This is a genomic window from Levyella massiliensis, from assembly GCF_000308275.2.
Taxonomy (GTDB): Bacteria; Bacillota; Clostridia; order Tissierellales; family Peptoniphilaceae; genus Murdochiella; species Murdochiella massiliensis_A.
Genome location: NZ_HG529490.1, coordinates 568,381 through 626,051, shown reverse-complemented (window position 1 = coordinate 626,051; position 57,671 = coordinate 568,381). Strand labels below are relative to the sequence as shown.

Here is a 57,671-nt window from a genome sequence, read left to right as displayed (position 1 = left end):
GAATAATTTCGATAACAGAATTGCTGAGAAAAGAGCCGGCCGTAGGGTCGGCTCTTTTTGTGTAAAATTTAAAACCGGTGTTTGTAGGCAGTCGTTTTCATGATAAAGCTCGAAATAACCCGTTAATTTTCAGTAAATCCTGAAAAAATAGAAGAACAAATAGAGATCGCAAGAGAAAATTGAGCCCCAGAAGGCGGATAGAATGATAAAATAAGAGAAAGGATAACGTTTTGCAAATCCTCAACCTATTTCGGCCGACAAAGGAGGTAGCAAGAATGAGAAATCAAAGCGGCATGGTCTGCATGCTATTGGCCGGCGGACAGGGCTCCAGACTGAAAGCGTTGACCCGGAACACGGCAAAACCGGCAGTACCCTTCGGCGGTAAATATCGTATTATCGACTTTGCACTGAGTAACGCAACGAATTCGGACATTCACGATATCGGCATTCTGACGCAATATAAGCCATTTCGCTTGAATGAGCACATCGGTATCGGTGCGGCTTGGGACTATGACAGAACCTACGGTGGTTTACGTCTTTTATCTCCGTTTTATTCGGAGGAAGGGGGCCGGTGGTACGACGGTACAGCCAATGCCATCTATGAAAACATGACCTATTTGGACAATTTAAACCCCAAATACGTATTGATTTTGTCCGGGGATCATATTTACAAAATGAATTACAACGAATTGCTGGATGTGCATATTCGTAAGGGCGCCGAGGCGACGATTGCCGTCATGGAAGTGCCTTGGGACGAAGCGCCACGCTTCGGGATCATGAATACCGATGAAGAGGATCGCATTATTGAATTCGAAGAGAAGCCGGCGAAACCAAAGAGCAATCTGGCATCCATGGGCATTTACATCTTTAATTGGCCCACATTGCGCAAAGCGTTGATCGAGGACTACAAGGATAAAAATTCCACGTATGATTTCGGCCATGACATTATTCCGAAGATGCTTAAAGCGCAAATGCCCCTTTATGTGTATCGCTTTAAAGGATACTGGAAGGATGTTGGCACCATTAAAAGCTATTGGGAAGCCAATTTGGACATGATTGACCCGAACAATGGCCTGAACATTTACGAGAAAAACTGGCGCATTTATACGTCGGCGAAGAATTTACCCCCGCACTTTATCGCACAGGAAGCCGAGGTTTCTAATTCCCTTGTAAACGAAGCTTGCCGCGTCTATGGCAAAGTACAACATTGCGTGCTCTTTACCAACGTCACAGTGGAAGAGGGCGCGGAAGTACGTGACAGCGTCATTCTGTCGGGCAGCGTGATTCAAAAGGGCGCAAAGGTCGTCCACGCCGTTGTAGGGGAAAATGAAGTGATCCGAGCAGGGCAGGAGATCGGAGAAGACACTTCCGGCGCTGTCTATCTGGTTGCGGACGGAAACGTGACGGAGGAGTAGCATGAAAGATTGTATCGGTATTATTAATTCTAATTACGGTGGGTACAGTGACAATCGTGATTTTGGTGCTCTGTCCGAAAGCCGTCCCGATTACATGATTCCTTTTGGTGGACGGTATCGTATTATCGACTTTGCACTGTCGGCACTCTCTAATTATAGCATGTCGCGCGTCATGCTCTTTGGCGGCAACAATATCCGCTCCACATTGGATCATGTGGGCGATGGAAAGAATTGGGAAATGAATCGCCGCAATAACGGCTTGTTCATCAACCCGCCGAGTAAAACGTGGGAACATCATCCCTCAGTGATTCAGACCTATTATGATGCAATTCCCTTTTTTGAGGAATCGAATGGGGCCAATGTGCATATCATGAACCCCATGATGATCACAAAAGCGGATTTGGAGGAAGCCTATCAGCGTTTTTTGGAACAGGATGACGATGTTATGCTGTTCTATAAAAATATGGAGGATCACGAAGGTCTCTATACGAATATGAAAAAGCTGATTCTTGATGAGAATCATGAATTCATCAACATGGGCATCAACCTTGGTACCAATGCGGCTTTTCCGCTCTACTTGGAGCGCCTGTTTATCAAACGATCCGTATTTGTGGATCTGGTGAAGCGTTCTTTGGAACGCGGCTCGGCCACGACGCTCATTGAAGCCATCAATAATGAAAAGAATCGTCTGAATATCGGCGTATATGAGGTCACAGCCCCGGTGTTGGTAATTCATGATATCTATTCCTATTTCCAGGCGAATATGTCGTTGTTGGACCAGAATTTGTATCAGGAAATCTTCTACCGTGACAATATGATTTACACGAAATCAAAGGATGAGCCGTCTACGCTGTATTCGGATACGGCCCATGTCCACAATAGCTTGGTTGCTAATGGCTGCATGGTCGAAGGGCAGGTCGAAAATTCCATTCTTTTCCGTGGCGTACATGTGAAGAAAGGCGCAATCGTTCGAAACAGCATCTTAAATGAGAATACGACCGTGGGCGCCGATGCCGTGGTGGTTAACACTATTACGGATAAACAGGCTGTCATTGAAACGGGTGTTACCCTTGCCGGTGCGTATGCACACCCCTTCGTAGTGGGCAAGAAAGAAGTGATTTCGAGGTAATTATGAAAATTTTGTATGTGGCGGCGGAAGCAGCACCGTTTATTAAGACCGGCGGTTTGGCCGATGTGGCAGCTTCCTTGCCGAAAGCATTAAATCAGTTGGGATGCGACTGCCGCGTGGTGCTTCCACTCTACGCACAAATTGAAGACGTGTATCGAAAAAAGATGCGCCGTGTGGCAGAGTATGCCGTGAGCGTCGGCTGGAAGAATGAGTACTGCGGCGTATATGAACTGTCGTATAATGGCGCAACGTACTATTTTTTAGATAATGAATATTACTTCAAACGACCGGAAATTTACGGCCAGTACGATGACGGGGAACGCTTTATTTTCTTTTCAAAAGCGGCGGTGCGCTTGCCGCGTGTTTTGGATTGGAAGGTCGACGTGATTCATGCGAACGACTGGCATGCAGGCCTGGCACCCGTATATCTCAATGACTTTCGCCGTGGTGATGCCTTTTATCGCGAAATGCGTTCACTCTATACGATTCACAATCTGAAGTATCAAGGACAATTTTCGCCGGAGCTCTTTTTCTGGACGAATTTGGATCCTGCCTACTATTCGGACTACGATATGAAGTTTTATGAATCGATCAACTTTATGAAAGCCGCCATCGTTCATGCGACAAAAGTGAACACGGTTTCGGAAACCTATGCGGAAGAAATTCATTATCCATTTTTTGCAGAAGGCCTGCAGAATGTCATTAATGCCTATTCCTGGAAGATATCCGGCATTTTAAACGGTATCGATCAAGAGGTTTGGAATCCGGCCACGGATACTATGATTGCATCGCGTTATGATATTGCTTCTTTGGAGAAGCGTAAGAAAAACAAACGCGCCTTGCAGAAAAAAACAGGTCTTCCGGAAAAGGACGTACCGCTGATCGGCACGGTAAGCCGTTTGAACGCCATGAAGGGGTTAGATCTGGTTCGTTATATTCTCGAGGAGTTTTTGCAGGAAGACGTCCAACTCGTGGTCGTAGGTACAGGCGATGACACATATGAAGAAATGTTTCGCTATTTCGCGAAGCGATATCCGAAAAAGCTGGCAGCACGCATGCACTTTTCAACGCGAGAGAGCCATGAAGTTTATGCGGGTGCGGATATGTTCTTAATGCCCTCCATGATCGAACCATGCGGTCTATCCCAGATGATTGCGATGCGTTACGGTTGTGTACCGATTGTACGGGAAGCCGGCGGACTGCGCGATTCTGTAGAGCCCTATAATCAATACGAGAAGAGTGGCGACGGTTTCAGCTTTTCCAATGTAAATGCACACGATTTGCTCTTTACGATGCAGCGTGCGTTGCGCGTTTATCGTGATGCCCCGGAAGATTTTAGCATGTTGCAGAAAAACGGCATGGCCAAGGATCTCAGTTGGGATGCATCAAGCCGTAAGTATCTGAAACTGTATGAATCGCTAAATCCCTTTGGACAATGAATGGACCGTCTATGACGATTGTTGACAACACAACCCTTTTGGAAGAGACGAAAAATGAAAAGGCATGGATTCCTACGATAACGGCGCGAACGGCACATTTCGGTGCGCATTATTCTCATGAAGAGACATCCTTTCGTGTCTGGGCGCCGACGCAGCCTTCGGTTACCCTGCGCCTCTATACTTCCGACGATGGCGAAGCGGTGGCCAATATCCCAATGGAGAATGTGGACGGCGTCTATACGGCAATCGTCCCGGGAGATTGGAAGGGCGCTTTTTATACGTTCGAGGTACAGGGGAAGGAAGTGGTCGATCCCTATTCTGTTTCTTGCTCCATCAATGGCCGACGTAGTGCCATTGTGGACTTATCCGAGACGGATCCGCCGGGCTTTCGGGATACTTCGTATGTCAAAATTTCTCCGGCCGATGCGATCATTTGTGAAATGCACGTGGGCGATTACAGCTTCAGTACCACCAGCGGGGCGCGGTATCGCGGCAAATATCTCGGGGTAACTGAAAATAGCTCGTATCATGCGATTGAGACGGGCATTGGTCATCTGAAAGCGCTGGGCGTTACACATGTACACCTGATGCCGATCTTTAAAAACTTCACGGTGGACGAAAGACCGGAACGTGTTGGTGCGGAGGATAACTACAATTGGGGCTATGATCCGCATCTCTTTAACGTGCCGGAAGGCTCTTATGCCACGGATCCCTATGATCCGACAGTGCGCATTCGCGAACTAAAAGCGATGATACAGGCGCTGCACGAAGCGGACATCGGTGTGGTGATGGACGTCGTGTATAACCATACCTATCGTACCGAAGATTCCGAATGGAATCAGCTGGTCCCGGATTATTACTATCGAAAGGTAGACGGTGCGTTTGCAAATGGCTCCGGGGTGGGCAACGAAATTGCTTCGGAACGCATCATGGTGCGCAAGTTTATACTGGAATCACTGTCGTATTGGCAAAAGGAATATAAGATTGATGGTTTTCGTTTTGACCTAATGGCACTTCTGGATCAAACGACCGTGCGCCTGCTCATGGAGAGACTGCGTCGTGAGAATCCCTATGCGCTTATCTACGGGGAACCGTGGTACGGAGCGCCGACACCTTTACCCGAAGAAGAACGCACAACGTGGGGAACGCAAAATAACGCGAATTTTGCGCTCTTTAACGCGCGTTTCCGGGATGCCTTGTGCGGGGATATTAATGGAGCCTCGCGCGGCTTTGTGCAAGGCAATACCGAAGCTAAGCAATGGGCAGAGGTTGGTCTCTTAGGCTCGATACGGTATTCCAAGGCGTATAATGGGGGCGCCAAAGATCCGATTCATTCGCTGAATTACTTCAGTGCGCATGATAATCTGATTTTGGAAGATAAGCTTTCGCTATCACTCGGGAATCGGGAACACAATGAAGCGATGACACGGTTGGCTTTCGGCTTTTTACTTACGGCTGAGGGGATTCCCTTTTTTCATGCCGGCAATGAATTTCGACGCAGTAAAGCCATGTTGGATAATTCCTATCGTGCCCCCTATCTGGTTAATGGCATCGATTGGAGGGAAAAGGCGAAGCATCGGGATCTGTTTCATTATGTACAGGATCTCATTGCGCTGCGTAAAGCCTATCCGGTTTTTCGTCTTCGTTCGAAGGAAGACGTTGCACAGCGCGTGCATATTTTGGGTATTAAACATCCGTCAGTGATAGGCATGGTCTATCAGAGAGGGGATCTTAGCGAAAGAAAGTATCTCGTTACGGTGTATCACAGCGGATGGTGGAATCTGGATGCGGACACGACGGTGCTTTTTGATGCCTTACACGCCGAGCGCTTGTGCGTGCAAAGGGTTTTTGATCGCTTTGGACGGACGCGTTCGAATCGTGTCGAGTTGGATCGCAGAGCAGGCATTCATTTACAATTAGAACCCATTTCCATGCTGGTTTTCGAAGTCGAAGTGCTGTACTGATGGTTTTGGAGAAATACATCGGCGGAATGGGAAAAAGGAGGAGACAGTGGACTATCATAAAATCTATAAGCAATGGCTTTCGGATGAAAAGGTGGACGCTTCGTTAAAGGAAGAGTTACGTGCTATCGCCGGTAAGGAAGAGGAAATCAAGGATCGCTTCTATCAATCCTTGCATTTTGGAACCGCAGGACTGCGCGGCAAATTAGGCGCCGGCACCAATCGCATGAATCGGATTACTGTGGGCAATGCCACGGAAGGCTTTGCGCGTATGATTGAGGAAAAGGGGGAAGAGGCATGCCGGAAGGGCGTTGCCATCGGTTACGATGTGCGTCATATGTCTCTGGAATTTTCTCGTCTGGCGGCAGAAATTTTTGCGGCACATGGGATTAAAGTGTCCATTCATAAGACGATTGTTCCGACCCCAGTATTGTCCTACACCGTTCGTGAGCTGGGCGCATTTGCCGGCGTCATGGTGACGGCCTCGCACAATCCGAGAGAATACAACGGCTATAAGGCATACGGCACTGCCGGTTCACAAATACTGGATGACTGGGCGGAAGCCATTGAGGCTAAGATTCATGAAACCGAAAAGGACGGCGTGGTCAAGCGCATCCCCTTTGAAGAGGGGCTGGAATCCGGCATGATCTCATACATCGATCCTTCCCTGATGGCCGGCTATCTGGAAAAGGTATTGGCGCTTTCCATTCATGACGATATCGACAAGAGTCTTTCCTTTGTGTACACACCGTTAAACGGTTGCGGCAATATTCCCATTCGTACCGTCTTAAAGCGTCGTGGTTTTACGGGCATGGCCCTAGTCGAAGAGGAGCTGGAACCGGATCCGGACTTCAAAACAACCGGTTATCCTAACCCTGAACGCCCGGAATGTTTCCGCTTAGCAGAGAAGAAGGGCAAAGAGGTAAATGCCGAATTTCTGATCGCTTCAGATCCCGATTCTGATCGTTTGGCGTTGGAAGTGCGTCGCAAAGACGGCAGTTACCAGTTTATCAACGGCAATCATTTAGGAGCAATCCTTACACATTATATTGTTTCTGAAATGGCCGCCACAGGCACCCTTCCGAAAGACGGTGCTGTGATTAAATCCATCGTAACCGGCGACATCGCACGCAAAATTACGAAAAAATACGGCTTGGCTTTATATGATGTGCTAACCGGCTTTAAAAATATTGCCGCTCCGGTTAATGACTGGGATACCACGCATGAGCACAGCTTTGTGTTCGGCTATGAAGAGAGCATCGGTTATAATCATGGCCCCTTTGTACGTGACAAGGACGCGGTTTCTTCTGCCATGCTTTTGGTGGAAGCGGCAGCCTTTTATAAACAGTCGCAAGGCAAAAATCTGCTGCAAGTCTTAGACGACATTTATGACGAATACGGTTATTACGGCAATAAATTGATTTCCATTGTCAAAGAGGGAGCCGATGGACAGGCTCTGATCGGCCGCATCATGGATGTCTTCCGTGCCGAAGGCCTCACGGATATCGGCGATCGTAAGGTAGTACGGGTAACGGACTATTTGAAGGATAACACCGGTCTTCCAAAGTCGAATGTTTTGAAATATGAATTGGATGATGAAAGCTGGCTGGCCATTCGTCCATCCGGTACGGAACCGAAGATTAAACTTTATGTCTATTCGGTGGGAGAGAGTCAGACTAAGGCAGATGCTATCTGTGAAGAAATTACAGAGCTGGTTTCCGCACAGATGAATGCGGTGAAGTAAGAAAACGCAAAGTAGTTAAAAAGGCGGCCCGTCGGGTCGCCTTTTTCGGTTATTCGTCGTATGCCATTGGTTAAGGCTTAGCGATTGCGCATTGCTGAACGGATATTTTGTTACACAAAGTTTCTCCACAGATCAACCTTAGTATGATTTTCATACGATTCGTGGGCTATGGTATACTCAAGCTAGGCAGGAGGCAACTATGGACGGTTTTTTTAATGCAATGGAAGCGCTGTTTTTCACGCAACTCTTCGGAAAAGTAACGCTTTATATGATTGTGTCTACCATATTGAAATTTATCTTTGTGTTGATTGTATTGGTATTTATCAGTCGTATTGTGCGCATGATTACGATGGACATTCGTTCCACCATGCGGCAGCGCTCTGTGCGCGCCGCTTCGTTAAAGCTTTTGAGCAATCCGGCTGACTTTGATTTTCCGGTGCGTGAGGAATATTTTCTTTCCGACAATACCTCGATCGGCCGTGCGGACGACAATACGATTGTCATTAAAGATCGGCAGATGAGTAAGCATCAGGCAGTGATTGTCCAAAACGGGGGCCATTTTCTAATTGACGATTTGAAGGCCACGAACCCGACGCAGGTGAATGATGAGGTCGTGACGCAGCCGGTTGAGCTGCATTCCAGGGATATGGTGGCGCTTGGCGGCATCCATTTTGTATTTCTGAACGAGGCGGATCATGAAAATTAATCTTTTTCAACCGTCTGCACCGGATAACCGGCGGGCGAAGATGGCTTTTTCCAATACGAAATGGCTTCTGTTTTTGTTCCAGTTTTTGACCGTATTTTTGGTCTATACGTTTCAGATCAAGAAACTCAGTGAAAGGTCTTTGTTGTTCGGCGCGGGACTTTTGGTCGTTTCTCTGTTATCTTTAACTCTCTTGCGGATTGTTTCGAAGAAAGAAGTGTATCTGCTTCTCATTACCAATATGATTTTCACCATCGGTATTATCATGATTTATCGCTTGGATCCAGGGCGGGGCGAAAGACAGCTGATGATCTATCTGGCTAGCTTGGTAGCCTTTTTCCTCGTGTACTTCATCATGCGTCGCACCTATACGCTTTGGGAAGGGCACTTGCTCTTCTATTACGGGGTGACGCTTGTCTTTTTCTTCATCACATTGGTGTTTGGCCTGACCTTACGTGGGGCGCGCAACTGGATTACGATTGCGAATATCAATGTACAACCCTCAGAATTTGCGAAAATACCTTTTGTGTTGTTTATCGCCTCTTGGTATAAGAATTACGAACACTATGAGAAGACTTTTTTGGGCCGTATCTCTTTAACCGTTATGGTTTATATCCTGTTGGGATTGTTTTTATTGCAAAAGGAACTGGGCACGGCGGCGATCTTTTTTGCAACGCTTTTGACTACGCAGATTGCTTTCGAACGGCATCGCTGGGTGCCGGTGATAAACCTGCTGTTGGCCTGTGTAGGCCTTTTTGTGGCGTATCATTTATTTTCCCATGTGCGTGTGCGTTTTGATATGTGGCTGGATCCGTGGAAGGACTTCAATAATAAAGGCTATCAGATTATTCAGGCTTTATTTGCTATCGCGGAAGGCGGCTTCTTTGGAACGGGCATCGGCCTTGGGCATCCTGACAGCATTCCCTTGGGGCACTCGGATTTTATCTTTGCCTCTGTCGTGGAAGAGATGGGTGCTTTCATGGGGATTTGCGTGATCCTGCTCTTTGTGCTGCTGCTCTATCGTGGTTTTAAGATTGCCATGCAGCAGGAGAGAGATTTTTATGCCGCGGTGGCGGTTGCCGTGAGCGCTATTTTTGCCTCGCAGGCAATTGTCATGTTTGCAGGCGTTCTTAAGGTCATACCCTTAACGGGGATAACCGTGCCGTTTTTAACGTATGGCGGTTCTTCCCTCTTGTCGAGCTTTGTGCTTCTGGCCTTATTACAAACCTGTTCCGAGGATTGGATGCAGGAAGGAGGCAGATATGCAACGAAGTAAACGTCGTTTAGCTATGCTCATCGGTCTTTTTCTGGTGTTTTTCCTGGGACTGGTGTTATATATGGTGTTTTTTCAGCTTTTTAAAGCGCCGGATTTACGCAGTAATCCGCAAAATATGCGTAACTGGGTGGATGAAACGTATTTTGGACGCGGAAGATTTTACGACCGCAACGGTCATGAAATCGTAGGACGCGAAAAAGATGCAAACGGCTATCATCGCTTCTCGCATCATCCCAATATGTATTCGCATGTGATCGGTTATCATTCCAAACAATACGGAAAAACCGGCTTAGAAAAAGCGCTGAACACACAATTACTGAACCTATCCACGGATAATCCGATTGCAGCGCTGCGGGGCAAGGTATTGAATGAAGGCACCGGCAATGATGTAGTTCTCACCATTGATAATGATCTGCAATACGCCGCTTACACCACTTTGGAAGGCCATAAAGGCGCTGCCGTGGCGATGGACCCCCGCACGGGAGAAATTTTAGCGATGGTCTCGTTACCAAGCTTTGATGTAAACACCTTGGATGCGCATTGGAGTCAACTGGTTGAGAATGAGGATCGCGCTCTCTTTCCGCGGGCAACGCTGGGACTTTATACCCCGGGCTCTGTCATGAAACCCATTACGGCGCTGGCGTTGTTGCAGGAAGGCGTGGATCTTGCCTATGACGACCGTGGGGAAACGACGGTGGACGGCAAGAAATATACCAATGCCGGACAAGCCGCCTATGGAAAGATCGGCTTGAAGGAGGCGCTGATGCATTCCTCCAATGTGTATTTCATCGACAAAACAAAGAACATGGATCCGAAAATCTTGCGTGAAGCTGCAGAATCGGTAGGATTCAATGAAGAACTGCCCTTTGTGCTGCCCACATCCCGCTCCACGGCACCCTATACGGAAGGGATGGATGTGAATCTCAAAGTCTCCAACAGCTTTGGTCAAGGCAATCTTTTGGTCTCGCCGTTACAGATGACGGTTGCCTATGCCGCCTTTGCCAATGGCGGAAAGGTACCGGAGGCACATTTAGTGAAGAACTATATTGCGCCCAATGGAGAGAAAATGAAAGAAACAAAACCTGTGGTGCATCGTACCATTAATGCCACCTTCGCACATATACTGCAGGAAGATCTTATTGCGACAGGAAAAGCCATCGGCCTCACCGATCGTTTAGGACAGGCCGCCGGCGGAAAGACGGGTACCGCGCAGACGAGTGGCGGTTCAACCAATGCTTGGACCATCGGTTTTGCTCCGGCGGAGAATCCGCGCGTTTTGGTTTGTGTTGTTGTAGAAGATGACGGACGCTCCGGTCAGGCTGCCGCAATGCCGATTGTTGCAAAAATCTTAGAGCTGGCACTGCAAAAGTAACGTTTATTGTTGCTTAAGCTCTTTTCGTTAAGCGCGTTGCAGGTTTATAATTAGTTACAGCTGTCCACTAAGAAAAATAAGGAGCATGACATGGATCGTAAACGAGTTAATTTATTGATGGTTAATATTTTAGCTCTCGGCGTGGCTTACGTTTGCGCGATGGTGATGCAAAATTCAGAATTTTTTAGCCTAGCGTTTCCGTATATTCTCGTAGTGGACAGCGTTTTTGTCTGCTATAAAAAAAGAGACTATATAACGCTTCTTGTCTATGGGATACTCATGGCGCTTACCTTAAGCAATCAATGGCTCCACTGGAATCCGAATTTTGGAGGACTCTTGCCGGGGGGCGTGGTTGGTATAGGACTTCGAGACCTTTGGCGCTATTGTTGGCCGTTTTCCACGAGTCCAAAAACGACTCCGTTATCCGGCGAACAAACCTCAAAAGAAAAGGCTTTATAGAGCCAAACGAGGCGTAATCAAAATGCGCTTACTGCAAATAGCCAATAGCTAACAGCCAATATTCAAACGTCGGAATTTCAACGCTTCAGTGTATTGAAATTCCGACGTTTTTGCGCTTTGGGTAGCCCCATTTTGATCGTAGTGTTTTATTCGGACACGCAATTAATGTTTTTTCCATGTACGCGGGGAGAAGAGAATCAACACCGGCCAAATTTCCAAGCGTCCGGCTATCATTCCGATGCTGAGCATAATTTTTGTCAACGCATGGTAGCCGTAATAGTTGCCTGTCGGACCTACCAGATAGCCGAGTCCCGGACCGACGTTATTAAACGTGGCCAGTACCGTGGAGATAGCCGTTTCCATGCTGTCCGTCACCGGATCCAAACTGACAATCAAAATCAATCCGAAAGCACAGAGGACATACATGGCTAAGTAACCGTGCAGCTGGCGCAGGAATGAGGCATCCACCGGTTTATGATCAAATTGCAGCGGAACGATGCGGCGCGGATGGCGCGTATGCGCCAGCGTGCGAAAGGCAGATTTAATCGTGATCGCCACGCGGGATACTTTAAAGCCGCCGGCCGTCGACCCGCCGCAACCGCCGATGATCATCGCCAGCAATAATATAAAGCGAGAAAAAAGCGGCCACTGCGCAAAATCAACCGTACAAAATCCCGTTGTCGACATCAAAGATGACAGGGAGAAGAAGGAATGACGGATCGTGGTAGCCATCCCATGCTGGTGTGGTTGACAGAATTGAGAAATCATAAGAGCGGCAAAGAGCGCGACAAAAAAAACTAAGAACCACCGAAACTCCTCATCGTCAAACATTTCCTTAGCGCGACCAATGAGAACGAAATAGTAGAGATTGATGTTCACGGTAAAAACAAGCATACCGATGGCAAGCACCCATTCCAAATAGGCCGAATGGTAGTAGGCAATGGACGTATTCTTGATGCCGAAGCCGCCCGTGCCGGCGGTGCCGAAGGCATGGCAGAGTGCATCAAAGAGCGGCATTCCGCCGATCAGCAGAAAAATCACTAAGATTGCCGTTAAAAAAAGATAGATGCCGTACAGGATGCGCGCCGTATCCGAAAGCTTGGCTACCAGTTTCCCGAAGGAGGGGCCGGGCATTTCAGCCTTGGCAATCTGCACGGAACTGGAGGAAGCATGCGGCGTCAATGCTAAGACGAATACGAGTACACCCATGCCGCCGATCAGATGGGTGAAAGAGCGCCAAAACAGCACCGAATAACTGAGGCTTTCGATGTTGACCGAAACGGAGGCACCCGTTGTCGTAAGACCGGAAGAAATTTCAAAAAAGGCATCTACCAGGCTCGGATACTGGCCTGTCAAATACAAGGGCAATCCGCCAAGTAGCGATAAACTCAGCCACAGCAAGGCGCACATGACCAAGCCCTCACGGGCAAAAAACGTGGTGTCCGCCGGCTCTTTTCGTCCAAAGATAAGAAAGAGCAAAATCGAGATGCCTATGGTGACAAGCCAGGCTTCTATATCATCGATGGGCTCGCGATAGAGTAGAGACACAAAAAGAGGCAGGAGCAGAAGCAAGGCAAAAACGCCATAGACCCGCCCCATGATGTAACGCGTGATGGAATGATTCATTATTCACCTCGTAAAAACCCGTTTAACTCGGTGGCAATGCCGTGATTGGACACAACCAGGACATGATCGCCTGTTTGTATGGTATCCGATCCGGACGGAATAATGATGGTATGGTTGCGCACGATTAATGCAATCAAAACGCCATCACGGAAATTGACATCCGAAAGCGGGATATCGATCGCTTGAAAAGTGGAACGGGCGAAACATTGCATAATCTCTACCGTGCTGTTGCGTACGCGATAGAGTGCTTCAATGCTGGAACTCTGCGAGGCATTGCTAATGGAACGCACATAGCGGATGATGGCCGTGGCTCCCAGGTTAACTGGCGTAATCATGGACTGCACGCCGACGCTGAATGCGATGGGGAGAAGCGCGAAGCGGTTCACCTTTGTAATTGTGCGCGGTACTCCTTCCGAGGCCGCAAACATTGATAAAATAATATTCTCTTCATCGATACCGGTTAAGGCTAAGAGGCAATCGTAGTGATTGATATTTTCCTCCTTCAACAAAGCCTGATCCGTGCCATCGCCGAGAATTACTTCAATATTCGGAAATTCTTCGGCCAGGTCGTTGGCAATGAGCTCGTTGGATTCGATGAGTTTGATATGCTTGCTCGTCTTGCGATGCATATCCAATACATAGCGAGCAATGCGTCCGCCACCGACGATCAGAACTGATTTAATGCGGGAGAGACCGCCTAAATCCGCATAGAGACGACGCAGATCCTTGTGTTCACCCAACACATAGAAGTGTTGGCCTACCTTAAAGGTCGTTTCGCCGCTCGGAATGACGGATCGATCATTTTCTTGGATGATCGCAGTGATGAGTCCCGGATAACGCTTACGGAAGGCAATTAAATTCATGCCTAAGATGGGACTGGTTTCTGTCACTAACAATTCCACCATACTCACCTGTCCGTTGGCAAAAGATTCGACACTGAGCGCCGCCGGGAACTGCAAGGTCCGAAATACTTCTCGCGCGGATTCACGTTCGGGATTTACCATTAGGGAAATGCCCAGACTTTTGGAAGAGAAATCCAAATGCTCCGCATACTCCGGGGTGCGAATGCGCGCTACTGTGTATTTTGCCCCCATGCGATTTGCGATGACACAAGATATAATATTGACCTCATCCTGCTCGGTAACCGCAATAAACATGTCACAGGTATTGACGTTCGCCTGCGTTTGCACCTCATAAAACGAACCATTTCCCAGAACACCGGTAATATCATAGGTTTCTAATAATAATTGCAGTATTTCCGCATTTTTTTCGATCAGTGTAATGTTATGGCCTTCATCGGCAAGACTTCTGCACAATTCCTGCCCCATTTTACCGGCGCCGACAATGACAATGTCCATGGATTCTCCTAACCTTGTGATTTTAATAACTTCGGGCTTTCCCGAACGATATTGCTCCGTGTACTAAAAGGGCGTTCGCCCGACTAAAAAAGTTTATCACGTAGATTTTTCCAATACCAGTTGGAACGGAAGATAATGCGCTGTATTCGCTCCTCCGGCACCGAGAAGGTCAAGCGCTTCACGCCCCTAAATGCATGCTTCACACCGTCACAAATAAGCTTTATGCGTTCGGCATCCCTTCCATCAATGGTTAATACCGTTTTGGATTCGGCTGGCAGCACCAGGGAAGAGGGGAGTGAGTCAAAGGATTTGGAACGGACCGGATGCAAGGCGGTAATCTGATAGCCACGCAGCATTTGATGCAAAATGGAACCGCCGGCAGATAAATTGTACGCCGTCGAGCCGGCCGGTGTAGAGAGCATCAGGCCGTCGCCCGAGGAGTTGATAAAGTCCACCCCGTCTACTCCAACATTCAGATGCAAGATGTGATCGTCGTTGCTTGAAATCAAAAATTCATTCACTGCGAGTAATCGATACGTCCATGCGGTCGTTTCAACGGTACAACAAAGGACATCCTGATGATGAATTTCATAACGATGCAGACGCAACAGTTCCAGATACTCTTCCAAATCCGACAGGGTAATTTCCTGAAAAAAACCGAGATGGCCGGTGTTGATGCCTAAGAAGGGAATGGAAGAAAAATGTGTGGAGTGCACGGCGCGTAAAAAGGAGCCATCGCCGCCTATCACGATGTTATAGCGTGCCTTTTCGTTGTAAAGACGTGAAATCGCAAATCCGTGATCCTCAAAATATGCCTCCACACGGCGATGGGCTTCTCGAGATTCCGGACTGGGTTTTACGAAAAGATTGATGATTTCCATGGGCGATGCCCTCCTTGGCCTACATGGTACCACATTCTGAAGGGCGTGCTAAGAGGACGTTCTCTTGTTCATCGGGAAAAGGTCTGCTATACTATAAATGTCCTTGGATACGCCTGAACATTAAACCTACGCATCTTATAAGGGACGGCGGAGTCCTAAATCGGAAAACAAGCCCCTTTGGAGGGAAGTTGGAAGAAATAGGCAGCTATCCCACCTTCACGAACAGAAGGTATTAAATTAGTAAGGCCCAAGGATGCGAAAATTCCTCCCGCCCCACCGGCGGGAGTTTTCTTGAAAAAAGGTTGGGTATATTAGAAATGTAAGCATTTTCAGGGCACATTTTGTTTGTTATAATTAAAAAGTATGATAAATAAAACGATGTCATCCGATTCGTCGCCGGTCTGTCTTTTGACTGCCCGACGAGAAACAAACCGAAGGGGGAAACTATGGGAATTATTGATTATATCGAAGCAAAAAATCGTGAACGCGTGGCTCGCGCTCGCTTTGAAGATTCGAAGAAGGTTGGATTCGGTCTGTTGTTGGGCGCTGTGATCGGTGCCGGCATCGGCATTCTCACCGCTCCAAAATCCGGTGAAGAAACCCGCAAGGAATTGGCGGACAAGGCTCGTGAAGCCGGAGAAATCGTTCGTGATAAAGCGGATGAATATGTAAACATCGCTCGTGATTTCGGGGAAGACGTCGGGGATAAATTAAGCAGTATTCGTCCGGCTATTGCGGAGAAATTGGATGATCTGGGTGATTCTGCTCATGATATGGGAAAAAAGATCAACCAGGCTGTTGAAGAAGCAGCGGATAAAGCGGATAAAGTAAAAGAAGGCGCAAAGAAAGCAGCCGAGGACGCCGGTAAAGGGGCTAAGAAAGCTGCAGATGAAGTGAAAGAGGGCGCTAAAAAAGCCGGTGAGGAAGTCAAGAATGCGGCAAAAGACGTCAAGGACGATGTGAAAGAAACAGCCAAAAAGGTCGAAAAGTAATCACGAACTCGCAGGAGGTTTCGAATGAACCAGATGACATTTACGATTTCTTTACAGGAAGTGCTGCTGTTCATTTTGATCGTGATGGCCATGGTTGCGGTATTCTTCCTTATTCAGGTGTTGCAGAATCTCAGTAACATTACCAAGCAACTGAATGAGGTGGTCAAGAAAAACAATGAAGAATTGGATGCGACGATAAAGTCGCTGCCGGTATTAACGGAAAAAGCTGATCACACCATTACGAAAGTGAATTCGATTCTGGATGATTCGTCGGATGCTATCGTAGCGTCCATTGAGGGCGCCAAGTCTACGCTGGAAAATGCACAGCGTATGACCAATGACGCGGCGGATACCGTCCAGTATGTGGCCACGACAGCGGTTGATACGGCAGATTTTATTTCGACCAATGTCAACAAAAGCGCTTCTACGATAAACTATGTAAAAGAAGTATTGCGAGTGATAACAGATCTTCTGCATCGCTAGCAGGTTAAAAAAGACGGTCCTTTGGGACCGCCTTTTTTTCTGTGAAAAGGTTAATTTTTCTCATCGTTGTCGAGCGTCAAATAAGAAGAAATTGCATGGGAAAACGGAAGACCTGAACCATTGTCCAATCTTCATAAAAAAATCATACACATGGAATCGTTTTTATGGTATGCTTTTAAAAGTGAACTGGGGCAATGAAATAGAGGTGAATCTATGGCACAACCGACAATCAAGGATGTAGCAAAATTAGCCGGTGTTTCGATTTCCACGGTTTCGCGTGTGATGAATAAATCGAAGCCGGTCAGTCCGGAAGCACAGCGCAAGGTTCTGGACGCCATCAACAAACTTGGGTTCAAGCCAAACGAGCTTGCACGTAGCTTGGTGATGAAAAAATCTAATTCCATCGGCATTCTCGTAAAGGATATCGGAATCCATTACATGGCGGAAATGATCCGCGGTGCCGAAGAAATCGGCCGCATGTATCATTATGATATTTTGTTGAGCAGTACCTATGGCGAACATGAGCTGGAGCAGCGGGCGATCGACTTCTTGTACCGTAAACAGGTAGAGGGCGTCATTATTATTTCCGAGAGCATTGAGCCGGAGACGATCGTTAAGATTAAAGAGTATCACTTACCCTTCGTGCTGCTAGACCGCTTTTATAAGTCGGCCGATTTGCATACCGTAACCATTCGTCATCGGGAAGCCATGAAGGAACTGACGGACTACGTGCTTTCATTGGGCAACCGCTCGGTGCGCTATTTGCGCAGCAGCTTGAGTTATGACTTTTCCAAAGAACGTTCCCTCGGCTATGACGAAGCCATGCGCGCCCACGATCTCACGCCTGTTAAGTGGGAAGCAGATGGCGATGATGCTGAAGCAGGCTATAAAGCGGCAGAAGCCTTTACGAAACATCTTGATAAGGAACCCTTTGATGCGGTGATCTGTGAGAACGATGATCTGGCCGTGGGCGTTATGACTTATTGTTACGATCATGGCATTGTGATACCGAAAGCGTTTCAGGTAGCCGGCTTTGGCGGATCTCCGTACATTCAGATTTTCCGCCCGCGCCTGACGAGCATGGAAGTGCCTTATTACGATATCGGTGCGGTGGTCATGCGTGCATTGACCAAGACGCTGCAAGGAAAAAATACTTTGGATGAAACCTTATATTTACCAACACAAATTCTGGTTGGCGAGTCGACAGAAGAGCGAAAGTAAGGTATAACAGTTAAACGTTAGGAGCCTGAAGGAGGTTTACATGGCAGAGAAAAATGTAACAGTGGTCAACGAAACCGGCTTACATGCACGACCGGCGGCGGCATTGGTTCAATTCGTCAAGAACATCCCGGGGGATGTAGAGTTAGTCAAAAACGGCAAGGTCGCCAATGCAAAAAGTATTTTTAACGTGATGAGCCTTGGTATTTCGAAGGGAATGGAAATCACGGTTCGTGTCAATGGCGAGGATGCAGAAGCCCATGTGGATCGGATCGTTGCGTTCATCTCCAATTTAACGGACTGACCGATAAAGGGAGCGTCCTCGGATGCTCCCTCTTTTTTTATGCATGGTAATAGGCCCTAACCGCTATTTTAATGTGGCAGCGGTGAGGAGAAGCGGAGTCGAATGGCTTTGCAGCAAGGAGGCGTTCCATGGCAAAACGCATGCGGGGAATTATTGCATCCTATGGTCTGACAATGGGCATTGTTAAACGATGGCTGCATGAAGATATTCCGATACGCACCGATTGGCTCAGAGACGAAGAAGTTGCAGGCGAGCTGAAGGCAATCGATGCGGCGTTTTCTCGCTATCGTGAGAAGTTGAGTGCGAAGGAAGTCACGTCTCCTCTGATGCAGTCTCTGCGCGAAGCACACATTGAATTGATTTCGGATCCGTTTCTGATCGATTCGGTTCATAAGCGCATCCAAGAGGAGAAGATGTCGGCCGATCGCGCCTTAGACACCACCATTCGCATTATGGCCGCGCAATTGGAAGCCTTGGAGGATCCCTATTTAAGAGAACGCGGGACGGATTATCGCGATATGGGTCGCAGTCTTCTTTATGAATTGAAAGGACTGCCGGTGCCGCGACTGGATCATCTTTCTTCGCCTTGCATTTTAGTGACGGAAGAGCTGGCTCCCTCCGAAGCCACCGAGCTGGATAAAGCGAATGTACTGGGCTTTACAAGCGATCGGGGCGGTGCGACGTCACACACCTCCATTATTGCGCAAACGCTCGGCATTCCGGCATTGGTGGGCATGAAACGCTTGAGTCGGGAAGTGAACGACGGGGATTTTATTATTCTTGATGCCGAAAATGGAGAACTTATCATTAATCCCGACGTCGACACCATCCAAGAGGCGCGGCAGAAAATGGAAGTCGGACGTGCTGAAACTGTGCGTCTTAGTTTGGAGAAGGCAGAGAAAGCGGTAACGGCGGATGGCCATGTCGTAGACGTCATGGTCAATATCGGCGGCCTTGACGACTTGACAGTGGGCATTTTGGCCGGCGCAGAGGGCGTCGGGCTGTTTCGCACGGAGATGCTCTATATGGAGCTGGACCACTTTCCGACGGAGGACGAACAGCTTGCCGTGTATCGGCAAGCGGCAGAAGCGCTGCAGGGCAACGTACTTACGATTCGCACGCTGGATATCGGTGGTGATAAACGTCTGCCATATTACGCTTTTCCACGAGAGGCAAATCCTTTTTTAGGGTGGAGAGCGTTGCGTTTCTGTTTTGACGAAGAAATCATTTTTCGAACGCAGCTGCGTGCGATTTTGCGTGCGTCCGCTTATGGCAATGTACGCCTCATGTTACCCATGGTTGTCGGATTGGATGAACTGGCACGAGCAAAACGCATGATTGAAGAGGAGAAGGAAAAGCTTGCGGAGCGCGGACGCGCTTTTAATCCGTCAATACCCGTTGGTATCATGCTGGAAACGCCGGCAGCTGTGATGCTGGCGGAGGAACTGGCGCACGCTTGCGATTTCTTCAGCATAGGCACCAATGATCTCACGCAATATATTTTAGCTACGGACCGCGGCAACAATCGCGTGGCGGGATTGCATTCTCCGTATCATCCGGCGGTCATACGCGCCATAAAACAAGGCGTCGATGCCGCGCATCGTGCCGGTATTTCTTGCGGCATGTGCGGCGGTTTTGCCGGTAATCTGCGGGCTTTACCCCTGCTCATCGGGCTCGGCGTAGATGCATTATCCGTACCGGCTTCCGTTATACCGAAGTTGAAAGAAAAGATAAGACACATTACACTGAAAGAAGGTCGCCGTCTGGCAAAACAGGCATTGGGTTTGTCAGCCACCGCGGAAATCATGCAGGCTGTGATATCGCAGGAACAAGATATCCGACAAAAGGGGGAATCGTGAGATCAACATGGCAAAAAATGCTGTCCATTTGTTTTGGATGCTTTATTCTTGCTTTAGCAATGAATTATTTCTTTATTCCGAATCACATCGCTGCCGGCGGTATCAGCGGCCTTGCCATCGTTATTAATTACGTTTTTCCGTTCCTTGGCATCGGTGCGCTGATTTTAGTCGGAAACCTTGTGCTGTTTGCGATGGCGTTTTTATTACTCGGCAAGCAATTCGGCATCATGACCCTTGTGGGGTCCGTTTCTTATTCGGCCTGGGTGATTTTTTTCGAACATTTTGCCCCCATGACCAAGCCTTTAGTGCAGGACCAGCTTCTGGTGATTTTGATTGGTTCATCCATCAGCGGCATCGGACTGAGCTTTGTTTTTACGCAAAATGCATCTACAGGTGGTACCGATATTTTAGGCGCCATTTTGAACAACATTACGCATATCGGTTTGGCAAAAAGTTTGTTTGCCATTGATGCCATTGTCGTGATGCTTGGCGGCGCCTGCATTTCACTGGAAAATGCGCTCTATGCGATTGTTGCCATCTATACGCAGGCCATGGTATTGGAAAATATGATTGCCGGTTTCGGTCGCCGTATCGTGATGAACATTACGACGGAAAAGGTGGATGAGGTCAATGCCTTCATCATTGAAAAAATGCATCGCGGCACGTCGATTTACCCCATGCAGGGCGGTTTTTCCGGGAACCCACACTTGGCGATTGTCGCTGTCGTTCATCATAAAGAGTACATACGCATAAAAGACTATGTAGACGAAGTGGATCCGCGTGCCTTTGTCTTTGTCTATTCTGCGAACGAAGTATTGGGCGAGGGCTTCACGTATGCACCCGGACAACGTGTATCGAATCCGCAACCGTTAAACGAACAAGTCGTCTTTACGCGACCGATGCCCGAGGATACCGACTCGGCAGTAGAGGTATTAAAAAAGAACGATCCAACGATCGAGGAGGGAGTAAGCTATGCAGCTGGGCAAAACGCAGCTTCTGAAGATTAAAGCATTAAAGTCGCCCGGGGCGATATTGCAGGGAGATATTTTGCTCCCGAATCGCTATGTGCCGGAAGGGGCTAAAACGGGAGATGCCCTTGAGGTATTTCTGCTGCGCGATTCGGAGGATCGCTTAGTAGCAACAACGCGAAAGCCGAAGGTGGAGGTTGGTGAATTCGCGTTTCTAACCGTTAAAGATGTGACACGACGCGGTGCGTTCCTGGATTGGGGGCTGGACAAGGATCTGTTTTTACCGTTTCAGGAACAGTTGCACAAGGTAAAGGTCGGGGAAGCCATTCTGATCTTTTGTTATATCGATAAAACCGATCGCATCTGCTCGACAATGCGGGTGAAGAATCATTTTTATATGCCCGAATCGTTCCACGAAAACGACTGGGTGGACGGCCTTGTGTATGCGAATAATCCTGAGATCGGCGCCTTTGTGCTGGTCGAAAAGCGCTACAACGGTTTATTGCCGGCTGAAGAAATGCGTGGCGCATTGATGCCCGGACAAAGGGTACATGTAAGAGTGGAGAGAATTAAGCCGGACGGAAAATTGGACTTGAGTCTGAATTCCCGTGCCTATGAGCAAATGGACGAAGATGCGTTGACGATCTATCAAACCTTAAAAGCCAACCACGGCTTTTTACGGGTGAATGATCACAGTGATCCGGAGCAAATTCGTTTATTATTCGGCATGAGTAAAGCACAATTCAAACGTTGTGTCGGCAGATTGTTGAAGCGGGGTATGATTACGTTTCAGGATGACGGGATTCGGCTTGCTAAATAGTCGTCCTGTCTCGGCTTTGTCGGCAACGCTAGTGATAAAAAGGGGGAAACATGACGGATACCGTATTGGCTCGCGTCGGAGAACGAGAAATCACGCAGAGCGAAGTGGATGCTTTGCGCAAGATGCTCGGGGAACAGTCGGAGCATTTTAAAGGCGAAGAAGGCGATAAGCGCCTCTTGGAAGAGATTATCAATCAGGAATTGATGTATCGCGATGCCTTAGATAAGAACTTGGAAGCAGAAGACGACTTTCAAAAGCAGTGGGAAAAAGAGCAGGCATCACTGAAAAAGCAGGTGCTGCAGCAGTACGCTTTAAGTCATTTGCTCGGTGAAGTCAAGGTTTTGCCGCAGGAAGTGGAGGCCTATTTTTCGGCCAACCAGGAACACTTTACCAAGGAAGAAAAAAAGAATCCCGATCAATTAAAATCACAAATTTACATGCAGTTGATGCTTTTGCGTCAGCAGGCAACTTATGTGAATTATACAAAAGAATTGGAATCCAAGTACCCTGTAGAACGAATTTCGAAGGAGGAGCATCATGAATGAGAAACAGCTGTTTGAGGAAAATCCAATTTTCAATCATTTTTATTGGATGAACCAAATTCCGCGTTGTTCCGGTCAGGAAAAAGCGATCAGCGACGCCCTGGTTGCATGGGGCAAGGAAAAGAATCTGAAGACGGCACAAAACGAAGCAGGTAACGTCCTGATCATTAAACCGGCCAGCCCTGGCTTGGAATCAGCACCGCGTGTGGTGCTCCAAGGGCATATGGATATGGTTTGCGTTAAAGATAAGGGCATTACGCATGATTTCACCTGTGATCCGATTGAGATGGAAGAGAAGGACGGCTGGTTGACCGCGAAAGGCACGACGCTGGGCGCCGATGATGGCATTGGCGTGGCTATGGCGTTGGCTCTCTTGGAAGAGGAGATGGACCTTCCGGAAATTCGTGTGGTTGTCACAACGGACGAGGAAGAAGGTATGCTCGGCGTTATGACGCTGGATCATTCTTGGTTGGATGCTGACATGCTGATCAACATCGATTCGGAGGAGGAAGGCTACGTCACCTGCGGTTGTGCGGGCGGCGCAACAGGTAATTTTACAATTCCCCTAAAACGCGAAAAGGTGGGGAATCAAGCGGGATTGCACCTGACCTTGTCTGGCATGCATGGCGGACACTCCGGACAGAATATTCTGACCGAGCCCAACAATGCCTGCAAGGTGATGTCGCAATTCTTGCATGCATTGGCTCAGGAGAAGAGCTTACGCATCGTTCACTTCCATTCCGGTGAAAAGCACAATGCCATTCCGAATGAAGCGCAGGCTTGGATCAGCTTTGCTGAGGAAGATGCCGAGGCAATACAATCTTCCATCGAAACCATTTGGATGCCGATGCAGGAACGACTGCTTAAGCAGGAACCAGACATTCAGTTGAATTTTGAAGCATGTGCTGTTGATGAGGATCCGCTCACGACGGAATCCACGAACCACCTGCTGAATTTGATGGATATTATGCCGCACGGCGTCTATCGTATGCGCGAGGACGGCAAGAATGTGTTGGCTTCAGATAACCTGGCCATTGTGGATACCAAGGATTCCTATGCGGATGTGATGGTTTCCGTTCGTTCCAGCTCGGAAGTCGTATTGGAAGAATTGCAAGGCAAAATTGATAAGGCCATTGAAACCTTCGGCGGTACCGGTAAATACACAGAACAATATCCTGCTTGGGAATTGGCAGAAAAATCTCCGTTGCGTGATATGTTCCTTAAACTGTACAAAGAAGAAACGGGCAAAGAAGCGGAAGTACTGGACATTCATGCCGGGCTGGAATGTGGCATGTTTGCCGAATACAATCCGCATCTGGACATGATCTCGATCGGTCCGGACATTGAAGGTGCCCATACGGTTAATGAACGCCTGGGCATTAAATCGACCCTGCGCACCTACGATATTCTTAAAAAATTGGTAGCACAAATCGCAACGCTTGCTTGAAACGTGTATAATAAAAACGGTAGAAGCGTTTCCAACACCCAACTTAAGGAGGATCTGCCATGACGGATGAAAAACAAAAGGATATGGAATCGGAAGAATGGGAAGAAGATGCGGAAGAAGAGGATCGCATCGTTTTAACGCTGGATGATGACTCTGAACTGGAATGCACCGTTCTTGATATTTTTCCGTTCCAAGATAAAGAGTACATTGCTCTGTTGCCGGAGGCGGAGGATGAAGAGGACGAAGGCATCCTAGTCTATGAGTATACGGAAAGCGACGACGGTGAATCCATCGAATTGACGCAGATTGAATCCGATGAAGAGTATAATGCGGTTGCGGATGAATTTGATCGCATCCTGTCGGAGAGTATTGATGAGGAAGATTCCTGCGAATGCGGTCACGACCATACGCAGGACGAAGAATGAGAGGGGGATGCCGTGATTCAGTTTGTATTGGGACCGAGTGGTAGCGGAAAAACCACACGCATGATCGAGCAAGCCAATGAGGAATATAAATCGCATAATGGTCATCTTGTTTTTGTGGACAATGACGATTCGCAAATGTTCCAGTTGGATCATGCCGTTCGCCTGATCAATATGAAGCAATATCACATCCACTCTATGGAACGTCTGTACGGACTGTTGGCGGGCATGTTGGCAAGAGACTTTGATATTGAACGCGTCTTTATTGACGGCCTGACGGCAGAAACCTTGCAGGAAGGAAATTTTGAAAAGAATATCAAGGAATTGCTGGTTCTGTCTTCTGAAAACAGCGCTGATTTCATCATTGGCCTCAATTTGGATGCCGATAAGGTACCGAAGCTGGAAGGCGTTGAAGTCGTTGAATTGGCAGTAGACTGAGAATTTGAGGCGTATTCCTTCGGGAATACGCTTCTTTTTTTATGCTTGTCTTCACCGTCGGAGTCTATTTGACAGTTTGGAAGGAAGAATATGCGTGAACTGCAGGTCGGAAGAAATGATGCAAAACAGCGTCTGGATCGCTTTTTGAACAAGGTCTTTCCTAAAGCGACCGCCTCTTTTTTGCAGAAGATGATCCGACAAAAAAAGATAAAAGTAAATAAAAAACGCGCTGAGGCAAATTCCTTGATTAAGGAAGGAGATCGGATTCAGATCTATCTCTATGAAGAAGTGCTGTTACCGTTGGAGGAGAAGCGTGTCCGTCCGAAAACCACATTGCACCTATCATATGCCTTTCAGAATGAGGATTTTGCCGTCATTGATAAGCCATGCGGCGTACTTTCTCATCCGGCCAATTCCACCGATTACGGAAAGACCGTGGTGGATGCGCTGATTTCGGATTTGATTGCGTCTGGAGAATATGTGCCGCGCTTGGAAAAAAGCTTTGTTCCGGCGCTGATTAACCGATTAGATATGCAAACGGCAGGGTTATTAGTGGGAGCAAAAAATCATCGTGCCATGCTTATACTCCAAGAAGCGCTTAGAGAAGGACGCATTGAAAAATACTATTTAGCTTATGTGGAGGGATGCGTGGATCAACCCGATACCGTCGCTTTACCGCTGATCACGGAAAACGGAATGAGTCGTGTCGATGCCAATGGTAAAGCCTGTCTCACGCATTATAAGCCACTTCTCACAAGATCGCAGTTTTCACTGCTGGAGATTCGCTTGGAAACCGGCAGAACCCATCAGATTCGTGCGCATATGGCCGCCATCGGCCATCCTCTGATTGGCGATCGTGCATATGGCGCACAGTATCGCCTCCAAGAGTTTAAACACCATTTGTTACTGTCACATCGCTTGCAATTCCTAAATTTAGAGGCGCTTGCATTGCCAGAGAGATTCAACGTATACTCGAAGAAGACGGAACAATTTCAAAGCCTTTCAAAACAATTGGAAAGAGGGAAAGGATGAATATAAAGATTCTTTTGATAGAAGACGAAGCGCCGATCAGAATGTTTACACGCATCAACCTGGAAAATGAAGGGTTTCAAATTTTAGAGGCGGAAAGCGGTGAGGAAGGGGTGCGCATTGCTCGCAGTGAAAAGCCGGATATTGTGGTGCTGGATCTAATGTTGCCCGGTATTAGCGGCTACGAGGTCTGTGAGATTCTGCGCACGGAAATGCCACATATCGGCATCATTATGCTGACGGCTAAATCGCAGGAAATCGATCGTATTCTTGGTCTGGAAAAGGGCACGGATGATTATATGGTGAAGCCCTTTAACCCGCATGAGTTGGTTTTACGTGTCCGATCGCTCATTCGCCGCCTAAAGTTGGATGACGGGTTAGAGATTCCTCATGAGAATGCCAACCATATTGAGGATGGACCCTTTACGTTGGACCTATACGCACGCACGTTTTCAAAAAATGGACAGTGGATTGATTTAACGCCGACGGAACTTTCGATTATTAAAATGTTTATGACCCATCCCGGCAAAGCCCTGAGCCGGGAAGAGATTTTGCATCAGGCATGGGGAGAAGATTATCGGGGCGAGAGTAAAATCGTGGATGTCAATGTACGGCGCATTCGTGCCAAGATTGAGGATAACGCGGCAAAACCTGCGTATCTGGAAACCGTCTGGGGGGTCGGCTATCGGTGGAAAAAGAGCGAATAATGAATCTGACGGATATGATCGGTGTCCGGATTATGGGTCTCTTTTTGACCATCATTATCATAGCCACGGCGGTCTTTGAGATTTTTTATGTCCAGTCGCTTTACAGCTATTTTTACGACAATGTCAGCGGTATTCTCGAATCACAAGCACGTTATAATGCCGAGCTGTTCCTCAGTTATGTGTCGGATGATGATCTGCATACGGTGGTCATGGAAAACAAAAACCAGTTCTATCGGGCCAATACCATGCAGGTGCAGATATTAAACAATGATGGGACGGTACTTTTTGACAATCGCGGCACAGATCTTCCGGGAAAAAAATTAAACACACAGGATGTGGCGGAAGCGCAAAAGAACAAATCCGGCATTATGGTGGGCAATGTGGGCTATTCCAACGAGCCTGTGATGAGCCTGTCCTATCCGCTTCGCAACCAAACCGCGCAGGTGGGCATGATTCGCCTGACGACATCTCTTACCAGTGTTAATGCCATGATTGCACAGCGTATATGGCCTTCCATTGCCTTTTGTATATTTATCATTGCTATTGTCGGTCTGTTGTCCTTCTGGATGTCGCGCTCCATTGTGCGTCCGATTCACAGCCTAACGGCAGTGGCGGCTAAGCTGGCGGACGGACAATATGAAGAACGGGCGGATGAAACACCGCGCGGTGAAATCGGAGAATTGGCGCGGACGATGAATCTCATGAGTGATAACATCCGCGAAAAAGAGGAGTTAAAAAACGACTTTATTTCTTCGGTTTCGCATGAATTGCGTACGCCGTTAACGTCGATCAAAGGGTGGGCGATTACGTTACAATCCGAAGGGATTAAACCGGAACTGGTGGGGGAAGGCCTTAAGATCATCGAAAAAGAATCGGAGCGACTGGGCTCCATGGTTGAAGATTTGCTCGATTTCTCACGCTACTCTTCCGGTAAGATTAAACTCAGCAAAAGTCGCTTTAACCTGGTGGAAATTGCCAACCATATTTTGTTGCAGATGCGCCCTCGTGTTCAGGAAAAGCATATCAATATGAACTATAACTATGCACAACCGGTCATTGAAATCTTAGGCGATGAGGGACGCATTAAACAGGTACTGCTGAATGTGTTGGATAACGCCATAAAATTTACGGAAGACGAAGGCACGGTGTTTCTTTCCATTGAGATCGAAAATACGATGGTGCGTATCACCGTCTCGGATACCGGTATCGGTATTTCGGAAGAAGACATTGCTTTTGTGACTGAAAAGTTTTGGAAAGGCAGTTCTTCGCAGTCGCACACGGGACTGGGACTTTCTATCTGTGAAGAGATCATTCGTGCGCACGGCGGCTCTTTAACGATTAAAAGTAAGCTGGGGGTAGGTACCAGCGTTAGTGCCACGCTGCCCTATGAAGCACCCAAAGAGATGAGAGAAAAGGAGGAGGAAGCATGAAAAAGCGTTCCCTTGTGTTTTTTCTCCTCTGTTTGTTACTGTTGTCGGGTTGTACCGATTCGCGCCGAAGCGTCATCAATGATATGACTGCCGTTTTGAAATCGCCGAAGTTAACGGATCTGCCCTTGCAGGGGGTATGGGAAGTGACCGAAGTGGACTACCAAGAAAAGAACACCACCGGAAAAGAACTTTTTAAAAAAGGCGATAAACTGTATGTGGATCCGGAATTTGTGGCATTGGGAGATGCCATTACGACGGCCCCCAGTTTTTCTTCAAAATATGTTAAGTTGCAAGATTATTTGGCCATGCGCAACGTTAAGAAAGATTTTGGCGTAAAAAAGGATGCGCAAGTGTTCGTCGGCATGGTGCGCGATACCGATCTTTTCTCCATGGATCTGATTTTATTGCCGAATCGTAAATTAGTGTATTGCAGCGGTTCGACCATCTATTTGTTGGAACAAAAGAATGGCGTGGTTCCTACAAGGAATAAGGATGAGATCATGACCTTCGCCAAGACCAATGAAAAAATGGAAAAGGGCACGGCTTATAACAGCCACATTACCACGCTGATCGGCATTCGTACGAAAAAGATCAGTAACGCAGGCATTCCGTATTATCGCTATTCGTCTTTTTTAATATCCGATCAGCCCACGTATGAACGGCCGCTTGTCTATAAAATGAATCGCTTGTTTGTGCTCAATCAAGATAACATCGCTTATGTTCTGGACTACAAGACAACGGCGCCTGATATTAATAACGGTGTGATGAACGGTATTTTTACCTATCATGCGTTGCAGAACAGCGCGCGTGATAACCAACAGGTATTACGTGATAAACGCGGACGCGGCATTACTTTTGTGCAAGGAAATACGATCTCGTTTGATAAGCCGGCGCAATACCCGGCGCAAAAAGATACTCCCAAAAAATATGAAATTCAACGTTTGGACAAACTTTCGGAGGATCGCCCGTTAAGCGTCGCCGAAATCGGCGGTGAAACGGAAGTCAAAGCCATGAAAGAACAGGTGAATGCTCAGCTTTCGTTCTTGGACCCGAACGGTGAGATTGATCCCAAACGCATTACGGTGGATGAGAGCAATATCGGCATCATTCGACGCAATATCAGCTGGGGATTTGTCACGAGCATGAATTGGTTGTCAGGAGAAAAGCGTTACTCTTCACAAGTCAATATTGACGTCGTGCCATTAATCAAAATGTTTAATGCGCCGGCTGAGTCCATGTCCTGGGCGCGTATTACGAATAAAGCACCCTTGGCCACCACAGCATCGGGTTCACCAGCTGCCGATCGTCTATGGATCAAAAATGAAGATGAGCTGCTTTACTACCGCTCTACGCCAAACCATGTGGAAATTCGTGCGCGGCTCTCCATTCAATTGGACAAGGATACGGAGATGGTTTCCATACGCTACTTCTATGATGAGCAGGGAGAACAGGTCCGAGAGCAATTTACCGCCGGTGAATTGACACAGCCGCAGGTAATTTATTCAGAGCCGGAGGAGACGTTGCGATCCTCTCGTTTTAGCGAGGAATAGTTTCCAGCTGGCTTCCGACAGGGACGGATTGAAGTAATTTTTCCTTACGGTGGTGAGATAGGCGTTTTATCGCCGCTTCCGTACGTAGAGCTTGCGATTTATCCGAACAACGCCAATACCCTGCCAGTTGTACGGGCAGGCGCGAGCGGGTATATTTGGCCCCCTCTCCGCGATTGTGTGTATCCACACGTTTTTCAACATCGGTTGTATAGCCGGTGTAGAGACTGTTATCGCGGCAACGTACGATATAGACATAATACTGCGTTTCTTTCATGTCTCTCTCATTTCTTTAAGGATGCGTAAGACGGCTTCTAACGGAAATCCGCGACGGCAAAGCGCCTGGACGGTGCGCTCGAACTCTTTCGAATCGGAAAGATCACGACGGCCGTATTTCTTTTGGGCGAGACGGCGCAACGTTTCAACCTCTTCATCCTGATGGAATGAAGAGAGTGTTTCACGAATGCGTGCGGCATCAATACCTTTTTGCCTAAGGCCTCCCGCAATATGACGCAGACTCCAGCCCTTACGCAGTTTATCTTCTCCATAGCGCTTAGCGTAGGAGGCATCATCCAACCAGCCCTCTCGGCGTAATTTTGCAACAGCGGCTTCAGCAGCATCCGGTGCAATTTTTTCGCGTTGCAACCGACATAGAACTTCATGTTCTGTTCTCGGCTGGTAACTCGCATAGCTAAGAGCCAGGGAAGCGGCACGAAAACGCGCATCCTCTTCCCGTAAGATCTTTTCTTGTTCGAGGGACGGATTGCAAGGAGCGTGCAGATTGAGACGCAGATAGGTCTCATAAGAAACCAAAAAGGTTTCATCGTCTTCAGATGTAAAGAGAAAACCGTTTTTTCGTTCATCGAAAAGAATTTTGACAATGACCATAACTTCTCCTTTTTCTGATTATACCATGAGGCCGAGCGTCTCTTAGAGGAGAAAGGGAAGAGCAGTGTCCTTTACCGGACGTAACAACAAGAAAGGCGGAAAAAATGGCAGAATTAAAATATGACATCGTGGAGCGCTTGGGCGTTCTGAGTGAAGACGCAAAGGGATGGAAAAAAGAACTGAACCTGGTGTCTTGGAACGAAAGAGACCCTAAATACGATTTGCGCAGTTGGAATGCAGAGCATACGCGGATGAGCAAGGGCATTACATTGACAAAAGAAGAGGTGGAAATTCTTTCCTCTCTATTGGAAGATGAGTTAAAAAATGACTGAACCGGAAAAAGAAATCGAAATTAAGATCTTGTCGGTTCCCTTTGCCCCATTTGAAAAAGAATTGCTGGCAAAGGGGGCGGTCTTTGATGTGGAGGAGCATCAGACCAATATTCGCCTCAATTCCAGCCTACATCCGTTGGATGCGGATTCGCATATGCGTTTGCGTATCATCGAGGTGGAAGGACGCGAAACGGTGATGGAGTGGACGCTTAAAAAGCGCCTATCGCAGGATGGCGGACGGGTTAACGACGAATATACGGTGCGCGTTACCGATCGTGACGCCTTACTCTTGTTACTGCGACAGTTGGGCTATGATCAGCAGATTCCCGCTAAGAAATGCCGCCGTCGCTATCTGTGGCAGGATTTTCGTGTGGAATTTGATACCTGGGATCCTGAAAGTTTTCCTTTTCCCTATATCGAAGTCGAGGCTCCGTCCGTGGAAAGGCTTCATGATTTCTGCGAGGCGTTTGCTATTTCCAAAGAACACATTTCCACAGCCTCTATTTCCGAACTGAAAGAGGCCTGGGAGAACCATACCCTGAAGCTCTGAAGAAGCATTGTTCCTCATCGGTAAGCGTGGGCATTAAGCGCTATAATGGAAAAAAGATGATGTGCTGGACCTTTAGCAATGAGGGAAACTATGAGACCGCAAGAAGCAGAGTTAAATCCCGAATATCAGCAACTGCAATGGATGGAGGGGCCGCTCGAAGGGCTCACGCTCGATTTTGTCCATCAGACTTTGCGTTACCGCTCCTGTCCGCCTGTGCACCTGGAATATCAAAAAATTCAAGTATTGTATTTTCTTGCCAAGCATTGCGACCGGTACATCACGGGATCGAAGATGAATATGGAAGCCGATCTCAACAGCATCGATCTGCCCAAAATGATTTCATCCATCAAATCGGCATTTGCCAGATCCTTGCCGAGGGAACTGGATAAAAAAGAGGTCTCCGCATTATTTGACGTGTTCATTCACAAATCCAGAGTGGACGGCAATATGGGCTATCAATTGCGGCTACCTGAAATGCAGACGCTGCAACGGGAAACGCGGTTCGATGCGCATCGGTCGACCGCGGAATCCTACAAAGTGTCCGAGCACGAAGCGGTTCCCAAACGCGTGACGGGGCCGGCTGACTTTTTGCGTATAAATTGGCTGGTTCTCTTTATCTTACTGATTTGCCTACCCGTTCTTTTTGTGTTTAATCATTCCGGGCATCCTCTGTTTCAGTCTCTTTATCATGCTTCGCTTGCAGCATCAATGTCATCCTTTAGCGTCGTGGTTCTTGTCTTAGCCGCACTGCCACAACTCTGCGGCATCTTGATCGATACGCCGCTTGCTATCTTGCATTATCTTTTTTCGCATGATCTGAAATTGTCTCCGCGTCGTTTCTATTTGACAGTAAAATATGGTGATCCGGAGTGCCGAAGTATGATCGGTGGTCGCTTTAATCTTTCCTCTCGTCATATTTTATATGGCCTTATTTGCAATGGACTGGGAGCGGGCATTGTTATTTTCATGCGCCTTATTTTGGACACTGTCCCGGGATTGAAGGCTATGATTCTCCAACGAAACGATCCCATGGCCGCCTATTTGTCATTTCTCGTCGCGCTCTTCATCGTGCTTTTGATGTATTACTACGAAGAAAAACGTACTGATGTGACCGTATCCGTTCCGGACATGGAAGAGGAAAATGGGTTTAATTATTTGTTAACGCGTGCCCATGTGTTGGCGAATACTGTATATCTGACCGCCTCTTTGACCTTTTTGCAACAGTCAACGTTTTATTTGTTCTTATTTGCCCCTCTACAAACGAAGACCCTTGAAAGCTTTCCGGCAGCCGCGATCGGCTTTATTTTGATAAGCTATGCCTACTTTTGGTTCACCGGTATTTCGCCTTTTGCGCGACAGGTGAACGCCACGGCAAAAAAGAATTATATTTTGGGACCGCCCGTCGTGATCTTTTCTTCTCTTTGGATTTTTCACGGCCTTTTTTTGCATCACATTGCCGGCATTGCTATTGTAGTTATGGATTTTTTCCTTCTGCTCCATTGGGGCATTAAGATGTTTACTAATCGTCACTATTTCTTTGATCACCAAGGGTTCATTCCTAGCCTCTCTTTTTTTAGCATAGGACTCATCGCTTTTTTGTGCGCTTTGCTCTTTTTATAGGATGCTTATTTTGACTTGTTTCAGGCAGATGATATAATAAGCAAAGGCAGGTTTTCACCTGCTTTATTTTTATAAGGAAGTGAGCATGAGCATGACGGATCAAACGATTTTAACACAGGAAGGTTACATCAAACTTCAGGAAGAACTGGATTATTTAAAATCCACGCGCCGCGCGGAAGTGTCGGAACATTTAAAAGTCGCACGTGCTTTTGGAGATTTGTCCGAAAATGCAGAATATGATGCGGCAAAAGATGAACAGCGCCAGCTGGAAGAACGCATTGTGGTGATTGAACAACAATTAAAGAATGCACAGGTCATTAAAAATGATGCTTCCGGTGAGGAAGATAAGGTGCACTTGGGTTCTACGGTTAAGGTACTGGATGTGGAATTTAATGAGGAGATGACGTTTACGATCGTCGGTACCGTAGAGGCCAATCCGAAAAAAAATAAAATTTCGAATGAATCGCCATTGGGCAGTTTACTCTTGGGCGCAAGAGTAGGGGACGAACTGACGGTAGAAACACCGGGAAGCGCTGTAAAATACAAAGTCCTGGAAATTGTACGATAAGGGAGGACAAATGACGAAGCAGGGATCGGATAACGAAATGCTGCAAATTCGCCGCGACAAGCTGGATGCGTTGCGTAAAGCCGGTAAGGATCCGCACACTATTACGAAATATGATGTAACGGCGCATGCCGCAGATGTGCACGCAGCATTTGAGGATTGGGACGGTAAAAAGGTAAGCATGGCAGGACGTGTCATGGCAAAACGTGGCCATGGCAAAATGAGCTTTATCGATTGTCAGGATGCCACTGGAAAAATTCAATTGATTTGCCGCGCCAATATCATGGGTGATGCAAATTTTTCTGTCGTGAAGGATTTGGACTTGGGCGACATCGTGGGCGTGGAAGGCTCCATCTTGCGCTCCGAACGCGGTGAAATCTCTGTCTCTGCCGAGAAGATAACGCTGTTGACGAAGGCATTGGCACAATTACCTGAAAAATTTCACGGTCTAAAGGATCAGGATTTACGCTATCGCCAGCGCTATGTGGATCTGATTGTGAATCCGGAAGTCAAAGATGTCTTTATCAAACGAACGAAGATTTTATCGGGGATTCGTCGCTATTTGGATAATGAAGGCTATTTAGCGGTGGAAACGCCGGTATTAAACACTATCGCCGGCGGTGCAAACGCACGTCCTTTTGTGACGCATCATAATACGTTGGATATTGATATGTATCTGCGCATTGCGAATGAGCTCTATCTGAAACGCTTAATCGTCGGTGGCTTTGACGGCGTCTATGAAATGGGACGTATGTTCCGTAATGAAGGCATGGATACGAAGCATAATCCTGAATATACCGCTATCGAGATGTACAAAGCCTATACGGACTATGAGGGCATGATGCATTTGTGCGAGAACATGATTTCGACGGTTGCCGAAGAAGCCTGTGGAAGCGCGGTCGTGAATTATCAGGGTCATGAACTGGATTTCCGTCCGCCATGGAAGCGCATGACCATGACGGAAGCGGTACGCCAATATGCCAAGGTGGATTTTGATCAAATTCAAACCGATGAAGAGGCGAAAGCCGTAGCCAAAGAACATGGCATTGAAACGAAGCCGACAGATGGAAAAGGCAAGGTGCTGGAACATTTCTTTGATGAATATGTCGAAGAAAATCTGGAGCAGCCGACCTTTATCTATGAATATCCTGTGGAAATCAGCCCATTGGCCAAGCGTATGCCGTCGAAACCGGATATGACCGAACGTTTTGAAGCTTTCGTATTGGGCAGCGAAATCGGCAATGCCTTTTCGGAGCTGAACGATGCACAGGATCAGCGCGGTCGTTTTGAGCATCAGGTGGCGTTGCGTGAAGCTGGCGATGAAGAGGCCGGCATGATGGACGAAGATTTCCTACATGCTTTGGAAGTGGGCCTGCCGCCGACAGGTGGCATGGGTCTTGGCGTAGACCGCATTGTTATGTTTTTGACCAATCAGACCTCGATTCGCGACGTTCTGCTTTTCCCAACAATGAAGCCCTTAGATACACCAAAGGACAAGAATGGGGTACAGAAATCCGAGGAGGCTGCAACAGTAGAGACGGCGTCTGAAGAGGCTCCGGCGGTGAATGCGAACGATCCTTCCATGCCGATCTTTGATGCGAAAAAGCCTGACTTTGCAAGCCTCGTGATCAAGCCGCTGTTTGAGGATCTCGTCGATTTTGAGACCTTCTCCAAGTCCGATTTCCGTGCCGTGAAGGTCAAGGACTGCGTTGCCGTTCCCAAGAGCAAGAAGCTCCTTCAGTTCACTTTGGACGACGGAACCGGCACAGATCGCACCATCTTAAGCGGAATTCACGCCTATTATGAGCCGGAAGAGCTGGTCGGCAAGACCTGCATCGCCATCACGAATCTGCCTCCAAGAAAAATGATGGGCATCGATTCCTGCGGTATGCTGATTAGTGCCGTTCACAAAGAAGGCGAAGAAGAAAAGCTTCATCTGCTGATGGTAGACCCGAGCATTCCGGCAGGCGCGAAGCTGTACTAATAAGTACACCATGGCATGTTCTCTTTTGCCGGAAAAACGGTATGTCCTACATTGCCGCTTTTTAGCCGAAATTCACACAAAAACACCATAAGTACACCAAAGTGGCTGCAAGTCGCCATAAGTCACTGGAATTCGCACATTTTTACTAAGAGCTCCGATTCAACTCGGGGCTCTTATTTTTTTGCCGTTCCGGATTTAGACCCCACACATTTCAATTTCCTCTGCGTTTTGATTACACTATAAGTGGAGGAGGTGATGCGAATGGGAATGAGCTTTGCTGAAATGCATCCGGAACTTGCCTCTGAGTTTTCGGAACGAAATCTGCCGCTGACGGTTTCAGATATTACATACGGATCAAACAAGAAATACTGGTGGATCGGCAAGTGTGGACATGAATGGCTTGCAAGTCCTAAAAGCAGACATTCCGGAGAAGGTTGCCCCTATTGTGCTGGGATGAGGGTACTGGAAGGTTTTAATGATCTTGCATCCATTAAGCCGGAGTTGGTCGATGAATGGTCTTCGGAAAATGAGCCGCTAAAACCCAACAATGTAAATGCCGCATCTCATCGAAAGGTAAAATGGAAAGGCAAGTGCGATCATGAATGGACTGCAGAAATACGCGCAAGAGTCAAAGGGACAGGCTGCCCGTATTGCTCCAATAATAAAATCATGCCGGGGTTTAACGACCTTGCTACGCTTCATCCAGAACTGGGAAAGGAATGGTCACCAAGAAATCTTCCATGGACACCGGACCAAGCTCCAGCGGGAGCGAACAGAATGGTATGGTGGCTGTGTGAGAAAGGCCATGAGTGGGAGACGCTTATATCCACCCGTGCGGGAGGAAGCAAGTGCCCATTCTGTAGCGGGATCAAGCTGTTGAAGGGATTTAATGATCTGAAAACAAAGCAGCCTGCTCTTGCTGAGGAATGGTCAGAAAGAAACCTTCCTCTTCTCCCAGAAGATATAAACGAGAAGTCTCGGCAGAATATTTGGTGGAAATGCAGTACCTGCGGTTATGAATGGCAGTCCGTTGTCCATACCCGTGTGCATGGAGGCCCTTGCCCTGTCTGCGCAAATCGTAAAGTAAAACAGGGTATCAATGACCTTGCCACTACAGATCCGGACATTGCAAGGGAGTGGGATTATACAAAGAATGAAGGAAGTCCCGCTACTGTTTCCAGATATGCAATGAAAAGAGCTTGTTGGAAAGGCTCTTGCGGTCATTCATGCAACGCCTTTATATATAATAGGACCGTGAACGGAGAAGGCTGCCTTGAATGCGAAAAAGGATTTAAGTCCGTACTGCCGCAGTTGGCTGTCCTGTATTATGCTGGGAAATATGGGTTAAAAGTAAAGCTGAATGATGAAACGGCCATTGGCATTCACCTGGATACATACATTCCATCCGTCGGAATTGCTATAGATACTGGAGGAATCCGTAATTCCAAGATCGGAATAGAAGAATACGGAATCAAGCGATTACAGTGCAAGAAGCAAGGAATCGACTTATACACAATAACAGAAGAGGACATACCTAATGACAGACACTTTATTTTAAGAGGAGACTCCTTAATAGATATGCTTAATGCAGTCCTCACCACATTTAAGCGATCTAATATATACATTGAGGCAGAGCCTGAAAAGGACGTTGTGACAATTCGACGGAACTATTTCCGCTGGCGACATGGGAAAAGAGAATAAACGCGATCGGTATGGCCCAACAGGAATCATAGAAGAGATTCTTGTGGGGCTTTTTTGTTTTCTGAAAAAATTTTTTAGAGATACCCCCAAAAACACCCCCCTGAACTTACTAGCTAGTGAAGGGACTTTTCTCGATAAAGGAAAAGCCGCTTCGCTGAACTTTGAAAATTGAATATACAGGTCATCAGGTACGTTAATCAGAGTGATGAGCCGAGCAGCATGTACGCTCCTGCGATAATCCAGTGCTGTAAATGTTGGATTGCTACCGACATGGCGATGACAAGTCTGAGGATAATGATATTTCCCTATGGGGCTGGCGGAGAACCCGGCAGAGGTGAGACTCCTATGAGACCATGAAGCACATGGTCGCCTGATGACTTCCTGTAGCGCAGAGGGCGTTGAGAACAAATACTGCGCTTTTACATGATCCAGAGCTTAGCTTAATGGGTCGTGAATTCCAAGAAAGGAGGAAAACGCATGGAAAACTATAAAGTTATCGCTATCACGAACCAGAAAGGCGGCGTAGGCAAAACGACTACTACAGTTAATCTCGGCGTGGGCCTTGCAAACACCGGTAATAAGGTTTTGCTGATTGACGCTGACCCGCAAGGGAGCCTCACGGTGAGTCTCGGTGTGAAGAGCCCAGACGAGTTGGATGTGTCGCTATCTACGCTCATGCAATCGGTCATAGAAGATGAAGAGCCTCCCGGCAACGCGATCATCGCTCACAATGAAGGCGTTGATTTGCTTCCTTCTAATATCGAACTGTCCGGCATGGAAACGGGCTTGTTCAATGTTATGAGCCGTGAGTACGTTCTGAAATCCTGTATCGAGGTTCCTTTATCTCGGCGGTAACGAGCAGTCTACCCACGAATATGTCTCCAAGCTGTTTGGCAAGGAGACCATCGACACGAACACTTACGGTCGATCTCGCGGGAGAAACGGAAGCTACTCTACCAACTACCAGCTCACAGGGCGTGAGCTTATGACACCTGACGAAGTGCGTATGCTGGACAATCAGTACGCGCTTCTTTTTATACGCGGTGAGCGCCCCGTACAGGATTTTAAGTATGACATTCTTCATCATCCCAATGTGCGGGAAACCACCGATGGCGGAGCACCAGCGTATACGCACGGTGAAGACACCAGAAGCATTGCGGCAATGTCCTTTGTGTTTGATCCGATGGAAGTCGAAAAGGCGCAGAAGTTTGAACCGCAGCTACACGAGTTTGAGCTCTACTCCGAAGAAGAGCTCCAAGAAAAATTTGAAAAAAAGGAGAAAGAAAAACATGAAAAACATGAAAAACATCAATCGTAAGAACAACACTCAGAAGCCGGAGATTCCCAGCAAGGTAAAGAAGGGCTTCCGCTTCTATGCTGCGGCGGTCCTGTCTCTTGCCCTGGTTATGGGCATGAGCGTTACTGCCTTCGCAGCCGGTGACCCGATCACGGTTGTCAACAACCTGTCCGATTTCATCTTTGGCCTGATCCGCGCGGTTGGCCTCATCCTTCTCGGTTGGGGTATTGTGCAGGTCGGCCTCAGCTTCCAGAGCCACGATCCGAGCCAGCGTTCCAACGGCTTCCTGACTCTGGCGGGTGGCGTCATTATCACCTTCGCAAAGGAAATCCTCAACCTGATCGTGGGCTGATCCGGTTTCCCGAAAAAGGGGCGGTCAGCAATGACCGCCCCGGATTGGAGGTGTAACGAATGTCGGATAACTGGATTGTACAAAATCTCGAAAATGCCCTTGAGGTATGGAACGATAAGTTGTCTGAGATCTGGCAACTGATCACACAGTCACCGCAGACATTCAAAGGTGGCTCTATTTGGTCAGTCATTACCAGTATCCACGGAGCCTTGCAAGCCATCGGATACGCACTGTTGGTGCTGTTTTTTGTGGTGGGCGTTGTAAAGACCTGTGGATCGTTCGCTGACCTGAAAAAGCCTGAACACGCTGTAAAACTGTTCGTCCGTTTCGCTATCGCCAAAGGACTGATCTCGTATGGCATGGAACTCATGCTGGCGATCCTTGAAATCATACAAGGCGTTGTAAGCACGATTATGAACTCTGCCGGTTTTGGCACTCCACAGGCGACGATCCTGCCACAGGAGATTGTGGATGCAGTCGAGGATTGCGGGTTCTTTGAGTCCATTCCTCTCTGGGCGGTAACGCTTATCGGAGGACTGTTCGTTTGGGTACTCTCATTTGTGATGATCCTGAGCGTCTATGGACGGTTCTTCAAGATGTATATGTACACGGCAATCGCGCCAGTCCCGCTTTCCACCTTTGCCGGTGAACCCACCCAGAACATCGGCAAGAGCTTTCTGAAAAGCTATGCCTCGGTATGTATGGAGGGAGCAATCATTGTTCTTGCCTGTATCATCTTCTCTGTCTTTGCGTCAAGCCCGCCTGTTGTGGACGCGAGTGCAACCGCAGCGTCAATGGTCTGGAGCTATATCGGTGAGTTGATCTTCAATATGCTGATCCTCGTCGGTGCCGTAAAGATGGCTGACCGTCTCGTTAAAGAGATGATGGGAATCTGAGGCAGTTATGGCAAAGAGAATCTTGAATAAGTGGCCGGGTTATACCGTGGCGGACTGAGATTGCAAGTATTGTCTCTATTACGGCGGCAGGAAGAACCGAGAAGTGAACTGCCTTGCAGATGAGTGCGTCTGCAAGGCGGAGCTTCAGGAAGCTGCCCGTCGGGAAAGGAAAGAATATGGAAGTAAAAATCAATAGAGAGATTCGGAACTATACCGAGTCAATGTTCTTCGGACTGTCCTTCAGACAGTTCGTTTTTTCTTTGCTGGCTGTTGGTGTTGCTATCGTGCTGTACTTTGCGCTCAAGCCCCACGTCGGAACGGAAACCGTTTCCTGGGTGTGCATCCTCGGTGCGGCTCCTTTCGCCGCAATGGGATTTATCTCCTATAACGGAATGACGGCAGAGCAATTTGTATGGGCGTGGCTGCGGTCAGAGATGATTGAGCCGAAGCAGATCAAGTTTGAGCCGGTGAATATCTACTACGAGGCGTTGAAGGACACCATCGACGCCAAGGAAAAGGAGGTCTACAAAGGCAATGATTAAAAGCATCAAAACAATCCTGTCTCAGGATAAAGAGAAGTTCGTGGTGCCGAAGAAAGTGCAGGATTTGATCCCGATCAAGTGCATCTGGCCTGACGGTATCTTTAAGGTTGGAAACAAGTTTTCCAAGACCTACAAGTTCAGCGATATCAACTATATGGTGGCAAGCCGAGAGGATAAGGAAAGTATGTTCCTGACCTACTCTGAGCTCCTGAACAGTCTGGATAGCGGCGCAACCACGAAGATCACAATCAACAACCACAGACTGAACAAGGCGGATTTTGAGGACTTCATTCTCATGCCGATGAAGCGTGACGGGCTGGACGGTTACCGCATGGAGTACAACAATATGCTCCTGGATAAGGCAACCGGAGCCAACGGCATCACACAGGAAAAGTATGTGACCATCTCCGTGAGCAAGAAGGACATTGAGGAAGCGCGAGCATATTTCGCCAGAGTCGGTGCGGATCTGACGACCCATTTCACGGGGCTCGGTTCCAAGTGCGTTGCGCTCAATGCGGTACAGAGACTGCGTATCCTTCATGACTTCTACCGCCCCGGCGATGAGACTGCCTTCGAGATGAACATCAATAAGAAGGCAAGAATGGGTCACGACTTCCGTGATTATATCTGCCCGGATAGCGTGGAGCGTAGCGCAGACCACATCAAGCTCGGAGAAAAGTTCGCAAGAGTTCTGTTCCTCAAAGATTACGCAAGCTATATCAAGGACAGTATGCTCTCCGAGCTTACCGAGTTGAACCGGAATCTGATGTTGTCCATCGACGTGATCCCTATCCCTACGGATGAAGCGGTACGCGAGGTCGAGAACAGACTGCTGGGCGTTGAAACCAATATCACCAACTGGCAGCGCAAGCAGAATCAGAATAACAATTTCAGTGCCGTCGTTCCGTATGATATGGAGCTCCAGCGCAAGGAGTCCAAGGAGTTCCTGGACGATCTGACGACCCGAGACCAGAGCATGATGTTTGCCGTTGTGACGATGGTGATCACGGCAGATACCAAGGAGCAGCTCGACCTGGACACCGAGACAATCCTCTCTACTGCGAGAAAGCACATGTGCCAGATGGCCACGCTGAAGTTCCAGCAGACGGACGGACTGAACACGGTTCTTCCGATTGGCGTCAGAAAGATCAACACGTTCAGAACCCTTACCACCGAGAGCCTCGCGGTTCTGATGCCGTTCAAGGTACAGGAGATCATGGATCAGGGTGGTATCTATTTCGGTGAGAACGCGATTTCACACAATCTCATCATGTGCAACAAGGCAAACCTCCTGAACCAGTCAGCGTTTCTGCTGGGCGTTCCGGGCTCAGGCAAGAGCTTTTCTGCCAAAAAGCTGATTACCTTCCTCATGCTGAACACCGATGATGATATTCTCATCTGCGACCCTGAAGGCGAGTATGCGCCACTGGTGGAAGCGATGGGCAATCTCGGATCGGTTATCAGGGTTTCTGCCGGAGGCAGGGACAGACTGAACGCCATGTATATGGTTGACGGCTACGGTGAAAACAACCCTATCGTGGTGAAGTCTGAATTCATCATGTCGCTGATCGAGCAGATCGACAAGAAGGGCGTTGGCCCTCAGCATAAGTCCATCATTGACCGCTGCATTACCAATGTCTATCGCAATGCCGCAGAGGACGGAACTGTTCCGACGCTCTGTACGCTGCGTGATATGCTCCGGGAGCAGCCTGAACCGGAGGCAAAGCAGATCGCTTTGTCTCTTGAACTTTATACCACCGGTTCGCTGGATATCTTCGGCAAGCAGAGCAATGTCGATCTGGACAAGCGCATTGTGGTGTTCGACATTCACGGCCTCGGCTCTCAGCTCAAGCCCACCGGCCTGCTGGTTATCACCGATACCATGCTGAACCGCGTGACACTGAACTGGAAGAAAGGCAAGCGCACCCATGTCTTTATCGACGAGTTCCATGTGGTGTTTGAGAATGAGTTCTCGGCTCAGTTCTTCAACTCCGCATGGCGTCAGTTCCGTAAGCGTAATGCTTATCCGACTGCGATTACGCAGAACGTGGAGTACCTGCTTGATTCCGTTCAGGCCAGCACGATGCTCTCAAACTCTGAGTTTGTTATCATGCTGAACCAGGCAGCGTCCGACCGCGAGAAGCTCGCGCGGCTTCTCAACATTTCCAATGAGCAGATGAGCTATATCACCAATGCCGACGCTGGCTGCGGTTTGATTAAGTACGGATCGGCTCTCGTTCCGTTCATCAATCAGTTCCCGCATGATACCAAGCTCTATCAGCTTATGACCACGCGCCCCGGCGAGGGCGAATTTGCAAGAGGACAGGATTAACCCTGTCCTCAATCTTTTATGGAGGTAATTTGAAATGAAAGTAAAAAAGATTATCGGCATCTCCGCGATTGTACTTCTCTGCGCGATTGCGGTTTTCGCTGGCGTTGTGTTTGTCCACCAGTACCGCGACGCCAAAAACAGCGTCGAGAAATTCGACGATCTGAAGGACCTCATCGTTGATGTTGACACGAGCATCCTGGACAAGGAACCTGTCAATACCAGCGACACGGATGACGTTGATCAGAGTGATCCGGATGATACCACGGTAGATGAGCCCAAATTATCGGAAGCAGATCTTGCCAACGAGAAATACAAGGCTCTCTTCGAGAAGAACAACGACTTTGTTGGCTGGATCTGCATTGATGGCACGAACATCAATTATCCCGTCATGTGGACGCCGAATAGCCCTGACTACTATCTGAAGCACAGTTTCGAGAAGGAATACAGCGATTACGGAGTTCCGTATATCGACGAAGCCTGCGTGATGGGCGAAAGCAACAACTATGTCATTTACGGTCATCACATGAAGAACGAAACCATGTTCCACGATCTCTGCAACTATGCCAGCAAAGAATTCTACGATGAACATCCGACCATCAAGTTTGATACCCTGTTCGGCTTTGGAGAGTATTAGATTGTTGCGGTATTCCGCTTTGATACGAACAACGATACCTTCCGATACAACCAGTACACGTCGATGGATGAGGAACAGTTCAACACTTTCATGCAGAAGGTTCATGCCCGTCAGCTATACGACACCGGCGTGGACGCCAAGTACGGAGATAAGCTGATTACGCTTTCCACCTGTGAGTACACCTATACGAACGGTCGATTCGTGATAGTTGCTAAGAAGGTTTGATTCTGCTATTTGAGTAAGGAGGCGATAGCTATGAGCAGGATTAAGACAAGAGAAAGCGTGAAGGATATCAAGGTAATTGACAAAGCAGCTGTTGCCTCCGAGCGTATGAAGACGGCGCTGGTCAGATCAAAGGATCAGTTTGAAAATCTGATGGACGATGGACAGGTCACGCCGTCTGAATATGCGGAGGATAAGATCCGTTATGCTGCGGAAGATGTTGCAGATCGTCTCGGTCATGATGTGTCAGCCGAGACGAAAAAAACTGTCAACAAAGGCAAAGAAGCGTATCGGAAACATCGTGAGGAGAAGCGGATCGAAAAGAATGAGGAGCGGGTCAAGCGCTATGAAGAGCGCTTTCGCAGAGAAGAACAAGCTCGCTACGAGTATACTTCTTCTCACGAGTCCCATCCCCGTCAATCGACCACTCACAGCTCAGAGCCGCAGGGACCTTCGCAGATACAGAGTGAGCCCGCATCCAAACGTCAAGCGGTATCGCAAAAGCAAAACAGTGTTCGGCAGAGGAAGAATGCCTACCAGCAGAACACCATAAGAGAAACAGCCTCCACCGGTGGTGATGTTCGGAAGAACGCTTTACGCGGAAAGCGAAACCAGACCATCAAAACAGCGGAGCGGACGGAACACACGATTAAGCAGTCCGCCCGTTCTGCAGGAAGGAAGACTGTGAAGACCGGTGCAAAAGGCACGGTTAAGTCTTCAGAGAAGGCAATTAAGACAGCGGAGAAGATCTCCAAAGCGGCCATTAAAACGGCTGAGAAAACCGCCAAGGCAACTCAAAAAGCTGCTCAGGCGACCGCCAAGGCCGCACAGAAGGCTGCTGAGATGGCGAGACAGGCTGCGATTGCGGCATACAAAGCTGCGGTGGCGGCAGCGAAAGCGATTGCCGCCGCGATCAAAGCGATTGCGGCAGCCATCAAAGAACTGATCGCGGCCATTGCCGCCGGTGGTTGGGTGGCGGTCGTTGTGATTATCGTTATCTGCTTGATCGGCCTTATCGTAGCATCCTGTTTTGGAATCTTCTTCTCTTCTGAGGATACCGGCTCTACGCAGACCATGCAGCAGGTCGTACAGGAGATCAACTTGGACTATCAGAACAAGCTTGACGATATCAAGAACTCCAACACCTACGACGAACTTGAAATGTCAGGCTCCCGCGCAGTCTGGCCGGAGGTCCTTTCCATCTACGCTGTAAAGACCACCAACGATCCAGATAACCCGCAGGAAGTGGCGTCTATGACTGATGAAAAGAAACAGCTTCTGAAGGATATCTTCTGGGATATGAATGAGATTTCTTATGAAACCGAGGAAAAGACAGAAACGGTCATAGTTGAAACAGATGATGGAGAAGGCAACATCATAGAAGAGGAAGTCGAAGAGACAACAGTTTATCTGTATATCACCGTAAGTCACAAGTCCGTAGAAGAAATGATGGAACAGTACGGTTTCACCGAGGAACAAAAAGCCCAGGTTGCAGAGCTGCTCGCACAGGACAGTAGTATGTGGGCATCTGTTCTCTACGGAATTTAGGAACAGACGATCAGATTGTTGCGGTTGCGCTGTCTCAGCTTGGCAATGTGGGTGGCGAGCCTTACTGGAGCTGGTACGGTTTCGGCTCTCGTGTTGAGTGGTGTGCCTGCTTTGTCTCATGGTGCGCTGATCAGTGCGGGTATATCGAGACTGGTGTTATTCCCAAATACGCGGGCTGTGTTAACGGCGTCAACTGGTTCAAAGATCGTGGCCAGTGGGCAGATAACGATATCGAACCGGCACCCGGTATGATTATCTTCTTCGATTGGGATAACAAGGACAGTTCCGGCCCGCAGGACGGCGAATCCGATCATACCGGAATCGTTGAACGGGTTGAGGACGGCATTGTTTACACCGTCGAAGGAAACTCTGGCGATAGCTGCCGCGAGAACCATTATGCTGTAGGCTACTATGAAATCCTGGGTTACGGGGTTCCAGAATATTAAAGATGTAAGTGCCATCCGTGAGGGTGGCACTTACATAAAAAAGTGGCTGATATTGATTTTGTTGTGTTGAGAAAGGAGAAAAGAATGGAAAGCGCGAGGACATATGGATATATTCGTGTCTCGTCACGAGACCAAAATGAAGCTCGGCAGGTTATTGCACTTCAACAATTTGGCATCGCGGATAAACAGATTTATATCGACAAGCAAAGTGGGAAAGACTTTGATCGACCAAAGTATAAAAAGCTGATTAGAAAGCTCAAAGAAGGAGATCTCGTGGTCATTAAAAGTATTGATCGATTAGGGCGGAATTATGAGGAGATACTAAATCAGTGGGGTGTAATTACTAAGTCAATCAAGGCCAATATTCTCGTTTTAGACATGCCACTTCTTGATACCAGGAAGAAAAGCAACGATTTGACCGGAACATTTATAGCAGACTTGGTATTGCAAATTTTATCTTATGTGGCGCAAACAGAAAGGGAATCAATAAAGCAACGTCAAGCAGAGGGGATTGCGGCTGCAAAGAAAAATGGTACTTGCTTTGGCAGAAGGCCATTAACACTACCGGAAAACTTTACAAATGTCTGCGATGAATGCAGGGGGGCACCTTGACAATAAGACAGGCAGCGCAAAAGTTATCTATGTCCACGACAACTTTTTATCGGAAGTATATAGAACAAGAAAAAATGTGTGCAGATAATTGAGCCTTAAAAAAACATTATGAGACATCTTTATAAATCTGTACTCTCGGAGAAAATTTTTTGTTCCAGAAGGTAGATTTTTTGGAACAACTGTGATATAATATCAAAAGGACGCAATAAGGGGGGGTGATTTATGATGCCGATAATTATGTGTTCAGACAAAACTGAGTGGGTTGAAGTGAGTGACAAAGAGACCAACCAACAAGTGAAAATGGTCGAAGAGAAATAAAAAGTTTATGGGAACATAACGATTATTGCACAAGAAGGCTCGTCTCATTCATCCGGCTTAAAATGGATGGGTGAGATGAGCCTTTTGCTACAATTCCTCATCCAATAGTGGAAGATACTCTAATAAGGTGTTAGCTTTAAAGTCGGGAACATGGAGAGAGTGATTTTATCCGACGCTACCACTGGCATTATACCGCTAAGCTATTAATATTATCATCGACATGTACAAGTATAATAATACTTTTGTTTAAATGAGAGATGTGATAGATATGGAACATACAGATAATAAGTCAAATATCCTTTTAGTTGAGAAAAGAATAATAAAAGATGTACTGCGCGTTAATGAAGGCATGACTATAGGGATGTCTAATTTAGAGGATATATTTAACTTTCGACTTGCGGGGATGACGCTCTATCTTTATGATTATTCAATTTTAAGTTTAGAGCAGAATTTAAGCGAGATTCTGAGAAAAATTTGGAGAATAAATGAGGAAAGGAATCGAACCTTACTCCAAGAAATTATAAATATCGACTCATTTTTAGCGGAAAAAGAAGTACAGCATATATGGATAAAGGGAATTCGAGATATTATTTTTGAAAAAGATTCGCTTGGAATGCGAAAAATGATTGATGCTGATTTGTTAGTAAGTAAGCAGATTGATATTAAAACAATATTGAATGAATATGGTTTAAAGCAAGGCAATGTAACAAGAAGTGGTGAAATTTTTTATCCTAAAAATGAAGAAGAAATTGTGCTTGCTGAACGTGGTCATTATGAATATGTGCCATTTGTAAAAAAGCTTTTCATTAGAGACTGTGAACCGGTTGGGCTACACGATAATGTTATGAGACGATTTAGACTGTTTAAATACAAAAATCAGTATTACACAGATTTTGTGCTGGATGTTCATCATGCGTTGACCAATGGACTTGCATTTTCAGAGGGGTTAAAGAGTGGATATCTTCCGACTATGAGTGAGATGGATGATCTATGGTACTGTATGAATAAAAGCTATTATGAGGTCATAAGAGGACAAAAGAGAGATTTACAGATTGTTTTAACAACAATGGAAAAGTACAGAAGAAGCAGGTTTGATATTTCGGACATATCATATAGATTCAAAAATGTTGCTTCGAGTTTATATAACGAAAACGTTTTTTCAGCATATCGCGGTCTTTTGGATGGAGACAGTGCAGTTTTAAATGCACTAATCGAAAGATTAAGGGGAGAAAAAAATGGGTAAAGGAATAATAACATCTTTTGCAATTAATGAGGATGGATTGTTCTGGGCAGTAGAGAGAGACAACATTAGTCGAGTGTATGTGAAATTTCACGGGCAAAAAACGGAAAAAATGTTGTTGGAAAGGCAAGGAAAAATAAACGTATTAATTGCTGATAATGATAATCTTTATTTCTGTTTAAGCAAAATAAGGTCAAGGTTTTATTATAAAGCGTACAGATATGATCTTAAAACAGGAAACTGTGATATGCTAATTGATGAGGCAAAGAAACAATTAAATGAATTTATTGTTTGTAGCCAAGATGGAGATGTATTTCTAACTACTAATCAATGGGACGTAAAGAATAATGAAATAGCTTGCGTTGGTATACAGGATTGTCTGATTACAAGACTTGCAGCAAAAAAGAATGGATTATTATTACTCATGGATGTGCATAAAAACAAGAAAAATTATTGCTACACAAATATGCATTCAAATTCTTGCTCTGACATTTTTGTGTATACACCCGTAACTGGTCATATACAAATAAATTCTAAAGACAAGAAATCCATCAACTATGGAGCCAAATTTTTGGATGCAGAAAGAATACTTTATATTACCAATGAAGGATTTGATAGGCAAGGCTTAAATATGTGTTCGCTAAACGGAGAATCAGAATTAGTTTATTCTGATCAGGACGGAGAGGTTGACGACTACTGTATTGACGAAAAAGGAGGGGTAGTTTATATAAAGATAACCTGTGGCGTAAAAGATTACATATTAAGTCATAATATAGATACAAAGAAAAGTCATTCGATTAAGTTACCCGAAGGGGCAACTGTCGTTGAAAAAATGCTCACTTATAAAGGATATCTATATATTATTGCTGAATCAGAGAATATAAGGCCAACAATTTATAGGTATTACGAAGGATGTTGGGAAGAGATTGTTTCTTGTGACTTCTATACAAAAGGATATTACGGAGATGCTATCACCATAAAAACCTTAAACAATTATAAAATGGAGGTACTGGTCTATAAGACTCCAACCGCTAAAATAGGGAGTACAATTTGGCTCCACGGAGGACCCAATGCTGCTAATAGACGAAAATATAATCAGTTGTTTTCCTTCTTTCTGAGAAGTGGTTTTGACGTTATAGCGCCGAATTATATAGGTAGTACATGCTATGGAAGAGAATATATGGAGGGTTTTGCAAGTAACGGTAAATGTGGCTATGAAATGATCCTTCAACAGATTAAGGAACTTATCGAGTGGGGCAAACATAAAAATCTATTTGAAAAAAATATAGTAATATGCGGCGAAAGCTTTGGCGGATATCTAAGCCTTCGTATGGTCGAGTATGATTTGTCGGATATAATACTATATATTAATTTGTTTGGACCGACAAAAATTAACAACATTTTGGACAGGTTTCCTGAGTATATGACGACAATGCCGAGAAAAACATTTGGGGGAAAATGTGAAGAACCAGATGTGATAGATTTGATAAAGAACGCACAGCGGGCAACCATCCTGATAATAAGCGGAAGTGAAGATGCTGTGAATAATGTAGATGTGATATATAATGAACCCAATATAAGCCATGTCTGCATTAAGAATTGTGGGCACGGATGTTCTGACGCAAATAGTTATTATGAGGTTGAAGAAGCAATAAAAAAATTATTATACCAAACTAAAGAGAGCAAGTGAAGTTGCAATCATAGTGATACAAACGTACATAATCATAGTGATACAAAAGGTAAATATGTTATTTAGGGTTATTGGGAAAGGAAAAAAGATGATAAATCATAATAGGAAAAACGCGATTGAATTACGAGGAATAGGTAGAAATTATGAAGTTGGCAGGAAGGTCATTAAAGCAGTAGATGATGTAAGCTTTGAGGTAAAAGAGCAGGAAGTGTTTGCATTGCTTGGCCCAAATGGCGCAGGCAAATCGACAATAATCAAAATTCTGACGACTCTATTAGCTCCTTCCTATGGAGAAGCTAAAGTGTTAGGTTTTGACTGTTACAAGGAAAGAAAAAAAGTACGCAAGGAAATTAACTTTGTTTTTGGAGGAGAAGCGGGACTGTATTGGAGATTGACGGGTCGAGAGAATCTTCAATTCTTTTCTGATTTATATAAGATTCCTTATAAAATCTCAAAAAATCGAATTGAAGAGTTACTAGAGACGGTTGGGTTAAATGAAAGTGCTGATCAAAGGGTTGAGCAATACTCTAAAGGTATGAAGCAAAGACTGCTGATAGCACGCGGCTTGGTTAATTCTCCCAAAATACTGTTTTTAGACGAGCCCACTATTGGCCTTGATCCTATAGGCGCAGCGCTTTTAAGGGAACTAATTCGTAATTTAAATAAGCAAGGAACTACAATAATGATAACAACTCATTACATGGAAGATGTTGAAATTTTATGCGACAGAATGGCGTTTATCAATAATGGCAGACTAGTAGATATCGGGAGTAAAGAAGAATTGAAATCAAGACACTTAGCAGAGGGATCAAGTATAGAAGAGTTGTACATAAAAATATTAAAAAGATAAAAAGGAGAAAAGCATTGAAAGCTCTGTTATCAATAAGTGCATATAGCATAAAACAATGCATAGAAAGATCAGCATATAAATACACAATTCTTGTTCAACCGATTCTTTTCGCTACCCTTTTTTACCTAATAAACCGCGCGAGTGGATATGGACTGTCATCTTTGGCGATTATATTGAGAAGTGGAATGATCTCACTTTGGAGTTCAGTATGTTTTTCAAGCCTGTGTGATCTACAAAGAGAAAGAGATGGGAGGACACTAGCGTCTCTATTAGGAACCCCCACAAGTCTATTTAATATAATTCTTGGCAAAGTAATCCCTAACACAATAACGGGATTAACAGGCTTTCTAGTTAGCACTTTAACAGTTTTGCTGTTGTCAAGAGAGATGACAGTCGACTGCACCGTGCCAGAGATCCTTTTTTGTGTGTCTATATTATTATTTTCATATATTCTTACCGCAATGTTTATCATACCTATTTTTTCAATTTATGATAATGCTCGGTTGCTAATTAATTGCATTGAATACCCTATTTTTATGATTACAGGAATGGCTTTTCCAATCACTTATCTGCCGAAATATGCACAGTTTCTTGGTCGGATTTTGCCTATGACATGGGGTATAAAGATCGTTAATAATACAATTATTGATAGATCTGGGTTACATAGGGAGGATTTACTCACCTATGCATTAATTGCACTTTTTTATATCGTTATCGACATTATGATGTTTAAATGGGTGGAGTACAAGATACGAAATGAAGCTCAGATTAGGATATGAAGCGTACACTAAGAGCAAAGGAGCGGCGTGAAACGAAATGATAAAAAGAATCTTTCGCGATAGTTATTATAGCTATAAGGCGTTATTTAGTTATTACGGCGTGGTCCCCTACTTTTTGTATAAAATAATTAACTCTTTTTTTCAAATAGCTTTTTTCTCATTGTTTGCTATTTCATTGTTTGGTAAAGAGAATGCAACTAATTGGATTGTAGGAAATGCATTTATGCTCAGTTCCTGCAATTCATTGTTTGGCATTGGTGTCAATGCAACATACGAAAGAATATTTGGAACATTAAAATATACAATAACAGGTTCAACGGATATTTTTTCAAGGTACTGCTCACAAGTTATAATGCATTTAGTTGACGGGTTATTTAATATAATGCTTGGAGTAATGTACGGCGCTGTGTGTTTTGGAGTAAATATCAGTATTTTTGAAAGTCTTAGATTGTTATTAGTTGCATTTGTATCAATGCTCTCAATTTCTGGCTTCTCGCTTTTCTTGGGTAATATAGGCCTTTTGATACGAGATATGACATCTGTGCTCAATTTTGTAAATATGTTCATAATGATATGTGCAGGAGTCAACTATCCTATCGAAACGCTGCCAAAACTGCTGAAGACGATCGGAAGAGTTCTTCCGCTTTCTGGTGGTATTGAAGCTGCGCGTGCAGTAATAAACCAACAAACAGAGGGGGTGCCCATTATGCTGTTTCGAGAATTCTCTGTATGTTTGTTTTATGTTGCACTTGCAATTATAATATATAAACTAATTGAAAATAGTGCGATAAAAAATGGGAAAATAGATTTGATGTAAAATAGGGGAAATCTAACATGGGCGGCAGAAAGTTACTAATAAGTGATTTTGATGGATGTATCACAGATAACTTCAACTTGGAAATTGCAATGGCAAATCTTGTGCTATTACATGAGGTTTATGATATAGTTATTTCTTCAGGCCGCGAAATGGGAACAATGAAAAAACTAATGTCATTACCTGGTTTTTGGCAATACGTTGAGGCTGTATCTTTAGCAAATGGAGCAGTGCTGGTCCTCAAAGATGGTCAGAAGTATTATTACCTTAATAAGAAAGAAAAAACGCATATTATTGCTATGATATGCGAACTGCAACTTTTTTGTTTTGGGGCAGAAGTGTATTACTGCACACCAGCCAAAACAGTTTTTATCAATAGCATCGAAAAGGCTGAAAAAATAATAAACTCAAAGATTTTTGAAGTTAAGATAGCTGTTCCCCAAAAAGAGATAGAGCTATTAAACTGGATAACAAACTATTTAGTGGCCAAAAGATTGAACAGCTTCTTTGATTTTATTACAAACCGGGATTTTTACTATATAGAGATAAAAACAGCCGGTGTCAATAAGTATGATTCGATATCGAGGGAGGTCAAACTAGATAAATATGACCAAGTAGTAACACTTGGCGACGGTGTGAATGATATACATTTGTTATGCTTTCGTGCTAATGTGAGATATACAACCAATAGTATGATGAAGGTAAATGGATTAAAATATATTAAAGATTGTAAACAACTTGCTTTGAGTTCGGGCCAAGACAGATCCAGTTTCTTTACAAGAAACAAGGTGATATCATTAAACAATATTGTTGTGAAGTTTTTTGAAACAGAAATTCAATATAAGATTGAAGAACAGGTTTATGATATTTTGAACCCTGAATATCGCCCCAGAATACTTGGGAAATATGAGAGTGATAACGCGATATTATTAGAAAGATGCACTTTACCCAAAAAACGGTCTATTATTGAATTGATTCTGTTGCTGAGAGACTTTCATGAATCAACAAAGAGAAATGGGGAGGTATACGAACTGGGGAGCAAAAAGAAGTATATAAACTGGAAGGAGTATCTACAAGAAAGATTTTCTGAGTGGGAAACCACTGGCAAGATTTATTTTAAGACAGATATATCGAAACAAGTAAATATTCTCAAAAATTATATTGGGAATTTGGAAGCTGAAAAAGTATCCCTAGTCCACAGAGATGTGAGATGGGACAATGTAGGAGAACGACAAGGACGATATGTGTTATTCGATTTTGAATTAGCAATGTGGGGCAATCCCATTTGGGATTATGCGAGATTATTATACGGAGCGGAGAGCGCAGATGAAGAGGAGGCAATTTTTGCACTATCAGGATATAACAGAAAGGAATTACACCTAAATCGATGTTTGTATGCACTTAGTTTCTTGCATTATTTTGATGGTGCAGATTATAAAAATAAATTTGAGATAGAAAAATGTCTAAGAATTGTCGAGGGATTAGATGATGAATTATGAAAATGGTGAATTAATTAAAAAATACGATATAGAAGTGTATGAATCAAATGAAAAGACCAGCCAATATCTCGTGGTCTGTCATGGATTTGGAGACACAAAAATTCGATATGAGGAATACAAGCCTTTATTTGATGATGTAGTTAGAACACACTCAATTGTTACATTTACATTTTCGCATTGTGAGAAAAAGATTTTTGATGTCAATAGCATTTTGGAATGGCGTGATGACTTAACGGAAATAATTACATGGATTAAAAGTTTTGATGATCAAGCTAAGATAAGTTTATTTGGGATATCACTAGGAGCATGGGTGGCAGCACTATACTGCAATATAGATGATACTATTGATAAATGCATTTTTATCGGACCGGTATTTACATTACATATGGGGATGAAAGCAAATGGTGGCGTAGCTTTATTATACTTGCAAAAGGGAAAGAAAAAATTAAATGACATATGTGTTAATAAGAAATTCCTCGAATCAATGATTAAGAACCAACCCATTAACCTATTCATAAAAGGATTATATAGAACAGAGACTTTTATATTTGTTGGTGAATTAGATAATATTTATCGTAAAGCTGATGCAGCTATGGCGGAGGCAATATTGAGAGGTAAGGGGGTTGTCTGCGAGAGCTTTGTGGTCCCTGGCGGACGCCACTTTAATAATAATGACGATGCAATAGTTTTTCTAACACTAGAAATGAAGAGAATTTTTTCCCATAGGGATTGTTAGCACCGCGAGATTACTGCCCCGCGCTAACATGGAAAAACCAAATAAAATGGAAATGAGGGAAAAGGATTAATGAACGTAAAACTAATAGTTGAAAAGAATTATGTAGATATTCATGCTAGTGAAGAGATAATTGGGTTTATTAGGGAATATTTTGACCCTTATTACAGTGTGCAATGTGGATGTTTTGAGATTGAAAATAGTCAAATGATCAAAACAATAATTGTCACGGAAGGAAATCTTTTCGAGTCAGAAAGAAGAATTTTCCAAAGTAGCTCTGGAGAGGAAATATGGATCCATTATGATCAGAAGGCATACGTATATAGGGTTGGTCAAAAAGTTTGGATAGTTTATGACAAAATTGGGCATATTTTATCGATTGAAGGCGATATTATACACATCTATTTAGAAAAAAACGACGAGCATCGAAATTATATTCCGATGAGAATTATTAGGGACATACTATATTGCTACCTCATAGAGAATCAGTTTGTAGAACTACATGCTGCAAGCATAGCGGTAGAAGACACAGGTGTCTTAATTGTCGGGGATAAAGGGGCAGGCAAAACAACATTATTGTTACAGTTACTAAGAAACAAAAAGGTTCGCTATATGTCAAACGATAAAACCTTTTTAAACTGTAACACCGGAGATATAATTGGCTATCCAATTTCAGCGAATATTTGTAAAGATATTGTAAATTACGTACCTGAAATGATGGAATTATTTTATTCTAATGAGCGCAAGAATCATTATCAACATCATGAGTGGAGTGAGTATATAAAAAAAGAAAAGCGAACATTTTCGATAAAAGATATTCAAGAAGTGATGAACTTTTCAGTAAAAGCAAAAGCAGCGTGCAATTTGATCCTAATGCCTATAAATAAGGAAGGAAACTTTGAGGAAAGCTCAATTGACTGGCAGGCTATCAATACTCATATTCGGGTAAGTAGGTTTAGTGATTGGCTATCATTAATAGCAGGCAAGCAATTCAAACCATGCACGTTTCAGTATAATAAACTAAAAAACTGGCGATGCATAAAGGTTTATCGTAATTGCAATGTTGAAGAGCTATTGGCATTTATTGAGCAAAAAGTAATCTCTAATAAGCCGAATGTGTTATTCCTCAATCCAACAAGACGGATTGAGTTGATTAACGAGTTCAAAAGCTTGTGTAATATCCATATTGCTTGCTACGATAATTTAGATCCATGTATGGTTGTATTTAAGAGTTATAAGTCAAGAGTCATTCAGAGCAAAATAGATGTCAAGGAAGTATTGTCCTTATGCAAGGAGTGGAATATTGATTTGCTAATACCTTGGCTTGAAAATGATATGCTTATATTAGTTGATAACTGGAAGTCGTTTGAACAGGAAGGAATAAAATTAGCTTGTGGAATGAGTGAGGGAACAAAAAAAGCATTTAGCAAGAGGGCGGTTTGTGAAGAATTAAAGTGCAAAAAAATAACAGGAATAGCAAAATATTACCAACGAGATGACGTTTTTAGGTATCCAGTGATATTAAAACCGGATTTTGGATCTGGAAGTTTTGGCGTTAAAGTAGTGCAAGATGATAAGCAGTTAGAGGCTTATTATGAGCCAGATAAGCTAATCATGAAATTTTTAACCGGCGACGAATATACAGTCGACGCTTTTTGCTGTAATGGGGTGGCAATAGTTTGTTTGCCACGAAAACGAATTAAGCATAGAGCTGGAGAATGCTTAATTTCTGCTCTTGAAAAGCGTGATGAATTGATAAAAAGGACCAGGAGAATCTGTGAGGTATTAGAGTTAGAAGGACCAATAAATATACAATACATATTTGATGAAGATGAAAACGAGTTTGTTTGCACGGATATCAATCCAAGGTTCGGCGGTGGCGTGATTCTAAGCATTTATGCTGGGGTTAATTTTCCGAAGCTCTGCATTGATTATTTCCTACATAATACAGTGGATATGCATGATTATGAAAGAATTAATTGGGGGGTAATCTCAACAAGGTGGTTAAAAACAGAGTTCACAAAAGTTGAAACCGTTCGAAATATTAGAAATACTGATTACATGCTATTATGAGCCTATAATTAGGAGGGACAAAAACAATGCATACTGAGAAAAAAATAGAGGGCGATATAAGATTCGATCCTGTTTTTGTGGTGCTTGGAGGAAGCGGGACGTTGGGTAGAGAGCTAATATCCTATCTAAAGAAGCTATATGCTACAAGCGTCATAGTTTCGACCTACAGTAACACCAACCAACTTGGAGAAGTTGGTGCCGATTATAAATTGTGTGTTGATTTTTCTAAAAAGGAGTCAGTAATCAGTTTAGCAGAGAAAGTTATAACGATTGTCGGTAATAAAAAGGATGTATGTGTGATTGATGCAATAGGTATTTATTTTAAAGAAAACTTTTCAAACATTTCAATTGATCGCTTTGAAAGGGTAAATGCAATTCATTGCGTTAATTTTTGCTTGTTCCTTTCTCAACTGTTAAAAGCTGAGACGATGGAAAGATTCGCCTGTATATATATTTCATCAAATCTCACTGTACGATGTAATCGTGGGACATATTCATATATTGCTAGCAAGATTGCTGCGGAATCTATCATAAGGCAACTCGGATATGAATATCAGGGTGTTAAGGGGTACCGTTTTAATATAATTGCACCTGGTTACTTCGGGGATATGAATCCAAACAAGAGGGAAATAAAGAATAGGAACGTATTGATAGACATTTGTAGGGCTATAGTTTTTTTGTATGAAACCGATATGATTAATGGTTCCAAAATTGTTATTGATGGGGGAGAAACAATTGGTTATTGAGTTAGCATTTCCGCGGTATATTGAAATTCAAACAAAGTCAACTTGCAATGCTTATTGCACAATATGCCCATATAATAAAGTCTCAACAATGAAAGGAATCGGTGGATATCACGAACTATCAATTGATAGAATTAAAAGCATAATAGATGAAGCTGCTATGCATAGAGGTGATATAGAAAGAATTATACCATACCTAAATAACGAGCCTTTTCTTGATGAAAGAATGGTAGAAATTTTAAAATATATAAAAAAGAGAAATTTACCGGTAGAATTGTCGACGAATGCTTCACGCTTGAATGAAGATATTTCTCGAGTGATCGTTGACGAAAAGCTGGTTGATGATTTAAGAATCAGTTTTTTTTCTGCCTTTGAACATCAGTATAAAAAATTGATGCCAGGACTAGATTATTATAACACATTAGGAAATATTCATGCATTTATAAATTATAATAAAAAAAGAGGTAACGCTATCCCGGTGCAGATAATACAAGTTATGTATGATGGAATGGACTTGGATGCAGAAAGAATAAAAACCAATCAATTGTTTAACGGCACTAAAATACATTATTTTGGATATCTAGATCGTGCAGGAAATATGAGCGTAAAAAATAATCTGAGGTTGGATGATAATTCAAATATAAAATTGGCGGGATGCAAATTAAAGAGACTTGAGGAACGCATTTCTATTGTAGCAAACGGAAATGTTGTTCTGTGTTCACAAGATTGGACGCAAAGAGAAGTACTTGGAAATGTCCATGTAAGCAGCGTAGAAGAAATTTTTCAAGGGGAACAGAGGAAAGAAAGATTAGAGAGGTTATATGGACAGACGAATAACATGG

Annotated in this window: 55 protein-coding genes and 3 pseudogenes (2 of these 58 only partly in view); 53 read left to right on the top strand and 5 right to left on the bottom strand. The window is 45.3% G+C overall.

What is annotated here, in order from left to right; genetic code table 11:
* The 10 genes from eno to BN98_RS02895 all read left to right on the top strand — a co-directional run.
* Nucleotides 1-6: the 3' end of a phosphopyruvate hydratase gene (eno, locus tag BN98_RS02940; RefSeq protein ID WP_019189817.1), read on the top strand. It extends 1,308 nt beyond the left edge of the window; only the last 6 of its 1,314 coding nucleotides appear in the window; its start codon lies off the left edge, out of view; its stop codon occupies nt 4-6.
* 269 nt (nt 7-275) lie between these two features.
* Entirely contained in the window at nt 276-1,415 is a 1,140-nt protein-coding gene (locus tag BN98_RS02935) for a glucose-1-phosphate adenylyltransferase (protein ID WP_019189818.1), read from the top strand.
* A 1-nt stretch (nt 1,416) separates the two neighbouring features.
* Nucleotides 1,417-2,544 carry a glucose-1-phosphate adenylyltransferase subunit GlgD gene (glgD, locus tag BN98_RS02930; RefSeq protein ID WP_019189819.1) on the top strand — a complete coding sequence of 376 codons (1,128 nt, stop codon included), beginning with the start codon at nt 1,417-1,419 and terminating at the stop codon, nt 2,542-2,544.
* 2 nt (nt 2,545-2,546) lie between these two features.
* Nucleotides 2,547-3,983 carry a glycogen synthase GlgA gene (glgA, locus tag BN98_RS02925; protein WP_019189820.1) on the top strand — a complete coding sequence of 479 codons (1,437 nt, stop codon included), beginning with the start codon at nt 2,547-2,549 and terminating at the stop codon, nt 3,981-3,983.
* Nucleotides 3,984-3,994: 11 nt separating this feature from the next.
* Entirely contained in the window at nt 3,995-5,947 is a 1,953-nt protein-coding gene (pulA, locus tag BN98_RS02920) for a type I pullulanase (RefSeq protein WP_019189821.1), read from the top strand.
* 46 nt (nt 5,948-5,993) lie between these two features.
* Nucleotides 5,994-7,688 (top strand): phospho-sugar mutase, encoded by a 1,695-nt coding sequence (locus BN98_RS02915; protein WP_019189822.1) that lies wholly within the window; start codon nt 5,994-5,996, stop codon nt 7,686-7,688.
* A 199-nt stretch (nt 7,689-7,887) separates the two neighbouring features.
* Nucleotides 7,888-8,394, top strand: a complete 507-nt coding sequence (locus BN98_RS02910; RefSeq protein WP_019189823.1) for an FHA domain-containing protein — start codon at nt 7,888-7,890, stop codon at nt 8,392-8,394.
* Nucleotides 8,384-9,667, top strand: a complete 1,284-nt coding sequence (locus BN98_RS02905; RefSeq protein ID WP_019189824.1) for an FtsW/RodA/SpoVE family cell cycle protein — start codon at nt 8,384-8,386, stop codon at nt 9,665-9,667. The genes BN98_RS02910 and BN98_RS02905 overlap by 11 nt, the downstream gene beginning before the upstream one ends.
* Complete coding sequence (locus tag BN98_RS02900) at nt 9,654-11,039, top strand: peptidoglycan D,D-transpeptidase FtsI family protein (protein WP_019189825.1); 1,386 nt, start codon at nt 9,654-9,656, stop codon at nt 11,037-11,039. The genes BN98_RS02905 and BN98_RS02900 overlap by 14 nt, the downstream gene beginning before the upstream one ends.
* A 90-nt stretch (nt 11,040-11,129) precedes the next feature.
* Nucleotides 11,130-11,498: a hypothetical protein gene (locus tag BN98_RS02895; RefSeq protein ID WP_019189826.1), complete on the top strand. Its 369-nt coding sequence runs from the start codon at nt 11,130-11,132 to the stop codon at nt 11,496-11,498.
* Nucleotides 11,499-11,660: 162 nt separating this feature from the next.
* Here the strand turns inward: BN98_RS02895 and BN98_RS02890 are convergent, their stop codons facing one another.
* The 3 genes from BN98_RS02890 to BN98_RS02880 form a co-directional block, all read right to left on the bottom strand.
* Entirely contained in the window at nt 11,661-13,124 is a 1,464-nt protein-coding gene (locus tag BN98_RS02890) for a TrkH family potassium uptake protein (protein ID WP_019189827.1), read from the bottom strand.
* Nucleotides 13,124-14,482: a Trk system potassium transporter TrkA gene (gene trkA, locus BN98_RS02885; protein ID WP_019189828.1), complete on the bottom strand. Its 1,359-nt coding sequence runs from the start codon at nt 14,480-14,482 to the stop codon at nt 13,124-13,126. Before trkA ends, BN98_RS02890 begins: the two co-directional genes overlap by 1 nt.
* Nucleotides 14,483-14,565: 83 nt before the next feature.
* Nucleotides 14,566-15,363, bottom strand: a complete 798-nt coding sequence (locus BN98_RS02880; protein WP_019189829.1) for an NAD(+)/NADH kinase — start codon at nt 15,361-15,363, stop codon at nt 14,566-14,568.
* Nucleotides 15,364-15,809: 446 nt separating this feature from the next.
* On the opposite strand from BN98_RS02880, the gene BN98_RS02875 reads away from it, so the two are divergent.
* From BN98_RS02875 to BN98_RS02805, 15 genes are all read left to right on the top strand, one after another.
* Nucleotides 15,810-16,355: a YtxH domain-containing protein gene (locus tag BN98_RS02875; RefSeq protein WP_019189830.1), complete on the top strand. Its 546-nt coding sequence runs from the start codon at nt 15,810-15,812 to the stop codon at nt 16,353-16,355.
* A gap of 24 nt (nt 16,356-16,379) precedes the next feature.
* A complete protein-coding gene (locus BN98_RS02870) occupies nt 16,380-16,838 on the top strand; it encodes a hypothetical protein (RefSeq protein ID WP_019189831.1) in 459 nt (152 codons plus the stop codon).
* Between the two features lie 213 nt (nt 16,839-17,051).
* Complete coding sequence (locus BN98_RS02865) at nt 17,052-18,059, top strand: LacI family DNA-binding transcriptional regulator (protein ID WP_019189832.1); 1,008 nt, start codon at nt 17,052-17,054, stop codon at nt 18,057-18,059.
* Between the two features lie 40 nt (nt 18,060-18,099).
* The gene (locus BN98_RS02860; protein ID WP_019189833.1) at nt 18,100-18,360 is read left to right on the top strand and encodes an HPr family phosphocarrier protein; all 261 of its coding nucleotides are present in this window, start codon (nt 18,100-18,102) and stop codon (nt 18,358-18,360) included.
* 128 nt (nt 18,361-18,488) lie between these two features.
* Nucleotides 18,489-20,219 (top strand): phosphoenolpyruvate--protein phosphotransferase, encoded by a 1,731-nt coding sequence (gene ptsP / locus BN98_RS02855; RefSeq protein ID WP_019189834.1) that lies wholly within the window; start codon nt 18,489-18,491, stop codon nt 20,217-20,219.
* Nucleotides 20,216-21,226, top strand: a complete 1,011-nt coding sequence (locus BN98_RS02850) for a YitT family protein (protein ID WP_154654949.1) — start codon at nt 20,216-20,218, stop codon at nt 21,224-21,226. Before ptsP ends, BN98_RS02850 begins: the two co-directional genes overlap by 4 nt.
* A complete protein-coding gene (locus BN98_RS02845) occupies nt 21,192-22,007 on the top strand; it encodes a CvfB family protein (RefSeq protein ID WP_019189836.1) in 816 nt (271 codons plus the stop codon). Before BN98_RS02850 ends, BN98_RS02845 begins: the two co-directional genes overlap by 35 nt.
* 50 nt (nt 22,008-22,057) lie before the next feature.
* Nucleotides 22,058-22,552: a SurA N-terminal domain-containing protein gene (locus BN98_RS02840; protein ID WP_019189837.1), complete on the top strand. Its 495-nt coding sequence runs from the start codon at nt 22,058-22,060 to the stop codon at nt 22,550-22,552.
* Nucleotides 22,545-23,996 (top strand): beta-Ala-His dipeptidase, encoded by a 1,452-nt coding sequence (pepD, locus tag BN98_RS02835; RefSeq protein ID WP_019189838.1) that lies wholly within the window; start codon nt 22,545-22,547, stop codon nt 23,994-23,996. The genes BN98_RS02840 and pepD overlap by 8 nt, the downstream gene beginning before the upstream one ends.
* Nucleotides 23,997-24,055: 59 nt before the next feature.
* Nucleotides 24,056-24,421 (top strand): DUF1292 domain-containing protein, encoded by a 366-nt coding sequence (locus BN98_RS02830; protein ID WP_019189839.1) that lies wholly within the window; start codon nt 24,056-24,058, stop codon nt 24,419-24,421.
* A 12-nt stretch (nt 24,422-24,433) separates the two neighbouring features.
* On the top strand, nt 24,434-24,856 hold the full coding sequence (locus BN98_RS02825) for an ATP-binding protein (RefSeq protein WP_019189840.1): 423 nt from the start codon (nt 24,434-24,436) through the stop codon (nt 24,854-24,856).
* Between the two features lie 90 nt (nt 24,857-24,946).
* Entirely contained in the window at nt 24,947-25,888 is a 942-nt protein-coding gene (locus tag BN98_RS02820; RefSeq protein WP_019189841.1) for an RluA family pseudouridine synthase, read from the top strand.
* A complete protein-coding gene (locus tag BN98_RS02815; protein WP_019189842.1) occupies nt 25,885-26,592 on the top strand; it encodes a response regulator transcription factor in 708 nt (235 codons plus the stop codon). The genes BN98_RS02820 and BN98_RS02815 overlap by 4 nt, the downstream gene beginning before the upstream one ends.
* The gene (locus BN98_RS02810; RefSeq protein ID WP_019189843.1) at nt 26,592-28,022 is read left to right on the top strand and encodes a sensor histidine kinase; all 1,431 of its coding nucleotides are present in this window, start codon (nt 26,592-26,594) and stop codon (nt 28,020-28,022) included. The genes BN98_RS02815 and BN98_RS02810 overlap by 1 nt, the downstream gene beginning before the upstream one ends.
* Entirely contained in the window at nt 28,019-29,572 is a 1,554-nt protein-coding gene (locus BN98_RS02805) for a hypothetical protein (protein WP_019189844.1), read from the top strand. The genes BN98_RS02810 and BN98_RS02805 overlap by 4 nt, the downstream gene beginning before the upstream one ends.
* On the opposite strand, the gene BN98_RS02800 is transcribed toward BN98_RS02805, so the two are convergent.
* The gene (locus BN98_RS02800) at nt 29,559-29,846 is read right to left on the bottom strand and encodes a GIY-YIG nuclease family protein (protein WP_019189845.1); all 288 of its coding nucleotides are present in this window, start codon (nt 29,844-29,846) and stop codon (nt 29,559-29,561) included. The two genes, BN98_RS02805 and BN98_RS02800, sit on opposite strands and share 14 nt — an antisense overlap.
* Complete coding sequence (locus tag BN98_RS02795; RefSeq protein WP_019189846.1) at nt 29,843-30,457, bottom strand: regulatory protein RecX; 615 nt, start codon at nt 30,455-30,457, stop codon at nt 29,843-29,845. Before BN98_RS02795 ends, BN98_RS02800 begins: the two co-directional genes overlap by 4 nt.
* A 104-nt stretch (nt 30,458-30,561) precedes the next feature.
* Here BN98_RS02795 and BN98_RS02790 point away from each other — a divergent pair, with 104 nt between their 5' ends.
* The 28 genes and pseudogenes from BN98_RS02790 to BN98_RS02665 form a co-directional block, all read left to right on the top strand.
* Complete coding sequence (locus BN98_RS02790) at nt 30,562-30,789, top strand: YdbC family protein (RefSeq protein ID WP_019189847.1); 228 nt, start codon at nt 30,562-30,564, stop codon at nt 30,787-30,789.
* Nucleotides 30,782-31,339, top strand: coding sequence for a class IV adenylate cyclase (locus BN98_RS02785; protein ID WP_019189848.1), 558 nt, complete (start codon nt 30,782-30,784; stop codon nt 31,337-31,339). Before BN98_RS02790 ends, BN98_RS02785 begins: the two co-directional genes overlap by 8 nt.
* A 90-nt stretch (nt 31,340-31,429) precedes the next feature.
* Nucleotides 31,430-32,959: a hypothetical protein gene (locus BN98_RS02780; RefSeq protein ID WP_019189849.1), complete on the top strand. Its 1,530-nt coding sequence runs from the start codon at nt 31,430-31,432 to the stop codon at nt 32,957-32,959.
* A gap of 85 nt (nt 32,960-33,044) precedes the next feature.
* Entirely contained in the window at nt 33,045-33,527 is a 483-nt protein-coding gene (greA, locus tag BN98_RS02775) for a transcription elongation factor GreA (RefSeq protein WP_019189850.1), read from the top strand.
* Between the two features lie 10 nt (nt 33,528-33,537).
* Entirely contained in the window at nt 33,538-35,508 is a 1,971-nt protein-coding gene (gene lysS, locus BN98_RS02770) for a lysine--tRNA ligase (RefSeq protein ID WP_019189851.1), read from the top strand.
* A 261-nt stretch (nt 35,509-35,769) separates the two neighbouring features.
* Nucleotides 35,770-37,209 carry a zinc-ribbon domain-containing protein gene (locus BN98_RS02765; RefSeq protein ID WP_019189852.1) on the top strand — a complete coding sequence of 480 codons (1,440 nt, stop codon included), beginning with the start codon at nt 35,770-35,772 and terminating at the stop codon, nt 37,207-37,209.
* Nucleotides 37,193-37,381, top strand: a complete 189-nt coding sequence (locus BN98_RS02760; protein WP_019189853.1) for a hypothetical protein — start codon at nt 37,193-37,195, stop codon at nt 37,379-37,381. The genes BN98_RS02765 and BN98_RS02760 overlap by 17 nt, the downstream gene beginning before the upstream one ends.
* A 305-nt stretch (nt 37,382-37,686) precedes the next feature.
* Nucleotides 37,687-38,040: pseudogene (locus tag BN98_RS02755) on the top strand (ParA family protein); the annotation flags it as partial.
* A gap of 4 nt (nt 38,041-38,044) precedes the next feature.
* Nucleotides 38,045-38,527: pseudogene (locus tag BN98_RS08765) on the top strand (type IV secretory system conjugative DNA transfer family protein); the annotation flags it as partial.
* Complete coding sequence (locus BN98_RS02745) at nt 38,499-38,858, top strand: hypothetical protein (RefSeq protein ID WP_019189856.1); 360 nt, start codon at nt 38,499-38,501, stop codon at nt 38,856-38,858. The pseudogene BN98_RS08765 and the gene BN98_RS02745, both read left to right, overlap by 29 nt.
* A 59-nt stretch (nt 38,859-38,917) precedes the next feature.
* Nucleotides 38,918-39,754, top strand: coding sequence for a VirB6/TrbL-like conjugal transfer protein, CD1112 family (locus BN98_RS02740; RefSeq protein WP_019189857.1), 837 nt, complete (start codon nt 38,918-38,920; stop codon nt 39,752-39,754).
* A gap of 176 nt (nt 39,755-39,930) precedes the next feature.
* Complete coding sequence (locus BN98_RS02735) at nt 39,931-40,296, top strand: PrgI family protein (protein WP_040942515.1); 366 nt, start codon at nt 39,931-39,933, stop codon at nt 40,294-40,296.
* Complete coding sequence (locus tag BN98_RS02730; RefSeq protein ID WP_019189859.1) at nt 40,289-42,628, top strand: VirB4-like conjugal transfer ATPase, CD1110 family; 2,340 nt, start codon at nt 40,289-40,291, stop codon at nt 42,626-42,628. Before BN98_RS02735 ends, BN98_RS02730 begins: the two co-directional genes overlap by 8 nt.
* 34 nt (nt 42,629-42,662) lie before the next feature.
* The gene (locus BN98_RS02725; protein WP_019189860.1) at nt 42,663-43,262 is read left to right on the top strand and encodes a class B sortase; all 600 of its coding nucleotides are present in this window, start codon (nt 42,663-42,665) and stop codon (nt 43,260-43,262) included.
* A gap of 90 nt (nt 43,263-43,352) precedes the next feature.
* Nucleotides 43,353-43,487, top strand: coding sequence for a sortase family protein (locus tag BN98_RS08565; RefSeq protein WP_019189861.1), 135 nt, complete (start codon nt 43,353-43,355; stop codon nt 43,485-43,487).
* 30 nt (nt 43,488-43,517) lie between these two features.
* A complete protein-coding gene (locus tag BN98_RS08455; RefSeq protein ID WP_338045853.1) occupies nt 43,518-45,032 on the top strand; it encodes a CHAP domain-containing protein in 1,515 nt (504 codons plus the stop codon).
* A pseudogene (locus BN98_RS08685) lies at nt 45,032-45,478 on the top strand (CHAP domain-containing protein); the annotation flags it as partial. The gene BN98_RS08455 and the pseudogene BN98_RS08685, both read left to right, overlap by 1 nt.
* Before the next feature lie 84 nt (nt 45,479-45,562).
* Entirely contained in the window at nt 45,563-46,090 is a 528-nt protein-coding gene (locus tag BN98_RS02715; RefSeq protein WP_019189862.1) for a recombinase family protein, read from the top strand.
* A gap of 586 nt (nt 46,091-46,676) precedes the next feature.
* Nucleotides 46,677-47,651, top strand: a complete 975-nt coding sequence (locus BN98_RS02710; RefSeq protein WP_019189864.1) for a nucleotidyltransferase family protein — start codon at nt 46,677-46,679, stop codon at nt 47,649-47,651.
* The gene (locus BN98_RS02705) at nt 47,644-49,338 is read left to right on the top strand and encodes an alpha/beta hydrolase family protein (protein ID WP_019189865.1); all 1,695 of its coding nucleotides are present in this window, start codon (nt 47,644-47,646) and stop codon (nt 49,336-49,338) included. Before BN98_RS02710 ends, BN98_RS02705 begins: the two co-directional genes overlap by 8 nt.
* Before the next feature lie 88 nt (nt 49,339-49,426).
* A complete protein-coding gene (locus tag BN98_RS02700; RefSeq protein WP_019189866.1) occupies nt 49,427-50,188 on the top strand; it encodes an ABC transporter ATP-binding protein in 762 nt (253 codons plus the stop codon).
* 14 nt (nt 50,189-50,202) lie between these two features.
* Complete coding sequence (locus BN98_RS08735; protein WP_019189867.1) at nt 50,203-50,967, top strand: ABC transporter permease; 765 nt, start codon at nt 50,203-50,205, stop codon at nt 50,965-50,967.
* 37 nt (nt 50,968-51,004) lie between these two features.
* On the top strand, nt 51,005-51,784 hold the full coding sequence (locus tag BN98_RS02690) for an ABC transporter permease (RefSeq protein WP_019189868.1): 780 nt from the start codon (nt 51,005-51,007) through the stop codon (nt 51,782-51,784).
* A gap of 17 nt (nt 51,785-51,801) precedes the next feature.
* Nucleotides 51,802-53,280 carry an HAD hydrolase family protein gene (locus BN98_RS02685; RefSeq protein WP_019189869.1) on the top strand — a complete coding sequence of 493 codons (1,479 nt, stop codon included), beginning with the start codon at nt 51,802-51,804 and terminating at the stop codon, nt 53,278-53,280.
* Nucleotides 53,267-54,016, top strand: coding sequence for an alpha/beta hydrolase (locus BN98_RS02680; protein WP_019189870.1), 750 nt, complete (start codon nt 53,267-53,269; stop codon nt 54,014-54,016). Before BN98_RS02685 ends, BN98_RS02680 begins: the two co-directional genes overlap by 14 nt.
* 69 nt (nt 54,017-54,085) lie before the next feature.
* On the top strand, nt 54,086-56,086 hold the full coding sequence (locus BN98_RS02675) for an ATP-grasp domain-containing protein (protein WP_019189871.1): 2,001 nt from the start codon (nt 54,086-54,088) through the stop codon (nt 56,084-56,086).
* Between the two features lie 26 nt (nt 56,087-56,112).
* Nucleotides 56,113-56,832 (top strand): SDR family NAD(P)-dependent oxidoreductase, encoded by a 720-nt coding sequence (locus BN98_RS02670; RefSeq protein WP_019189872.1) that lies wholly within the window; start codon nt 56,113-56,115, stop codon nt 56,830-56,832.
* Nucleotides 56,822-57,671 carry the 5' portion of a radical SAM/SPASM domain-containing protein gene (locus tag BN98_RS02665; RefSeq protein ID WP_019189873.1) on the top strand. 119 nt of this gene lie beyond the right edge of the window, so 850 of the gene's 969 nt are visible here — the first part of the coding sequence; the start codon lies at nt 56,822-56,824; the stop codon falls past the right edge of the window. Before BN98_RS02670 ends, BN98_RS02665 begins: the two co-directional genes overlap by 11 nt.

What these genes read in the sequence shown, in the direction of transcription:
- BN98_RS02845 (WP_019189836.1), top strand. Translation starts at nt 21,192, where the DNA reads ATGCAGCTGGGCAAAACGCAGCTTCTGAAGATTAAAGCATTAAAGTCG.
- BN98_RS02810 (WP_019189843.1), top strand. Translation starts at nt 26,592, where the DNA reads ATGAATCTGACGGATATGATCGGTGTCCGGATTATGGGTCTCTTTTTG.
- BN98_RS08455 (WP_338045853.1), top strand. Translation starts at nt 43,518, where the DNA reads ATGAGCAGGATTAAGACAAGAGAAAGCGTGAAGGATATCAAGGTAATT.
- BN98_RS02870 (WP_019189831.1), top strand. Translation starts at nt 16,380, where the DNA reads ATGAACCAGATGACATTTACGATTTCTTTACAGGAAGTGCTGCTGTTC.
- BN98_RS02740 (WP_019189857.1), top strand. Translation starts at nt 38,918, where the DNA reads ATGTCGGATAACTGGATTGTACAAAATCTCGAAAATGCCCTTGAGGTA.
- BN98_RS02685 (WP_019189869.1), top strand. Translation starts at nt 51,802, where the DNA reads ATGGGCGGCAGAAAGTTACTAATAAGTGATTTTGATGGATGTATCACA.
- glgD (WP_019189819.1), top strand. Translation starts at nt 1,417, where the DNA reads ATGAAAGATTGTATCGGTATTATTAATTCTAATTACGGTGGGTACAGT.
- BN98_RS02765 (WP_019189852.1), top strand. Translation starts at nt 35,770, where the DNA reads ATGGGAATGAGCTTTGCTGAAATGCATCCGGAACTTGCCTCTGAGTTT.
- BN98_RS02700 (WP_019189866.1), top strand. Translation starts at nt 49,427, where the DNA reads ATGATAAATCATAATAGGAAAAACGCGATTGAATTACGAGGAATAGGT.
- BN98_RS02715 (WP_019189862.1), top strand. Translation starts at nt 45,563, where the DNA reads ATGGAAAGCGCGAGGACATATGGATATATTCGTGTCTCGTCACGAGAC.
- BN98_RS02760 (WP_019189853.1), top strand. Translation starts at nt 37,193, where the DNA reads ATGGGAAAAGAGAATAAACGCGATCGGTATGGCCCAACAGGAATCATA.
- BN98_RS02800 (WP_019189845.1), bottom strand. Translation starts at nt 29,846, where the DNA reads ATGAAAGAAACGCAGTATTATGTCTATATCGTACGTTGCCGCGATAAC.
- BN98_RS02860 (WP_019189833.1), top strand. Translation starts at nt 18,100, where the DNA reads ATGGCAGAGAAAAATGTAACAGTGGTCAACGAAACCGGCTTACATGCA.
- BN98_RS02745 (WP_019189856.1), top strand. Translation starts at nt 38,499, where the DNA reads ATGAAAAACATGAAAAACATCAATCGTAAGAACAACACTCAGAAGCCG.
- BN98_RS02705 (WP_019189865.1), top strand. Translation starts at nt 47,644, where the DNA reads ATGGGTAAAGGAATAATAACATCTTTTGCAATTAATGAGGATGGATTG.
- BN98_RS02780 (WP_019189849.1), top strand. Translation starts at nt 31,430, where the DNA reads ATGAGACCGCAAGAAGCAGAGTTAAATCCCGAATATCAGCAACTGCAA.
- BN98_RS08565 (WP_019189861.1), top strand. Translation starts at nt 43,353, where the DNA reads ATGCAGAAGGTTCATGCCCGTCAGCTATACGACACCGGCGTGGACGCC.
- glgA (WP_019189820.1), top strand. Translation starts at nt 2,547, where the DNA reads ATGAAAATTTTGTATGTGGCGGCGGAAGCAGCACCGTTTATTAAGACC.
- BN98_RS02830 (WP_019189839.1), top strand. Translation starts at nt 24,056, where the DNA reads ATGACGGATGAAAAACAAAAGGATATGGAATCGGAAGAATGGGAAGAA.
- BN98_RS02905 (WP_019189824.1), top strand. Translation starts at nt 8,384, where the DNA reads ATGAAAATTAATCTTTTTCAACCGTCTGCACCGGATAACCGGCGGGCG.
- BN98_RS02910 (WP_019189823.1), top strand. Translation starts at nt 7,888, where the DNA reads ATGGACGGTTTTTTTAATGCAATGGAAGCGCTGTTTTTCACGCAACTC.
- BN98_RS02805 (WP_019189844.1), top strand. Translation starts at nt 28,019, where the DNA reads ATGAAAAAGCGTTCCCTTGTGTTTTTTCTCCTCTGTTTGTTACTGTTG.
- BN98_RS02710 (WP_019189864.1), top strand. Translation starts at nt 46,677, where the DNA reads ATGGAACATACAGATAATAAGTCAAATATCCTTTTAGTTGAGAAAAGA.
- ptsP (WP_019189834.1), top strand. Translation starts at nt 18,489, where the DNA reads ATGGCAAAACGCATGCGGGGAATTATTGCATCCTATGGTCTGACAATG.
- BN98_RS02935 (WP_019189818.1), top strand. Translation starts at nt 276, where the DNA reads ATGAGAAATCAAAGCGGCATGGTCTGCATGCTATTGGCCGGCGGACAG.
- pepD (WP_019189838.1), top strand. Translation starts at nt 22,545, where the DNA reads ATGAATGAGAAACAGCTGTTTGAGGAAAATCCAATTTTCAATCATTTT.
- BN98_RS02900 (WP_019189825.1), top strand. Translation starts at nt 9,654, where the DNA reads ATGCAACGAAGTAAACGTCGTTTAGCTATGCTCATCGGTCTTTTTCTG.
- BN98_RS02840 (WP_019189837.1), top strand. Translation starts at nt 22,058, where the DNA reads ATGACGGATACCGTATTGGCTCGCGTCGGAGAACGAGAAATCACGCAG.
- pulA (WP_019189821.1), top strand. Translation starts at nt 3,995, where the DNA reads ATGACGATTGTTGACAACACAACCCTTTTGGAAGAGACGAAAAATGAA.
- BN98_RS02785 (WP_019189848.1), top strand. Translation starts at nt 30,782, where the DNA reads ATGACTGAACCGGAAAAAGAAATCGAAATTAAGATCTTGTCGGTTCCC.
- BN98_RS02815 (WP_019189842.1), top strand. Translation starts at nt 25,885, where the DNA reads ATGAATATAAAGATTCTTTTGATAGAAGACGAAGCGCCGATCAGAATG.
- BN98_RS02730 (WP_019189859.1), top strand. Translation starts at nt 40,289, where the DNA reads ATGATTAAAAGCATCAAAACAATCCTGTCTCAGGATAAAGAGAAGTTC.
- BN98_RS02790 (WP_019189847.1), top strand. Translation starts at nt 30,562, where the DNA reads ATGGCAGAATTAAAATATGACATCGTGGAGCGCTTGGGCGTTCTGAGT.
- BN98_RS02875 (WP_019189830.1), top strand. Translation starts at nt 15,810, where the DNA reads ATGGGAATTATTGATTATATCGAAGCAAAAAATCGTGAACGCGTGGCT.
- BN98_RS02895 (WP_019189826.1), top strand. Translation starts at nt 11,130, where the DNA reads ATGGATCGTAAACGAGTTAATTTATTGATGGTTAATATTTTAGCTCTC.
- BN98_RS02725 (WP_019189860.1), top strand. Translation starts at nt 42,663, where the DNA reads ATGAAAGTAAAAAAGATTATCGGCATCTCCGCGATTGTACTTCTCTGC.
- BN98_RS02675 (WP_019189871.1), top strand. Translation starts at nt 54,086, where the DNA reads ATGAACGTAAAACTAATAGTTGAAAAGAATTATGTAGATATTCATGCT.
- BN98_RS02865 (WP_019189832.1), top strand. Translation starts at nt 17,052, where the DNA reads ATGGCACAACCGACAATCAAGGATGTAGCAAAATTAGCCGGTGTTTCG.
- BN98_RS02680 (WP_019189870.1), top strand. Translation starts at nt 53,267, where the DNA reads ATGATGAATTATGAAAATGGTGAATTAATTAAAAAATACGATATAGAA.
- BN98_RS02820 (WP_019189841.1), top strand. Translation starts at nt 24,947, where the DNA reads ATGCGTGAACTGCAGGTCGGAAGAAATGATGCAAAACAGCGTCTGGAT.
- lysS (WP_019189851.1), top strand. Translation starts at nt 33,538, where the DNA reads ATGACGAAGCAGGGATCGGATAACGAAATGCTGCAAATTCGCCGCGAC.
- greA (WP_019189850.1), top strand. Translation starts at nt 33,045, where the DNA reads ATGAGCATGACGGATCAAACGATTTTAACACAGGAAGGTTACATCAAA.
- BN98_RS02890 (WP_019189827.1), bottom strand. Translation starts at nt 13,124, where the DNA reads ATGAATCATTCCATCACGCGTTACATCATGGGGCGGGTCTATGGCGTT.
- BN98_RS02735 (WP_040942515.1), top strand. Translation starts at nt 39,931, where the DNA reads ATGGAAGTAAAAATCAATAGAGAGATTCGGAACTATACCGAGTCAATG.
- BN98_RS02795 (WP_019189846.1), bottom strand. Translation starts at nt 30,457, where the DNA reads ATGGTCATTGTCAAAATTCTTTTCGATGAACGAAAAAACGGTTTTCTC.
- BN98_RS02880 (WP_019189829.1), bottom strand. Translation starts at nt 15,363, where the DNA reads ATGGAAATCATCAATCTTTTCGTAAAACCCAGTCCGGAATCTCGAGAA.
- BN98_RS02690 (WP_019189868.1), top strand. Translation starts at nt 51,005, where the DNA reads ATGATAAAAAGAATCTTTCGCGATAGTTATTATAGCTATAAGGCGTTA.
- BN98_RS02670 (WP_019189872.1), top strand. Translation starts at nt 56,113, where the DNA reads ATGCATACTGAGAAAAAAATAGAGGGCGATATAAGATTCGATCCTGTT.
- trkA (WP_019189828.1), bottom strand. Translation starts at nt 14,482, where the DNA reads ATGGACATTGTCATTGTCGGCGCCGGTAAAATGGGGCAGGAATTGTGC.